This window comes from Arthrobacter sp. UYEF3, assembly GCF_040546245.1.
Lineage (GTDB): Bacteria > Actinomycetota > Actinomycetes > Actinomycetales > Micrococcaceae > Arthrobacter.
In genome coordinates this window covers 55,188-109,612 of the sequence record NZ_JBEPNK010000009.1, presented here as the reverse complement: position 1 = coordinate 109,612, position 54,425 = coordinate 55,188, and the positions used below count along the sequence as shown (strand labels likewise).

Here is a 54,425-nt window from a genome sequence, read left to right as displayed (position 1 = left end):
CGCCGACGGCGCTGCTACCGGCTCCCGTGGACTTCGGTCGGTTCACGGCCTCACCTTCTACGGCATCGGCGGCGACCGGGCCCTTTACGGGAGGGTCATCCTTCTTCATTTCGCGAACCTCAGATTTAAAAATCCGCATCGACTGGCCCAGGCTGCGGGCCATTCCCGGCAATCTCGGCGCAGCGAAAAGGACCAAAACAAGAACGATGATGATAATCAGATGCCAGCCCTCAAGCCTCATGACGGACGTCCCTTCCCTTGAGCGAATCTTACGTCGAACCAAACCCAATGTCCCCCTGCTGACGGTCTAACACCAACGGGCAGGAACAACGCGTCGTGCGCCTGCCCTGACGCCGTCCGATCGCACCCTTCGGCGGCGTCACCCCGGCACCATCGACCCCAGCAGCGACCAAGCTGCCAGGCTAAGCACACCGGGGCGGTACCTCCACAAGCGCTGGACCTGCTTGCTCATTTCAAAGGAACCGGGCCCGGGACTGTTAAGGACGGCCACCGGCAACGCAAGCCCGGTCAGGTTTCCCTGCGGGATGGCCGCTCAGCTTATTCCGTGCCGTTGTCCTGCGCTTCAAGGTGTTTGGCCATGGCCTCAACCGCCTGGTTCCACCGTGCCGCCAGGACCTGCCTGCTCAACGGTGCAAACATGCTTGTCAGCACCTTTTCAACTGCATCATATGCGGCGTCCCTGGCCCGTTCCTGCGCCGCCGGGCTGTAATAGTTCATGCCCGTTATTCGACGCCGCGCACGCAAAGGATGGTCTGCCAGCTCCGGGGCAGTGCACCGGAGCGCAACGAATAGGGGTGTGGCCAGGATGGATCGGATTGCCAAGAGAAGCGTTGAGGAAATAACAAACCCGTATTACGCGGTGGCGGCAGCTGCCCTGCCCGGGACCGCGCCGACGGCCGTCGAGCCGGGCAGGGAGGCTATTCGGGATACCGGACGTTCCGGTGGTCAAAAAACATCAGGCTCCCCGCCGGCGTGCCGGGGACCCGAATCCCCAAATGGGGCGAGCGGATCACCACGACGATGCCCTCCCTGCGTCCGTTAAAGGGGTCATCTCCCACCACGATCTGACCGGCCCTAAACGGGATGCGTGCCTCTTGGAGGCGGTGTGCGGCCTGCCCGAGCGCCCGGGCCAGGCGGCCCCGCTGCGGGTGTGCTGGTTTTACGGCGGATAGGACCATCGGACTGCTCCTTGCGCAGAAAGTGCTTTCGCGCGGGCCCGGATCTTCCGGAAGAGCCCCCAACTTGACCCTCCGTTCCGGTGCCCGCGCAGAAACCAGCCTAGAAGTTTGCCTCAGGAGTCACACCAGTACCGACTACCTCAATTATCACAGGGGATTACGTGGAAGGTACCTGACAACGGGGGCCGACTGTGCGGAGGGCTCCGTCTGACCCAATGGGCACAACCCGGCGGCACGGCATGCTGCGTTGACCGCATGTCTGGCCCGGCAGTCGGCCCTAAGGGCTAGGGTGGTGTCAAAGAGAAGGGGAGTGCCTCATGGAGTACCAGAATCCTCAGTCCGCACCGGGCCTAGAGACCGCCCTGCCCGGAGCGCTCCGCGCGACCGGCCGCACAGTCATTTCCGAAGCCGCCGTCGCCAAGGTTGCCGGCATCGCCGCCCGTGCGGTCCCTGGGGTGTACTCCCTGGGGACGGGGCAGTCGAGGGCGTTGGGCGCCATCCGCGACGCGGTCGGCAGTTCGGACCACGCTGTCGGGGTGCGCGCTGAGGTCGGCGAGACCCAGGTGGCCGTGGACATTGACCTCGTGGCGCTCTATGGCACCCCTTTGCATCCGCTGGCGGACCAGATCCGCGCCGCCGTCTACGCCGCCGTCGAGGAGCTTGTCGGGTTACAGGTCATCGAAGTGAACATTGAGATCCATGACGTCTTCGTCCCCGGCCCGCCCAAGCTGCCGGCCGCCGTCGAGGCGCGGCCGGTTCGGGAAGCGCTCCAGTGAACCTGACAGTAGTCGGCGTTGCCGCCGGCGCCTTCCTAGCCTTTATGTCCTTCGCGTTCGGGGTCTGGGGCTTCCTGGGGTCCCTGCTCTTCATGGCCGTCGGAGCCCTGCTGGGCCGCGCGGCGGAAGGGAAACTGGACCTGCGCAGCGTGTTCGACGCCGTTACCGGTCGGCGTTCCTCCTCATGAGCGGCGCCACCGGGCGCCTGCTGGCCGGACACAACCGGATCAGCACCCAGGCCCTCACCAGCGTTGCCCGCGCCGCCGCGTCCGAAGCCCTTGGCGTGCCTCCGCAGGACGTCCGGGCCGACTGGACCGACGACGACGGCCTGCTGGCGCTGTCGCTCGTCACGCCGATAGTAGTCCCGTCGCTCACCTCGGTGCTTGGGGACCCGGCGCACGTCGCCGGCTTCGGCGGCCCCATTTGGGACCGGGCGGTGGCCGCGAAGGCGCGGATCCTGCACCGCGTCATGGAACTCAGCGGCGCCCAGCTGAGCCGGGTGGACATCCGCATCAGCGGGGCCATCATTAGCGACGGAGGGCGGGTCCGGTGAGCCACGCCGCCGAACGACATCACAGCGGCGCCGGGTCCCAGGACCCTGGCCCGCAAGCCCGCGGCTCCCACGCCAACGGCGTCGACAGCGCCTCCCTCAAGGCCGGTACCGGCCTTGAGGGAGGCTCCGGCGCGGCCGGAATGGAGACCGTCCTGGCACGGGAGACCAGCTCGTCCCGGGCGTCCGCGGCCGTCATCGCCGCAGTCCTGGTCATTGTGCTGTGCGGCTACGCCCTGCTTGAAACCGCTGTGCGGGCCGTCGGCCAGCCGCCGTGGCTGGTTGATCCGCAAATCGCCGCGGAGTGGCTCACGGCGCTCCCGGCCGGAATCCCCCCGCTGCTGCTCGGTGTCGTCGGTGCCGTGTTGCTGGCAGTGGGGCTCTTCTTCTTCCTTAACGCAGTGCTGCCCGGACGGCGTGCACGGCACGTGCTCGCCGACCCGCGTGCCGCCGTCGTGGTGGACGACGAAGTGATCGCCGCGGCGCTAGCCCGGCGCGCCCGGCTGGCCGCCAATGTGACGCGGGAACAGGTGATGGTGGTGGTCGCCAGGCGCCATGTGCTGGTCAACATCCGGCCGACCTCCGGGGTGCCGCTCCACGAGGCGGTTGTGCAGGCCGCCGTCGAGGCCGAGCTACGCGAAATGGCGCCATCACCCCTGCCCGACGTCCGCGTCAACCTGGCCACCTCGGGGGTGATCGGCGCGTGAACGGCACCCCCCGACTCCTCAACCGCATCCTGATCGGTATTCTCGGCGCCAAGCTCCTGGTCATCGGTGCCCTGCTGGTCCTGCTGGCCACGGTGCCCGCGGTCGGGAGCTGGTGGCAGGGCTGGTCCGGTCAGGTGTGGACAACGGTCCGCGGGCTGTTTGAACGAACCCGCTTCCCCGGACGGCCGGAGAGCTGGCTGTGGATTGTCATCGTGGTCCTGCTGATGGTAGTCATCGGGCTCATGGTGGCCTGGCTGGCTCAACAAGGCAAAGGCCGCGCCAACCTGCTGGTCGTCGAAGAGGACGCCGGCGAGGTACCCGGCAGCGTCCGGATCGGCGGCGGCGTGGCCGAGCAGGCGCTGAAGGCGGCGCTGGCCGACCGCCCGGACCTGGCCGGCGCCATGGTGGCCACCTATGAATTTCGCGGCGAGCCGTCCCTGCGGATCAGGGTGCAGCCGCGCCAGGGCGTAGCCCCGCATATCCTGGCCGCGGAGATTTCCGCCCTCGTGGAGGCACTGGATGCCGTCCTCGGCAAACGCACGCCGGTGCTCATCCATATCGGGTCCGGCGCGAGGTCCAGGTTCGGCCGCGCCGAACGCGTCCGCTGACCCGAACCCACGCCAGAGGACGGCACGCCGGCAGGCGCGCTTTTGGAAAATTCGACCCCGGCAGGAACATGAGCCCCGCAGGCCTTGGTTCCGCGCCGGGCCTTGCGCACCGGGGCGCCGGCCACCACCGCCACGGGTTTCCGTTGGCATAAGGTTTAATGTAAACGCTTGCATTTCCCGCCATTCCCTCGCTAGTGTGATGCCCACCACACCAACTGCACCGCCGGTCCCATCCGGTACTCAGCGAGGAGCACCAGTATGAAAACCCGTAAGTATCTACTGCCCGTTGCCGCGGCCGGTGTCCTGGCCCTCTCCCTTTCGGCCTGTGGAGGTGGCGGAGGTGGCAGCAGCAGCGCGGGAGGCGGCGACGCCGCGGCCAACCTGGACGGTCGGGGTCCCATCACCTACGTCCAGGGCAAGGACAACAGCAACGTGGTCCGGCCGCTGATCGAAAAGTGGAATGCGGCGCACCCGAATGAGAAGGTAACTTTCAAGGAGCAGACCGACCAGGCCGACCAGCAGCACGACGACCTCGTCCAGCACTTCCAGGCCAAAGACACCAACTACGACGTGGTCAGCGTTGACGTCGTCTGGACCGCGGAGTTCGCCGCCAAGGGCTGGCTCCAGCCGCTCAAGGACAAGATGGCGCTCGACACGGCCGGAATGCTGAAGCCGACCCTCGACGCCGCTTCCTACAAGGGCACCCTGTACGCCGCGCCGGAATCCTCCGACGGCGGCATCCTTTACTACCGCAAGGACTTGGTCCCCACGCCGCCCAAGACGTGGGACGAAATGATGAGCATGTGCTCTATCGCGAAGACCAACAACATGGGCTGCTACTCCGGCCAGTTCTCGAAATATGAAGGCCTCACGGTCAACGCCTCCGAGGCGATCAACTCCGCCGGCGGCTCCGTGCTGGACAAGGACGGCAAGCCGAGCCTGACCACCGATGCCGCCAAGGCAGGCCTTGGCAACCTTGCCAAAGCCTATGCAGACGGCAACATCCCCAAGGAAGCCATCACCTACAAGGAAGAGGAATCGCGGCAGGCGTTCCAGGACGGCAAGCTCCTCTTCCTGCGCAACTGGCCATACGTCTACAACCTGGCCGTCAGCGAAGGATCTTCCAAGGTCAAGACCGTGCTCGGCATGACGGCACTACCGGGCAAGTCCGGCCCCGGCGCTTCCTCGCTCGGCGGCCACAGCGCCGGCGTGAGCGTCTACTCCAAGAACAAGGCCACCGCGCTGGACTTCCTGAAGTTCCTGACCACGGAGGAAACGCAGAAGTTCTTCGCCACGCAGGGGTCTCTCGCCCCGGTGCTGACCAAGCTCTATGACGACCCGGCACTGGTCGCCAAGCTGCCGTACCTGCCCGTACTGAAGACTTCGATCGAGAACGCTGTCCCGCGTCCGGTGACCCCGTTCTACCCGGCCGTCACCAAGGCCATCCAGGACAATGCATACCCCGCCATCAAGGGCGAGAAGTCAGTGGACGCAGCGCTGTCCGACATGCAGAAGTCCATCGAAACCCAGTCAAAGTAGTCCAAAATGGCAACCGAATTGGGCCCGACGCCGGTTAAGAAGCCGGCGTCGGGCGGGACAGAATTCCACCGCCCGCCCAAGGGAGTGGGGGAGGACAACGTCATTGCGAGCCAGAGCAAGTGGGCGTCCTGGCTGTTGGCCCCCACCATCATTGCGCTGGCCGTCGTCATCGTTTACCCGATCGTCAGCGCCATCTTTATGTCCTTCCAGGCCGACGCCGGCCTGGATCCTGCCACCGGCCTCTTCGCCGCGGGCGGTCCGGCGGGAATCACGAATTACGTCCACTGGATCGCCCAGCAGTGCGCGTCCGGCGGCGGCGGGACTGTTGCCTGCCCGCCGGGCACCCTAGGGTCCCAGTTTTGGTCAGCGACGGCCACCACGTTCTTCTTCACGATTGTGACCGTGACCCTGGAGACCGTACTCGGCTTCTGGATGGCCGTCATCATGGCGCGCACCTTCCGGGGACGCAGCCTGGTCCGTGCCGCCGTGCTGGTGCCGTGGGCCATCCCCACCGCCGTCACGGCCAAGCTGTGGCTGTTCATCTTCGCCTTCGAGGGCATCGCCAACAAGCTCTTTAACGCAACCATCCTCTGGACCGGCAGCGAGTGGCCGGCCAAATGGGCGGTCATCATTGCGGACGTCTGGAAGACCACGCCGTTCATGGCGCTGCTGATCCTGGCCGGCCTGCAGATGATTCCGGCCGAGGTGTACGAAGCGGCCAAGGTTGACGGCGCCTCGGCCTGGCAGCGGTTCCGGATGATCACCTTGCCGCTGGTCAAGCCGGCGCTCATGGTGGCCATCCTCTTCCGCACCCTTGATGCGCTACGGATGTTCGACCTGCCGTACATCCTGACCGGCGGGGCAAACAACACCACCACGCTGTCCATCCTGGTGATCAACCAGATCAGGCAGGGCTTTAACGTGGCGGCGGCGCTGTCCACCATCACGTTCATCATCATTTTCCTTGTCGCCTTCATCTTCGTGCGGTTCCTGGGCGCGAATGTTGTGGAGCAGCAGACCGGTGCAAGTAAGGGGAAGAAATGACCGCAGCCGCTACCGAGCTGCGCGCGCAGCAGGACCAGGGTCGCAAGACCGCCCAGAACCGGGAGAAATTGGCCCAGGGCCGGACCTACATCAGTGCCTTAGTGGTCCTCATCTGGTGCCTGGCCCCTGCCTACTGGATGGTGGTGACGGCCTTCCGCGAAGTCGGCTTCACCTACGACACCTCGATCCTGCCGACGCACGTCACACTGGATAACTTCAAGACCTCGTTCGATACCTCCTTCGGGAACCACTTCGGCCAGGCGCTCCTCAACAGCGTGTTCATCGGCGCCGTGGTGACTCTCGTGTCGCTGCTCATCGGCGTCTTCGCCGCCTACGCGCTGGCCCGGTTGAACTTCCGGTTCAAGTACCTCGTACTGGGCTTTATCCTCGGCGCTTCGATGTTCCCCGGCGTCGCCCTCATCACCCCGCTGTTCCAGCTGTTCACCAACATCGGCTGGATGGGCACGTATCAGGCCCTGATCATCCCGAACATCTCGTTCGTACTGCCGCTGACCGTTTACACCATGACCTCGTTCTTCCGCGAAATGCCGTGGGAGCTCGAGGAATCGGCCCGGGTGGACGGCTGCACCCAGGGCCAGGCCTTCCGGAAGGTGATCATGCCGCTCGCGGCCCCGGCCATCTTCACGACGGCCATCCTGGCGTTCATCTCCTCGTGGAATGAATTCCTGATCGCCAGCCAGCTGTCCAGCGACGCGACTCAGCCGGTCACCGTCGCCATCGCCAGCTTCGCCGGCGCGCAGCCCAACCAGATCCCCTACACGGCGATCATGGCGGCGGGAACCATCGTGACCATCCCGCTCGTGATCCTGGTGCTGGTCTTCCAGCGCAAGATCGTGGCAGGCCTGACCGCCGGCGCCGTCAAGTGACGGGGACGTGATGGCAGCCGCAGAGAACCAAGGCCAGATCCGCAGAACGCACCGCAGGGTGCGCTCGGGCGAGGACTTCGACATCATCATCGGATTCCTCGGCTTCTGGGCAGTGATCCTGCTGGCGGTCACCGTCTGGATGGAGGTGACCGCCCAGCCGGCCCTCGGCTGGGCCCTCGGGCTGCTGGCGACCCTGCTGGCACTGTACGGAATGCTCCGACTCCGCCGGCGTTTGCCAGGGCGGACGGCCGCCCGGCGGCGCTAAGTGCGACGCCGGCGCGTCACGAAGCGCGCCGCCCTGGCGGGCGGATAGTACGATTAATCGGCGCCGCGGGGGCGGCGCGCCGGCCGAGCTTCTGCGGACGGCCGACAAGGGGACACGGTGGCACGGACAACTGACAGGGCGCAGCGCGGCGGCCATTCCGGCGTCAGCATCGAAGACGTGGCGACCGCCGCGGGCGTCTCCACCGCCACCGTCTCACGGGCAGTGCGCGGGCTGCCCCGGGTGTCGCCGGCCACCAGGGAGAAGATCCTCGAAATCGCGGAGGACCTCGGCTACGTGGCTTCGTCCTCGGCATCGGGCCTGGCCACCGGCCGTACCCGGACCATCGGGGTGCTGGCACCCTTCGTCAGCCGCTGGTTCTTCTCCAAGGCCATCGAAGGCGCGGACCGGGAACTGCACGGACGCCAGTACAACCTGTCCCTGTTCAATTTGGGCGGCCACGGCAGCCGCCGCGAGCGGCTGTTCAGCAAGACCATGGTCTACAAGCAAATCGACGCGCTCCTGGTCCTCTGTATGGCCTTGACCCGTGAGGAACTGGAGCACCTGCACAAGATCGACATCCCGCTGGTCGTCGTCGGCGGCCACGTCGAGGGGTGCGCCTACATCGGAATTGACGACTACGACGCTGCCTCCACTGCTGTACGCCACCTCATCGACCTGGGCCACCGGGACATCGCGTTGCTGCACGGCGACGACGAGACGGACCTGAACTTCGACGTTCCGCGGGTACGGATCAAGGCGTTCCAGGATGTCATGGCCCGGGCCGCCCTGGACGTCAGGCCGGAGTGGGACCAATGGGGGGACTTCACGGTCCGCAGCGGCCAGGAAGCGTTCCAACGGCTATGGGACCAGCCCGGTCCGAAGCCCACGGCGATCTTCTGCGCGTCGGACGAGATGGCCATGGGCGTCATTTTCGAGGCCCGTCGCACGGGCGTCCGGATTCCGGAGGAGCTCTCGGTGGTGGGGATCGACGACCACGAATTCGCCGCGGCCGTGGGGCTCACCACGGTCGGCCAGCGCCCGGACGAGCAGGCCGAGCTGGGCACCAAGATGCTGCTCGATGAACTCGACGGGATCGCCGGGGCGGTGCGTTCCGTGATCGCCCCGCACCGGCTAATCGTGCGGCGTACGACGGCGGCCCCGCGGCGTGCGGAGCCGCTCGCGCCGGTGTCCGGGCAGCGGTTGCGCCGTACCTAGGCTCCCGGCGTCACAGTCCTGGCGTCACTGCCTCAGGAGGCTCGGGCCAGCTGCCGGATCGGGATCCAGCGGGAGGCCAGCCGCCGGTAGGCGGCGGCCGCTCCGGTCATGTCGCCCTCGGCGAGGCATTCGATTCCCAGCCGTACGTCCAGCGGGGAGTCGTCCGGGTAGACCTTGTCCGCCACCGCGCCGTAGTCGAGCTCCACGACCGAGTCCTGGTGGAAGAGTTCCAGCCATTCGGTGAGCTGGGTCAGGTCCTCCAGCATGTCAAGGTCCGGGGCCGCAATGGCCAGATGGGCGACTGCGTGCCTGACCCGGTTCAGGGCGGCGCCGATCGTTGCCCGGATGCGCACAGTGACGATCCGGCCGCCGGCCTCCACCACGTCCGTGGGGTCGGATTCCTGGAGGAGGCAGAACCAGCTGAAAGGGATCCCCCACGTGGAGGCGCGGGTGTGGACGCGGCGGATCCCTTCCCGGGCTTTCACCTGGTCGATGCGTTCCTGGTGCCGGTCGCGTTGCTCCTCGGGGATCAACAGCTGGGCCAGCGGACCGTGGATGCCTTCCATCAGGGCGTTGGCGGCCAGCCCGGCCCGGAGCACCAGCTGGCTGGGGCAGTACAGCAGCCTGGCCGGCAGCACCTCGCCGCCGTCGGCGCTCTGGGGTTCCGCGCCTGGGGGTCCGTCGGTCCCGGTCCCGGTGCCGACGGTCCCGGTGCCGACGTTCCCGGTGCCGACGTTCCCGGTGCCGACGTTCCCGGCGCCGCCGGAACCGCTGACCGCCAGCACGCGCACCAGATCGGTCTGCCCGGTGGGGAAGGGATCCCCGCCGGGACGGGTGATCCGGCCCAGTGAGGCGAGCAGCTCGGCGTTCTCCACCGCGGCCCGGGACTCCGAGCGGGCGCCCGCGGTCCGCAGGCCCTCCCGCTCCTCGGCGGGGAAGGCTTCCAGTGGCTCGTAGACCCGCAGCGTCGAGGAAAACGGCAGTCCTGCCTGGCCGCGGTAGAGGCTCCCCGTCACGGCTGGCCTGCGCTTCCCCGGCGGGCGTCCATCAGTCGGTCAGCTCCACGATCACGGGGGCGTGGTCCGAGGCGCCCTTGCCCTTCCGTTCTTCGCGGTCGATCGCTGCGCCTGTCACCCGGGCGGCCAGCGCGGGGGAGGCGAGGGTGAAATCGATCCGCATCCCTTCCTTCTTCGGGAAGCGCAGCTGGGTGTAGTCCCAGTAGGTGTATACGCCGGGGCCCGGCGTGTAGGGCCGGACGACGTCTGTGAACCCGACGTCCTCGAAGGCGCGGAAGGCTACGCGTTCCGGTTCGCTGACGTGGGTCAGGCCTGCGGCGCGGAAGTAGTCGATGTCCCATACGTCCTCGTCCCGCGGGGCGATGTTCCAGTCGCCCATCAACGCGATCTGGGCGTCGGGGTCCGCCTGGACCCAGCCCTCGGCGTGGTCGCGGAGCGAGTCGAGCCAGTTGATCTTGTAGGGCATGTGCTCATCATCGAGCGCCCTGCCGTTGGGCACGTAGAGGCTCCAGACCCGGATCCCGCCGCAGCTGGCCCCGATCGCCCGGGCCTCCTGGACCTCGTCCTTACCGTTCTTTCCGAAGGCGGGCTGGTCCATGAAGGTGCGTTCGACGTCGTCGAGCCCCACCCGCGAGGCGATGGCCACGCCGTTCCACTGGCTCAGGCCGAAATGCGCGACCTCGTACCCCATGCGCTCAAACAGCTCCCACGGGAAATTGTCGTCCTTGCATTTGGTTTCCTGGATGGCCAGCACATCACAGTCGGTGCGCTGGAGCCAGGCCTCAACGCGGTCGGCACGGGCACGGAGCGAGTTCACATTCCAGGTAGCAATCTTCACAGTTCCTAACTTACCGAACTTGGCACCGGCTCGGAGCGGCCGGGGCTACCGGCGGGCCGCCCGCGGCGGCCGGGACTCTGGAAATTAGTAGGAAGTCCGAGTATATTCGGGTGCAGAGATGATCTGGGTCACATGCAAAGGAGCATTCCATCATGGTTCGTGAGCTTTCCCATTACGTCGGCGGACAGCACGTCGAGGGCACCTCGGGGCGTTTCAGCGACGTCTACGACCCCTGCACCGGCGAGGTGCAGGCCCGGTTGCCGCTGGCCAGCGCCGAGGAAGTCCGCAACGTCATCGCCAACGCGGAAAAGGGCCAGCTCGAATGGGCCACCATGAACCCGCAGCGCCGCGGCCGGATCCTGCTCAAGTTCGTGGACCTGGTCAACCAGAACATGGACGAACTGGCCACCCTGCTGTCCTCCGAACACGGTAAGACCTTTCCCGACGCCAAGGGCGACATTCAACGCGGCATCGAGGTGGTGGAATTCGCCGCCGGAGCCCCGCACCTGCTCAAAGGCGAATTCTCCGACAGCGCCGGAACGGGCATCGACGTCCACTCAATGCGCCAGCCCCTGGGCGTCGTGGCCGGCATCACCCCATTCAACTTCCCGGCCATGATCCCGCTCTGGAAGTCCGGCCCCGCCCTGGCGGCCGGTAACTCCTTCATCCTTAAACCCTCCGAGCGTGACCCCTCGGTGCCGCTGCGCCTGGCCGAGCTGTTCACCGAGGCCGGCCTGCCGGACGGGGTGTTCAATGTGGTCAACGGCGACAAGGAAGCCGTGGACGCGCTGCTGGAGGACCCCCGGGTCCAGGCGATAGGTTTTGTCGGCTCCACTCCGATCGCGCAGTACATCTACGCCACCGCGGCCGCGCACGGCAAGCGCGCCCAGTGCTTCGGCGGTGCCAAGAACCATATGGTGATCATGCCGGACGCTGACCTGGACATGGCCGCGGATGCCCTGATCGGGGCCGGCTTCGGTTCGGCCGGTGAACGCTGCATGGCCATCTCGGTCGCGGTTCCGGTGGGCCGGCAGACCGCCGATGTGCTCGTGGCGAAGCTGCAGGAGCGGATCGCCGGGCTGAAGGTCGGCCACAGCCTGGCCAAGGATTCGGACTTCGGTCCGGTCGTGGCGGCAGCCGCCAAGGAGCGGATCGAAGGCTACATCGCCTCCGGCGTCGAGGAAGGCGCCAGCCTTCTCACCGATGGCCGCGGCCTCAGGGTCGAGGGCTACGACGGCGGCTTCTGGGTGGGCCCCACCCTCTTCGACAACGTCACCAAGGACATGAAGATCTATAAGGAAGAGATCTTCGGCCCGGTGCTCAGCGTGCTCCGCGCGGAGGACTACGACGAGGCACTCCGGCTCTGCAGCGAAAACGAATTCGGCAACGGCGTGGCGATCTTCACCCGCGACGGCGACGCCGCCCGCGACTTCGCCAGCCGCGTCCAGGTGGGCATGGTGGGCATCAACGTGCCGATCCCGGTGCCGATCGCCTACTACACGTTCGGCGGCTGGAAGGCGTCGGGCTTCGGCGACCTCAACCAGCACGGCGCCGACGCCTTCCGTTTCTACACCAAGACGAAGACCGTCACCACCCGCTGGCCCTCCGGCATCCGCCAGGGCGCCAGCTTCGTCATGCCGGAAGGCAGCTGATGGCGGCCCACGCGGCCCGTGAGACCCCTGAGCCGGGTGCTGATGTCCTGTTTGAGCGCCGCGGCCGGCTCGGCGTCCTCACGCTGAACCGGCCCAAGGCCGTCAATGCGCTGACCGCCGGCATGGCCGCGGCGATGCTGGACCAGCTCACGCTCTGGGCTGACGACGACGCCGTTTCCGCGGTCCTGGTGCGCGGCGCCGGGGACCGCGGGCTCTGCGCCGGGGGCGACATCGTGGCCATCTACCGGGACGTGCTCGACGGCGGCGACGCCACCGCGGACTTCTGGGCCGTCGAGTACCGGCTGAACCTGCTGATCTCCGGATACCCCAAGCCGTACGTGGCGTTCATGGACGGGCTGGTCCTGGGCGGCGGGGTGGGAATCTCCGCGCACGGCTCCGTCCGGATCGTCACCGAACGGACCCGGATGGGGATGCCCGAAACCACCATCGGGTTTGTACCAGACGTCGGCGGGACGCTGCTGCTATCCCGGTCGCCCGGGGAGACCGGCACCCACGCAGCCCTGACCGGGGCGCACCTTACCGGGGCGGACGCGATCTTCCTGGGCCTTGCGGACACCTTCGTTGCGTCCGCGCAGCTTGCGGAGTTGGCCGCAGCACTGGAAAGCGAGCCGGTGGACGCCGCCGTCGCACGGTTCGCGGAACCGTCCCCGGCGTCACTCCTCAGCGCGCAGCAGGACTGGATCGATGACTGCTACTCCAGCGACGACGCCGAGGAGATCCTGGGCCGGCTGCGGACCGCGGGGGGTCAGGCCGTCGACGTCGCCGGCACCATCGCGGCCAAGTCCCCGACCGCGGTCAAGGTGGCGCTGGCCTCGCTTCGCCGGGTCCGCGGGTTCCGCCTGGCCGAAGCCCTCGAACAGGAGTACCGGGTGGGCTTGCGGTTCCTCGCCGGCCCCGACTTCCGCGAGGGCATCCGCGCCCAGGTGATGGACAAAGACCGCACCCCGCATTGGCGGCCGGCCAGCCTCCCGCAGGTCAGCAACGACGACGTCGAGGCCTACTTCGCACCGCTGGGCGACCGTGAACTGCAGCTGTCTCCGAAGGAGACCCACACGCAGACCAACACGCAGACGAACAGGGAGAAGAACAATGTCTGAGACCGCCGCGCCTCAAACCCTGACGCCCGCAACAGGGACCATCGCTTTTTTGGGCCTGGGCCACATGGGCGGCCCGATGGCCGTCAACCTGGTCAAGGCCGGTTACACCGTGACGGGCTATGACGTGGTCCCGGCGGCGCTGGAAACCGCCCGCGCCCACGGGATCGCCACTGCGGGTACCGCCGCCGAGGCTGTCGCGGGGGCCGCCGTCGTGCTGACCATGCTGCCCAGCGGAAGACACCTGCTGGAGGCGTACCGCGGCGACCCCAACCAGCCCGGGCTGCTGGCCATTGCGGGGCCGGGGACCATGTTCCTGGACTGCTCCACCATCAACGTCGACGAGGCCCGCGAGGCCGCCGTCCTGGCTGTCGACGCCGGGCACCGGGCCGTGGACGCCCCGGTCTCCGGCGGCGTGGTCGGGGCCGAAGCGGGAACCCTGACCTTCATGGTCGGCGCGCCGGCCGAGGACTTCGAGACGGTCAAACCGATGCTGGAAGTCATGGGCAAACGTGTGGTCTACTGCGGCAGGCACGGCGCCGGGCAGGCCGCGAAAATCTGCAACAACATGATCCTGGGCGTCTCCATGATCGCCGTCAGCGAGGCCTTCGTGCTCGGCGAGAAGCTCGGCCTCACACACCAGGCGCTCTTCGACGTCGCGTCGGCCGCGTCCGGGCAATGCTGGGCGCTGACCACCAATTGCCCCGTGCCCGGACCGGTTCCCACCAGCCCCGCCAACCGCGACTACCAGCCGGGCTTCGCCGGGGCGCTGATGGCCAAGGACTTGAAGCTGGCACTCAACGCGCTCGAAAGCACCGGCGTCGCCGCCCGGCTGGGACCGCTCGCGTCCGAAATTTACGATAGCTTTGCCGCGGAAGGCGGTGCCGGCCGGGACTTCTCCGGAATCATCACCGACATCCGGGACAAATCCGACCAGCAGTAGAGGGGACAGGCATGACCGAGTACACAAACATTCTGGTGGAGCGCCGCGGCCGCGTGGGCCTCGTGACGCTCAACCGGCCCCAGGCGCTGAACGCCCTGAACAAGGCCACCATGGACGAACTCGTGGCCGCCGTGACCGCCATGGACACTGACCCGGACATTGGCGCCGTGGTCGTGACCGGATCCGCCAAGGCCTTCGCCGCCGGCGCGGACATCAAGGAGATGCAGTCCAAGGGCTACATGGAGATGTACACGGCCGACTGGTTCCGCGGCTGGGAAGACTTCACCCGGCTGCGCATTCCGGTGGTGGCGGCGGTTTCCGGCTTCGCCCTCGGCGGCGGCTGCGAACTCGCGATGATGTGCGACTTCATCATCGCGGGGGACAACGCCAAGTTCGGCCAGCCCGAAATCAACCTCGGCGTACTTCCGGGCATGGGCGGCTCGCAGCGCCTCACCCGCGCGGTGGGCAAGGCCAAAGCGATGGATATGATCCTGACCGGCCGTTTCATGGACGCCGCGGAGGCCGAACGCGCCGGGTTGGTGTCCCGCGTGGTCCCGGCGGCCGACGTCGTCGAAGAAGCCGTTAAAGCCGCCGAAGTGATCGCCGCGAAGTCCAAGCCGGTGGCCATGGTGGCCAAGGAAGCGGTCAACGCCGCCTTCGAAACCGGTCTGGCGCAGGGCGTGCTGTTCGAACGCCGCGTATTCCACTCACTTTTCGCCACCGAGGACCAAAAGGAGGGCATGGCCGCCTTCAGCGAAAAGCGGCAGCCCGACTTCACCCACCGCTAAGACGGCAATATCGCCGGGCAAGCCCGGTGACGTGCCGCTCCGGCAGGAAGGCGGCGATGAATACGGGTTTCCTGGGGGTCGGTCGGTCCACGGAAGAGGCCAGGGCCGTCGTACCGGGCGACGGGTTGGTCCCCGCGCCGGACGTGGTGATGGACCGCGGCTTCGACCTTCCTGCGCCGCCCGAAATGGTCTGGCCGTGGATCGCCCAGCTGGGCAAGGAGCGCTCCGGCTGGTACCTGCCCCGCTGGGCCGAAGCGTTGATCCCGGCCGGGCGCCGTGCGCTCCGGCACATCGATCCGGCACTCCAGGACCTCCGGGCCGGGGACGTGATTGCCGATTGGGGCGGCCCTGGGGCCACCTTCGAAATCGCCAGCATCGATCCGCCACGCGCGCTGGTGCACCGCTCGCAACGCGGCGCGCTGGCCGTCAGTTGGGCGATCGTGCTGCGGGCGGCGCCGGGCGGTAGCGCGCTGTCGGGAACGGGAACGGGGATCGGGAGCCGTGTACACCTCCGGCTCCGGCTCGCCGGAGTCAAACGCCGTCGGCTCGTGGAAATCGGCGGCGGCCTGTTCGACCTCCTGACCATCGCCGGGCTGGCGGCGGGGCTGCGGGAGAGGCTGAGCAGTGATCCCGGCGTCCCGCCAACGCCACGGCAGCTTCCCGGGAATGGGCCTTGAAGTCGAAGTCGGGGTCCGCCGCGTCCGCCGGGGTGATCGAACAGCCCCGGCCCAGCAGCCGCCGGGCGGCCATATGGTCCGCCGGGTGGTTGACGGATTCGACGGCGGCAAGCTCACCGTTCAGGTAGCAGAAAATGGAGAACTTGCCGGTGGCCGGATCCCCGCGTAGGACCGTCTCATCCGCGAGCAGGCTCAGGCCCGCAATCTGCAGCTTTAGTGGTCCCTGCTGGGACCAGAACCAGGGCAACCCGGCATAGCCTTCGCGGCTTCCCAGGATGGACCGGGCCAGGTGCCGGGCCTGATCCGTGGCGTTCTGCACGGATTCCAGGCGGGTGCGGGCACCGGCATGACGGTTCGGATAGCTGGCGCAGTCCCCGAGCGCAAAGACGTCCGGGTCCGGAGTACGCAGGGCGCCGTCCACGATGATTCCGTTCTCGACGGGCAGCCCGGCTGCCACGGCCAGTTCGGTCCGGGGTACGACGCCGATGCCCGCCAGGACCAGGTCGGCGGCGTAGGTGTGACCGGCAGTGCTGACGGCGGCGCTTACTCGACCGTCCCGCCCCTCAAAGGAGGCAATGCCTTCACCGAAGCGGAGCCGCACGCCCATCCGCTCGTGGGCTCCGGCGAAGTAGCCTGACATTGCCGGGGACAGCGCACGGCCCATCGGCCGGTCCGAAAATTCGAGCACCGTCACGTCGAGGCCTCGCTGCCGCGCGGCCGCAGCGAACTCCAGGCCGATGAATCCGGCGCCGATCACGACGACGGAGCGCGCCGCGGCCAGGCGGGCGCGGACAGCCTCGGCGTCGGAGAGGGTCCGCAGCCCGTGGATACCGGCTAAGCCGCTCCCGGGAACGCTGAGTTCCCGGTTGGCGGCCCCGGTGGCGAGGACCAGCTTGGAGTATCCCAGCCGGGTTCCGTCGTCGAGCGTTGCCGTGCGCTGCCCGCGGTCGATGGCGGTGACCCGGATGCCCAGACGGGAGTCGAAGTCGTTCCCGGTAAAGAACCGCTCCGCCCGCAGCGGGAGCGGCAGCGGGTTCTTGGCTTCGGACATGTAATCCTTGGACAGCGGCGGGCGCTGGTACGGGAAGTGGGCTTCCTCGCCGATCACGGTGATCCGGCCGGTGTATCCCTCGGTCCGCAGGGAGTCGACCAGTTGGATGCCGGCATGGCCGTTGCCGACGATGACTACGTTGTCCATGGCCTCAGACCTGGCTTCCGGGGACATCAACTTCGAGGTCTTCGAGCCCGTTGCCTAGGATGACCTGGCAGCCGAGGCGGCTGCGTGCATCGTCCCGGGGATCGGCCGTGCAGTCCAGCATTTCTTCCTCGTCGTCGCTGATGGCGGGCAGTTCCTTTAGGTATTCCGGGCGCACGTAGATATGGCAGGTGGCACACATGGCCTGTCCGCCGCACTCGCCGACGATGCCTGCGACTCCGTTGGTGACGGCGGCCCGCATGATTGAGGTGCCGGGGTCCACGTCGAGGACATCTACGGCGCCGCCTGCGTGGTGGAAGCTGATTTTCGTCATGGTCTCGGTTCTTTCTACTGGTCCCAGGTAACGGGAAGGGACGTCATGCCGCGGAAGACCCAGCCGGCGTCGACGGCTGCCTGGGCGGGGTCCAGACGGAGGTTCGGCAAGCCGCCGAAGAGCCGGGGAAGGGCCACCCCGGCGACCGATGCCCGGGCCACCCAGGTGCCGGCGCAAAAATGGTTTCCGCCGCCGAACGCCAGGTGCGGTTTCTTCTCGCGGTTGATGTCGAAGGATTCCGGGTCGTTGAAGACCGCAGGGTCCCGGTTCGCGGCGCCGATGACGACGCCCAGCCGCGCCCCCTGCGGCAGTTGGAAGCCTTCGAGGACAGTCTCTTTGGTGGTTTCGCGGGGGTACATGCCGATCGGGGCGACCCAGCGGACTGCTTCCTCGAAGGCGACGGCGAATAGCGCCGGATCGGCTTTGAGCTGGTCCAGCTGGGACGGGTTTTCCATCAGCGCCCAGGCCGCGACGCCGATCACGTCGCGCGGCTCGTTTAGGCCTCCGCCGATGGTCATTTTCATGTTGGCCCGGATGGCTTCCAGCGGAATCGGCATCGCGGCCAGACCGGACAGCAGGCTGCCGTCCGGATTCTTGAGCAGGTAGGGCAGGACTTCCTCGATGGCGTCGTCGACCTCGTCGTAGGACTTCTTCGAGGCCGCCCAGACGTCCGGGTCGTCCGCGTAGTTGCCGGTGCCGTTGATCATGGTCTGGGACCAGCGCTGCATGTCTTCCTGGCTGGCGTTATGGAAGCCCATGATCAGCCGCAGATTTTCGGCGGCGTACGGCGCGGCGTATTCGCTGATCAGATCGGCGCCCGGGCCTGCGGCCTTAAGCCGGCCAAGGAAAGTCGCGCTGTTCTTTTCGAAGATCCCGTTCCATGTTTCTTTGATGGCCTTGGGCCGCAGCACGGCGCCATAGGACTTGCGGTCCACGTCGTGCTCGGGGTCGTCCTTGCGCAGCATGGAGTGTCCCATGGCGCGTTTCATCAGCGAGCCGGTCTCGTTGGCCGAGAATGTTTCCTGGTCGTTTTCGATCAGGTGGCAGGACTCATAACTGGTCACCATATAGCGGCCGACTGCCGGGACCCAGTGCACGGGGGCTTCTTCCCGCATCCTGCGGTAAATGGGGAACGGGTCCTCGTGGAGGCCGGCTATGGTGACCCAGTCCGCCACCGGGACGGGTCGTGTCACTGTTGTATCGAGGGTCATCGTTGACTCCTGTCGGGGATGGATTCCCCTCAAGGTGTCACACCCCATAACCATTGGTAAAGTTTATAAAAATCACCAATATCCATAGAAGTATTGAGGAATAGCATGGCGCGCTATACCCTTCGGCAGCTGGCGCACTTCGTAGCCGTCGCTGACACCGGCGCAATTTCGGCCGCGGCCCTGAAGCTTCACCTCTCGCAGGGCGCGGTGTCCGCGGCGGTGACGGAGCTCGAGCGGATCTTCAAAGTCCAGCTCATGGTCCGTCGCAAGGCCCACGGGGTGACTTTGACGCCCGCCGGGAAACATCTCTATGGGCGCGCGGTGCGGTTGCTGACCGATGCCGAAGAGCTGGAACTCAGCGCAGCCAGCGGGGGCACGGAACTGGCGGGCCCGCTGGTCATTGGTTGCTACCTAACCCTGGCACCGACGGTCCTGCCGCCGCTGCTGGACGGGTTCACGGCAGCCCACCCGAAGGTGCAGCTCGAGTCCGTGGAGGGAACGCAGAACGGGCTCCTGGAGCGCCTGTTCGACGGCGAACTGGACCTGGCCGTCGTCTATGACACCGCTCTGCCTGCGGCCCTCGGCGCAGCGGAGCTGTACAAGACGTCCGCCTACGCGCTGCTTCCGGCGGCACACCGGTTGGCGGCCCGGACCGAAGTCTCGCTGCATGACCTGGCTCCCGAACCGATGGTGTTGCTCGATGCGCCGCCCAGCAGCCACCACAGCCTCTCCCTGTTTGAGCGGGCAGGGGCGGAACCGAATATCCGCTACCGCACCACCGACTTCGAAGTCACGCGCTCACTGGTGGGACGGGGCCTGGGGTATTCCCTGCTCGTGCAGCATCCGGCCGTCGATACCACGTATGAGGGACGCGCCCTGGTGGCCAGGCCCCTGACCCCGGCGGTCAGGCCGCTGTCCGTCCAGATCATCTGGCCGCGGGCCGTCCGCCTGACGGACCGTGCCCAGGCGATGGTGGAGTACGCCGCCGGCCTGCCGTGGGGGGCCGGTAAGCCCTAGCTGTTGTGTTCCGGGTGGGCAGTTCGCAGCGGCCCGGTGCCCGGAGTCCTGCGCCGGGCCCGGAGCACCGAATCCTGGACGGTGACCGGGGCGCTGTCGGCGTCGTTGGTGATCCGCGGCCGGGACGTGCACGCAACGATCTCCCAGTCATTCGGCGCGAGCTCCGCCGCGATCTGCTCGGCGGTGAACAGAAGCCCGGGATCCGAGGGTCGGCGCACGCTGGTTTCCAGGTCCGAGGGGTGGTGGCCCACGATCAGCAGCGTCCCGCCGGGGGCCACCGACGCGGCGATCCCGCGGTAGACCCCGTCCCGCTGCGGCGCCGGCAGGTGCAGGTACTGGGCCGAGACGAGGTCGAAAGGGCCTGCCGGGGGCTGTGCGGCAATCAGGTCCAGGTGCAGCCAGTTGATCCGGGCCGCAGTTTCCGGGTCGTCGTCGACGGCGGCCGCCGCCCTCGCCAGGGCCACGGACGAGATGTCTACCGCCGTGACCCGCCAGCCGTGGCGAGCCAGCCAGACGGCATCTGCGCCTTCTCCGGCGCCGACATCCAGAGCGGAACCGGGCGCAAGGTCTTCGGCTTCGGTCACCAGCTGGGCGTTGGGTTGTCCGCTCCACAGGGCTTGGTGTTCGCCGTGCTGGCGGTACCGTTCGTCCCAGAACGCTTCGTCAAATTCCATCCGGTTCTCCTTGGGGCAGGGCGTGCGGCCGGATCCGGCGGGTCAGGGCATCACGCGGCGGTGATTCCGAACAGCCCGATGATCAGAGCCATCACCTTGTGGGGCACGGGTTCGTGGGCAGTTCAGCACGGTCAGGCCGGCGGGGCGGCCCTCGAAGGCGTCGTGCGTGATGAAGCGGGCCGAGGTGAACCCGGCCCACAGGATCAGGGCGGCGACCAGGGTGTTGGCCAGGAAGTCCCCGCCGTAGAAGTGCTGCGCGATGGCGGCGGCGCCAGCCAGCACCCAGGCGCTGACGAAGCTGACCACCAGGGCGAGGAGGTTGGGTTTGAGAGTGTCCTTGGCGTCCCCGCTGGGAGCGACCTTGGCGACGCGCATCCAGTAGTTGCCGAATACCTTGGGCGTGTACCAGACGGACCCCGCCACGATGCTGGACAGGATGGCCAGCAACACGGCCCAGATGTTGATCTCCGGAATCATTGCGTTCTCCTCGGGTCCGGGCCGTTCCGAAGACGGCCCGCACTCGAAGTGTACGGCTTAGCCGCTGAAGTCCCCCGCATTGCGCCGGAAGTTGCCCAGGATCCGGATCAGCTGGTCCACGTCCTGGCCCTCGAAGCCGGACCGGCCGAAGACCTCGGAGTTGAGCACCGCCGTAGCCCGTTTGGCGAGCGTGCGCCCTTCCGAGGTGAGCTCGATCAGCGTGGTCCGTCCGTCGGTGGGGTGCGGGGACCGGAGCACCAGCCCGGCCCCCTGCAGCCGGTCCACGGCGTTCGTCACCGAGGTGGGGTGCACCTGGAGCAGCGCGCTCGCCTTATTCATCGGCAACGCGCCGCTGCGGGCAAAGCTCAGCAGGGCCAGCAGTTCGTAGCGTGCGAAGGTCAGGCCGAAAGGCTTGAGCGCGGTTTCGATCCGGGCCAGCAGGATCTGCTGGGTCCGCATCAAGGCCGTGATCGCCGCCATCGGGGCGGCGACGTCGGCCCAGCCGTGCCGTTCCCAGTTCCGTTGGGCGTCGGCGATCGGATCGCGCGGCAGCGGGGCGCCCACGCCTATCCCTGGCCCTTAAGCCCGGGGAAGTCGGCTTCCGAGTACTCGGTGCCCAGGCCCTCCGGTACGACGCCGGCCCCGTGGCGCAGCTCCTCGTTGTGCCGCAGTTCCACCCGCCGGATCTTACCGGAAATGGTCTTGGGCAGCTCGGCGAACTCGAGCCGGCGGATCCGTTTGAACGGGGCCAGATGCTCGCGGCAGTACCGCAGGATGTCCTCGGCCAGTTCCGGGCCGGGCTCGTGGCCGGCAGCCAGGACCACAAAGGCCTTGGGAACGGACAGCTTGAGCGGATCCGGTGACGGGACGACGGCGGCCTCCGCCACCGCCGGATGCTCGATCAGCACGCTTTCCAGCTCGAAGGGGGAGAGCCGGTAATCGGAGGACTTGAAGACGTCGTCGCCGCGGCCCACATAGGTGATGATGCCGCGTTCGTCCCGACTAGCCATGTCCCCGGTGTGGTAATATCCGTCGCGGAAGGCATCCGCGGTCTTCGCCGGGTCCCCGTAGTAGGCCTTCATCAGCCCGACGGGGCGCGGGTCCAGGCGCAGGCACAGTTCGCCGTCGTCGGCCTCCTCGCCCGTGGCAGGATCCACCAGGACGACGTCGTAGCCGGGCAGCGGCCTGCCCATGGCGCCGATCTTGATCGGCCGGCCCGGGGTGTTGGCGATCTGCACGGTGGACTCGGTCTGGCCGAAGCCGTCCCGGATGGTCTGGCCCCAGGCACGGTTCACTTGGTCGATCACCTCGGCGTTGAGCGGCTCGCCAGCAGAGACTACCTTGGTGGGCGGGTTCTTCAGCAGGGTCAGGTCCGCCTGGATCAACATCCGCCAGACCGTCGGCGGGGCGCAGAAACTCGTGACCCCTTCGCGGTCCATCTGCTCCATCAGCGCCTTGGCGTCGAAGCGTTCGTAGTTGTAGATGAACACGCAGGCCTCGGCGATCCAGGGCGTGAACACGTTGGACCAGGCGTGCTTGGCCCAACCGGGGGAGGCCACGTTCAGGTGCACGTCGCCAGGTTCCATCCCGATCCAGAACATCGTGGACAGATGGCCCACCGGGTAGGACGTATGCGTGTGCTCCACGAGCTTGGCCTTGGACGTGGTGCCGGAAGTGAAGTACAGCAACAGGGTCTCATCGGCCATGGTGGGCCCGTCGGGTGTGAAGTCTTGCGAAGCGTCCACCGCTTCGGCGTACTTCAGCGCGGCCGGGGCTGTACCCGAGCCGCTGCCGTCGAGTCCGGCGTCGGCGATTTCGATCAGGGTGTAGTCGCCCGGGACACCGGTGAATTTGGCAATGTTCCCACTCCCGACGGCGGCCCAGTTCGCCCCGCCGCGTTCCACCCGGTCCGCCAGATCAGCCGGACCCATCAGCGTGGTGGTGGGGATCATGACGATGCCGAGCTTCATGCCGGCAAGCATCAATTCCCACAGCTCCACCTGGTTGCCGAGCATGATGATCATCCGGTCCCCGCGGCGCACGCCCTGGCCCCGCAGCCAGTTGGCGACCTGGGCGGAGCGCGCCGCGAGATCAGCGAAGCTGCGCCGGGTGGCCGCACCGTCCTGCTCGACGATCACCAGGGCGGGCCGGTCGGCCTTGGCCGGGTCGGCGGCGATCTGGTCGAACCAGTCCAGGGCGAAATTGAACTCCCGGAAGCGCGGCCATTCGAATTCCTGACGGGCGGCGTCGTAGTCCTCGCGGAGAGCCAGCAGCCGGTCCCTCGCGGAGCGGAATTCCTCAGTGACGGTCATGGTGCACCTTTCGCAGCCGGTCGCAGCCAGGCGGGCCGATGGCGGCCGCCGCTGGCCTAGTGATCCACATCACTGTGCAATATACTAGGACATCCAAGGGTTTGGAAGAGTCGATGTTGCTGCCCAGCTGCGGCACATTACGAAGGGATACGTGCCCGTGCAGACACCAGGAAGTGCCGGCGGACTGACCGCCGGGCAGGCTACGGCAGATCGCGGGGGCGCCACGGAAAGCCCGGCACCTGCGCCGGCGGCACCGCCGTTCCCGGACGCGGACCTGATGTTCATCGTGGACCTGCTGCCCGCCGACGAGAAGGCCCGCTATCAGGAGATCCGGGAGTTCTTGCAGACCCGGATCCGGGCCGCGTCGATCGACTACTGGAACCGCGAAGAGTTCCCCTTCGGACTGCTCGCGGAGTTGGGTAAGCACGGCCTCGGCGGGCTGCAGACGGACGGCACCTCCAAGCTCTTCAAGGGGCTCATGTATGTCGAGGTGGCACGCGCCGACGTTTCGCTCTCGGCCCTGGTGGGGATCCACAACGAGCTGATTGTCGGGATGATCGACGAGCTCGGCTCGGACGAGCAGAAGGCCCGCTGGCTCCCGGGGCTCTGCGCCTTCACCCAGCTGGGCGCCTTCGCCCTGACCGAGCCGGACCACGGCTCGGACATTGCAGGAGGACTGTCCACCACGGCGCGGCTGGACAACGGCGAGTGGGTCATCACCGGGGCCAAACGCTGGATCGGCGCCGGAACCATCGCCGACTTCGCGCTGGTCTGGGCCCGCGACGTCGCAGACCAGCAGATCAAGGGCTTCATAGTCGAGACGGACAGGCCGGGCTACACCGCTACCAAGATCGCGAACAAGATCGGGTTGCGGATCATGCAGAACGCGGACATCGTCCTGGACGAGGTCCGGATCCCGGAAGCCAACCTGCTGCCAGGCGCCACGGACTTTTCGCGGGCCAACGAACTTCTGCGCGACTCGCGGGCCTGGGTGGGCTGGCAGGGCGCCGGCATCCAGCTGGCCGCGTTCGACGTCGCACGTGCCTATGCGCTGGAACGCCGCCAGTTCGGCAAGGAACTGGCACGCTTCCAGCTGGTCCAGCAGCAGCTCGCCGAAATCCTGGGCAACGCCAGCGCCTCGCTGGCGTTGATGGCCCAGCTGGCGCGGATCCAGCAGGACGGCAAGCTCGAAATGGTGCAGGCGGCGATGGCGAAGTCCACCACCACCCGGCTCGCCCGGGCCTCCGTCGCGATGGGGCGCTCGCTGTTGGGCGGCAACGGGATCAGTACCGACTACGAAATGGGCAAGCTCTTCGGTGACGCCGAAATCCTCTACACCTACGAGGGCAGCTACGAGATCAACTCATTGATCGTGGCCCGGGCTGTGACCGGGAAGTCCGCCTTCGTCTAGGCCGCGTCAGCCGGCAAGGCAGCCGCCGGCAGAGTTGCAGCCGGGCGGGTTCAACCGGCCGCGCCGTAGCGTTCCCGGCGGTTCCAGGTTGGCGTTCTTGGGAGCCTTCCCCGCCGTCCCGTCGATGAGTTCGCGCAGAATGTCGGCGTGGCCCAAGTGCTGGGCCGTCTCGACGCACATATGGACGAGGATCTGCTGCAAGGTGACGTGCCGCCGTTCCGCGGGCCACCAGGGGACCACGCCGTCGGCGTCCAGCGGAAGCGCGTCAATGGTGGCGTCGCTGTGGGCGGCCGCGGCGTAGTGCAGCGCCACGATCTGGTCCCGGCTCTGCTCCGGGGTGACCCACCGGTCGGCGTCCGGTTCGGCGCCGTCATCGAGCCAGGGCAGGGGCTGGCCATGGGGCCGGTCAAACACTTCGCCGAAGTAGCCGATCTCCACGCTGGCCACGTGCTTGACCAGCCCCAGGAGGTTGGTTCCAGTGGGGGTCAGCGGCCGGCGGACGTCATACTCGTCCAGGCCGTCCAGCTTGGCCAGCAGTTCAGCACGGCGCAGGTGTAGATACCGGTGCAGAATCGCTTTATCGTCCATGACCGGCATCCTACCGAAGCGCAGTGCCGGCTGGATCGGTCCACGCCGGTCGGAGCAGTGGTCCGGTCCGTGTGCAGGGCACGAAACTCAGCGCAGGAAACTCAGGGCATGAAACGGTAGCCGATCCCCGCCTCGGTGAGCAGATGCCGGGGAGCGCCGGCATCTGGTTCCAGCTTGCGGCGGAGCTGGGCCATGTACACGCGGAGGTAGTTGGTCTCCTTGGCGTAGGCCGGGCCCCACACCTCGGACAGCAGCTGCTGCTGCGTGATGAGCTTCTCGGGGTTTCGGACAAGTATTTCCAGCATTTTCCATTCCGTCGGTGTGAGCCGGATGTCCTCACCATCGCGGGTGACGCGCCGCTTGCCTAGGTCCACGGTGAACGCATCGGTGGTGACGAGCGTCGGTTCGGCGTCGTCGAGGCTGCGGCGCCGGAGCGCCCGCAACCGGGCCAGCAGTTCATCCAGCCCAAACGGCTTCGTGATGTAGTCGTCGGCGCCTGCGTCCAACGCCTGGACCTTGTCCGCGGAGCCATGGCGCGCCGAGAGTACCAGCACGGGAACCTGGCTCCAGCTGCGGAGCGTCGCCAGGACCGCAACGCCGTCCATGTCGGGCAGGCCAAGATCCAGGATAACCAGCGACGGAGGGGTTCGGGCCGCCGCCAGGAGCGCGGCCCGCCCGTCCTCGGCCACGGTGACGTCGTAACCGTGGGCCCGCAGGGTGATGCGAAGGGCCCGCAACAGGTAGGGGTCGTCGTCCACCACGAGGACCCCGGTCATGGCACGTCCGTGGGGGAAGAGAGGATCGGCGGTGTGTGGTGGCGGCTGAGTAGGGCGGATTGGGGTTCCAGCGGCGCCTGCTCGGCGTCCGGCTGAAACGGTGCGCCCTCGGACAGCGGCAGGCTGACCACCATGGTCAGGCCGCCTCCGGGGGTGGCTTCCGCACTGAGCCGGCCGCCCATTGCCTCGGTGAACCCCTTGGCCACCGCCAGTCCCAAGCCGACGCCGCCGGCCCGGCTGGCGTCGTCCAGGCGCTGGAAAGGACGAAACATCTCCACCACCTTGTCCGCCGGGACGCCAGCGCCGTGGTCGATGATCCGCATCTCACCGGCAGGCCGGCCGCCCACGGTGGTGGGGCTGAGGCCGCCGGCGCCGCCGGCCAGCACAATGTCCGAATCCGGGGCGTACTTGACCGCATTTTCGACGATGTTCGCGATCACGCGCTCAAGGATGCCAGGGTCCGCCTCGACTTCCGGCATGTTCGCCGGGAGCTCGACCCGGATACGCTCCGGCGCGATACCGTGCAGGCCACCGGCGACCACCTCGTACCAGCGCACGGCCCTGAGCAGGGGCTGGACGGAATCGGAAGTGATCCGGGACATATCCAGCAGGTTGGCCACCAGGGCATCCAACCGGTCGGAACACTCTTCGATGGTCTCCAGCAGGGCCTGTTCCTCTTCCCGTGAATAGCTGACGTCGGCTTGGCGGAGCCCCCCGACGGCAAGCTTGATGCCGGCCAGCGGGGTGCGGAGGTCATGGGAGACGGCACGCAGCAGCGACGTCCGCATGGTGTTGACCTCGGCCAAACGCCGGACCTGGTTTCGGCTGGCGTGCAGTTGCTGGTTCTCCAGCTGGGCCAGCAAATGCACGCCGAAGACGCCCAGCAGGCGCCGGTCGCTGGCCGGCAGCACGCGGCCCGACAGGACCAGCCGGGTGGTCTCATTGATCTGTTCGACGTTGTCACTGTGCGGGCTTAGAGCCGCCGCTGCGTTTCCGCCGTCGAGGGCGGCCGCGGATGGAAAATCGCCGACGCCGGCCAGTAGCTGCCACCGTGCTTTTGCTCCGCGCTGGGCCGCCGCCCCGCTGATCCGCCCCGCGGGCTGCGCCGCCGCCACTACGTCTGCGTCCCCGCCGGCTAGGCCGAACAGGGCGGCGCCGCGGACCTGGAAGACATCCAGCGCCTGCTCCAGCAGCCCGGTGACGGTGTCCTCGGCGCCGGCCGCACTGCGTGACAACTCGGCCAGCGTGGTCGCTTCGGCCCGGGCGCGTGCGGCCTCCTTGGACCGACGCGCGGAGAGGTCGACGACGAGGGCGACGGCCGCGGAAACGCCCACAAACACCAAGAGGGCCAGGACGTTCTCGGCATCGCTGATAGCCAGGTTGCCTATGGGCGGGGTGGCAAAGAAGTTCACCAGCAGGCTGCTCCACAGCGCCGCGAGGACAGCCGGCCAGAGGCCTCCGACCATGGCCACAGCGACGGAACCCGTGAGCTGGACCAGCATGGAAGTAGCCAAGTTTTTGTCCGGATTAACCTCAAGCAGCAGCTGGAGCAGCGCCGGAAGCACTACTGCCAGGCCGAAACCGACGCTGACCCGCACCCGGCCCAGGTCCCGTTGCCGGCTCCGGCGGGCGCCGTTCGGCGCGCGGACTTGCGGTACCAGGTGGACATCGACGCCGTCGGCACCGCGGAGCACCCTGGCGGTAGTTCCGCCGCCGCTCAGCCCGTCCAGCAACCGTGCCGCCGTTCCCCGGCCGGAGGCGCCCAGCACCAGTTGGGAGGCGTGGACGCTTCGGGCGAACTCCAGCAGGGCATCGGCCGGATCCTCGCCGGCAACCACGTGGTAGCTGCCGCCGAGGTCCAGGACAAGCTGCCGCTGCGCCTCCAGGGCCTGCGGTGACTCGGCCGCACCCCCTTTCACGGCCCGGACATGGACGGCCAGCAGGTCGATGCCGCTGACACGGTTGAGCAGGCGGGCAGCACGGCGGATCAGGGCCTCTCCCTCTGTGCCGCCGGCCAGGCCCACCACTATGCGCTCCCGGGCCGGCCGGCCGTCGTCGACCCGGTTGGCTTCCCGGTAGCTGGCCAAGCCTTCGTCCACCCTGTCGGCCAGCCACAACAGGGCGAGCTCCCGCAGAGCGGCGAGATTTCCGGGGCGGAAAAAGTTGGAGAGTGCCGCGTCGACCCGGTCCAACGGCACGATATTCCCGGCAGCGAGCCGTTGCCGCAGAAGATCGGGGGAAAGATCCACCAGTTGAAGTTGGTCGGCCTGCCGGACGATCCCGTCGGGGACAGTCTCCACGGGGTGCCCGTGGGTGATTTCGCTGACGACGTCGGCGAGGGAAGCGAGCTGCTGGATGTCCAGGGTGGACAGGACATTGATCCCGGCCGCCAACAACTCGTCAATGTCCTGCCAGCGGTGCCGGTTGCGGCTGCCGGGAACGTTTGAGTGGGCATATTCGTCCACGAGCGCGGTGGCCGGAGCCCGGCGCAGGACCGCGTCCAGGTCCAACTCCTCGACGTCGACCCGGCCGAGATGCGCCCGCCGGGGCCGGACCGCTTCGAGGCCGGACAGTAGTTCCCGGGTATCGCGGCGGCCGCGGTGCCGGGCGAAGCCGATTACCACGTCCTCGCCCGCGCTCCGGAGCCGGTGGCCTTCCCGGAGCATGGCGTAGGTCTTGCCGACGCCGGGGGCGGACCCCAGGAAGATGCGCAGCGTTCCACGTGCCATGCAGCCATTCTTCCATTGCGGCCTGGCCCCGGCGGGGGAGGGCGGCATCAAGGATTCATCAAGATCCGCACCCGGGCGGCGGCGGCAGGAGGCCCCGAACGCAGCAGCAGCCCCTCCGGAAGATTCCGGAGGGGCTGCTGCGTCTTCTAGGAGAAGTGTTCCGGCAGGCCGGTCTTTCCTGAAAGTCTAGAGCGGGCGGATGTTCTCAGCCTGCGGGCCCTTCGGGCCCTGGGTGACGTCGAACTCGACCTTCTGGTTCTCATCCAGCGAGCGGTAGCCGCTGCTGGCGATTGCCGAGTAGTGGGCGAAAACGTCGGCTGACCCGTCATCCGGGGCAATGAAGCCAAAACCCTTTTCGGCGTTGAACCATTTAACTGTGCCTGTAGCCATGCCATTATCCTTCTGAAACGCTGCTGATCTCCGACGGCCACGGAGGCCAACGGCTGCGGAGACATTCGTCCGCTGTCCCCAACGTACGGGGCGCCGGGCCTGGGTGCAAGGGTCTGAGCGCGGGAGTTAATTCAGATGACGCTGAAACCGGGGCCCCGGAAGTCCATGATGACGCTCAGCCGGAGAGCTCGCGGATGGTCCCGGCGGCGCTGTCCGCGGTTACTTGTGGCCGGTGGGCAGCCTGACGGTGGCGTCCCGCACGCCCACGACGGCGGGGAACCCGTACTCTCGTGCCGCCACCGCGCCGCGTGAAATGCCGCCGCCCATTTCATGCCTGGGCGCCGGCTGTCAGAAAAAGAAGGGTCCAGCAGGGGTCGGTCGAGCGCGCCACCGGAATCTCGCCGGGTTCCAGGCGCGCGCCCCCGGGACCATAATCACCCTCACCGTCCCCGTGGCGGGGCCGGCCGGCGCCGGGGGTTCCGGTCAGGGCGCAGTTCGACGTAGTACAAGCGGCGGCGGGCGATGAGGCCCTGAAGTTGGGCGCCGCGCAACAGCCGACTGGCCACCGCCGTCCGGACCGGAGCATCCGCCGCGGCAGGCATTGCCCACCGCTTAGGTGGTGGCCGCGTCGCCGGTGTCCTCCCACTTCACATCCAGGTTGCGGAACACCGGAGGCGAGTCACACAAGGCGGCCATTTGCGCCGCGAAGTCGGCCGTCTCCGGCCGCCGGGAATTCTCCATGGCCGACTCATAGGAATCGAATTCGACAATGGTGAAGTACGTCCCGGGCCGGTCGCGATCCGCTGCGGCCACGATCCGGCGGAACGTCGGTGCGGTGTCTCCCTCGGTCCGGGAGGGCCTGCCGAGCGCTTCGATCTCGTCGGCGCGGGAGGACTGGTATTCGATGATCTGCACAAACCTGGCCATGAGGGCCTCCTTGACGGCTGCGGGTGCTATGGGCATCACGCTAGACCCGCCGCCGCGGCAGTGCAAGAGCGCGCAGAGGCACCGGAGACGGTGTCCCGGGGCCGCCCGGACGCCCGCTGCCGGGCAGCCCCTGGGCTTCCCGTTCAGGGGGTCAGCAGGACCTTGATGGCGCGCCGTTCGTCCATCGCCCGGTAGGCTTCGGGCGCCTCCTCCAGCGGCATGACGACGTCGAACACGCGGCCAGGGTTGATGGTGCCGTCGAGCACGTCGGCGAGCAGTTCCGGGATGTAGGTCCGGGCCGGGGCCATCCCGCCACCGATGCTGACGTTGGTGTCGAAGAGGTAGCGCAGCGGAACCTCGCCGCCACCGGTCGGCACACCCACAAAGCCGAGGGCGCCCCCCGGCCGTACGCAGTGCAGCGCCTGTTCCATCGATTCCTTGGTGCCGACGCATTCCAACACGGAATCGGCCAGCACCCCGCCGAGCAGTTCCCGGACCTTCGCGACGCCGTCGTCTCCGCGTTCGGCCACGATGTCCGTGGCGCCGAATTCCCGGGCGATAGCCTGCCGGTCGGCGTGCCGGGACATGGCGATGATCCGCTCCGCACCCAGTCGCTTGGCAGCGAGCACCCCGCAGAGACCGACGGCGCCGTCGCCGACGACGACGACCGTCCGGCCGGGGCCCGCCTGCGCGGCGAGGGCGGCGTGGTGGCCAGTGGCCATCACGTCGGAGAGCGCAAGCAGGCTGGCGCGGAGGGCGTCGTCGGGATCGGTGACGCCGGGCACCTTAACCAGGGTGGACTCGGCGAGCGGGACGCGGACGGCCTCGCCCTGGCCGCCGTCGATCGGCAGTCCGGCGTCGTCCTTTCCGCCCCAGCCGGCCAGGTGGTCGCAGGCCACCGTGACGCCGTTGAGGCATTGCTGGCACTTGCCGCAGCTGACCACGAACGGAGCTATCACCAGGTCGCCGACGGCCAGTTCCGTCACCGCGTCGCCGATGCTTTCGACCAGGCCGATGAATTCGTGGCCAATCGCGGAGGGCTTGTGGGTGGGCCGCACCCCGCGGTAGGGCCACAGGTCGGAGCCGCAGACGCAGGCGGCGGTGACCTTCACGACCGCGTCGGTGGGCTGCAGGACGGCGGGGTAGTCGCGGTCTTCGACTCGGATGTCGCCGGGGCCGTGGATGATGGTGGCGCGCATGGTGGCTCCTCGCATGGTGGTGGATGGGCTGGGGTCGAGTTTAGTCCCGGCCCGGCCGTTTGGAGCCGCGCTGTTTTCTATAGTGCTTCGAGCACGCTGACGTAGTTGGCGATGCCGACGCCGCCCATGTTCTGGACCGCGGCGCGGCGGGGGCTGGCCAGTTGCATGGCGCCGGCGGTGCCGGTGAGCTGCATCGCGGCGATGACGTGCTGGGAGACGCCGGTGGCGCCTACGGGGTGGCCCTTGGCCTTGAGCCCGCCGGAGACGTTGACGGGAAGCTTGCCGTCCTTGAAGACCCAGCCTTCCTCGAGGGCCCGGGCACCCTGGCCGCGTTCGGTCAGGCCCATGGCCTCATACATCAGCAGTTCGGCGATCGTGAAGCAGTCGTGTACCTCTGCGAAGTCGAGATCCTCCAGCCCGACGCCGGCCATCGCCAAGGCGCGCTGCCAGGAGGCTCGGGTCGCGGCGAATTCGGTGGGGTCGCGGCGCTCGGCCGGGAAGAAGTCGTTGGCCTGGCCAAACCCGGCGAGCCGGACCGGCGCGGTTGCCCCACCGGTGGGAGCGACGCTGAGGATCACGGCGGCGGCGCCATCGGACACGGGGGAGCAGTCGGTGCGGCGCAGCGGGTCGGCGACCATCGGGTTCTTCTCCGAGACCGTCTGGCAGAACTCCTCGCCGAGGTCCTTGCGGAGCTGGGCGTAGGGGTTGTCCACGCCGTTGCGGTGGTTCTTCGCCGCGATGGTGCCCAGCACGTCCCCGAGGTTCCCGGCGCCGGCGCGGTAGCGTTTCTCGTAGTGTTTGGCGACGTCGGCGAAGAGCCCGGTGAAGCCGGTGGTGGAGGCCTTGCCGGCCATGTCGTAGTCCGCGCCGAGCAGGGCCGCGCCCACGACGTCGGCGCCCGCCTGGGTCATCTTCTCGGCGCCGATCACCAGGACCGTCTTCGCGGTGCCCGCCAGGAGCGACTTGGTGCCCTGCTGGAATGCGGCCGAGCCGGACGCACAGGCGTTTTCGACCCGGGTTGACGGCACGTTGGCGAGCTCCTCGGAGACCTGCAGGGCCAGCGAGGACGGGAAGCCCAGCGGCAGCATCCCGGAGTTGAACTGGCCCAGGTAGATCTCGTCGATCTGGCCCGGTTCGATCCCGGCGTTGCCGATCGCCTCGGTCGCGACCTGCACGATCAAGGACTCGAGGGTCTCCTCTGTGAGCTTGCCGAAGCGGCTGTGGCCCCAGCCGGTGAGCAGCACATCCTTGCCGAACTGGTCCTTCAGGCTCATGCCGTGGCTCCTTCCAGGCTGCTGCCGGCGAAGGAGGGCGCGACGTCGAAGTCGGCTTCGGTTTTTTCGCGGATTTCCGTCACGGTGACGCCCGGGGCGAGGCGGGTCAGGGTGAGCCGCCGGATGCCGCCTGCTTCTTGTTCATTCTTCACAAGGTCGAAGACCGCGAGGTCGCTGATGATCCGGTCCACGCAGCTCAGCCCGGTCAGCGGCAGGGTGCAGTCCCTGACGATCTTTGCGGTGCCGTCCTTGGCGTTGTGCTCGGTGAGGACCACGACGCGCGGGGTGCCGGCGACGAGGTCCATCGCGCCGCCCATGCCCTTGACCATTTTGCCGGGGATGGTCCAGTTGGCGAGGTCGCCTGCGCCGGAGACCTGCATGGCGCCCAGGATCGCGACCTTCACATGCCCGCCGCGGATCATGCCGAAGGACATAGCGGAGTCGAAGATGCTGCCGCCGGGCAGGACCGTGACGGTCTGCTTGCCGGCGTTGATCAGGTCAGCGTCCTCCTCGCCCTCGTAGGGGAACGGTCCCATGCCGAGCAGGCCGTTCTCGCTCTGCAGCACCACGCGGACACCCTCGGGCAGGTTGTTGGCCACCAGTGTGGGAATGCCGATGCCAAGGTTGACGTAGTCGCCGTCGTTCAGTTCTTCAGCCGCGATGGCAGCCATTTCATTCCGGGTCCAAGCCATGGTGATTCTCCTGAAAGATTGTTGGGGCGGCGCTCAGGCCGGAGCTAAACGGCGACGGCGGACACGGTGCCAGCCGCTTCGGCGCGGGGCCGGACAGTGCACTGTTCGATGTCCTTGATCCGGTCGCTGGCCTGGACCAGGCGTTGGACAAACACACCGGGCGTGACGATGTGGTTCGGATCGAGCTCGCCCGGTTCCACGATCACCTCGGCCTCCGCGACCGTGACAGCTCCGGCGGTGGCGACCACGGGGTTGAAGTTCTGCGCGGTGTAGCGGTAGATCAGGTTGCCGTCGGTGTCAGCGGTGTGCGCGTGCACCAGCGCCACGTCGGCCTTGATGGCGCGCTCCTGGACGTAGGCTTCGCCGTCGAACTCCGCCATCGGTTTGCCTTCGGCGACTAGGGTGCCGACGCCGGTCTTGGTGTAGAAAGCCGGGATGCCCGCCCCGCCGGCACGGAGGCGTTCGGCGAGGGTGCCTTGCGGGGTGAACTCGACCTCGAGTTTGCCGGCGAGGTACTGCTCGGCGAAGAGCTTGTTTTCGCCGACGTAGGAGGCGATGACTTTGCGGACCTGGCCCGCCTCGATCAGCACGCCGAGGCCTTTGCCGTCCACGCCCATGTTATTGGAGACGACCGTGAGGTCCTTGACGCCGGAGTCCCGCACGGCCTCGATCAGATCGTTCGGTATCCCGCTGAGGCCAAAGCCGCCGACCGCGAGCGTCATGCCGTCCCGCAGCACGTCCTGCAGCGCGGCCGCCGCGCCGGATTTCACCTTAGACATTTGCATCTCCTCATCAAGTCTTTGTCACCATCCACTTTGTGGACTGTACCTCTGGTGTTGGAGCCTACGGTGCGGAAAAGGTCACTGTCAACGAGTAATCTGGCCATATTTGGCGCTATTTGTACAGTGTGGACGTTAGGATGATGGGTGTCCACAATGTGGATACATTGATTGTTTACCGCATGATTTAAGGAGCAGGATGAACCCTACACCGGTGCAGGGCGCCCAGGTCGTCAGCCGCGTGGCGGTCCTGCTCAGGATCGTGGGCCGGAAGCCGGAAGGCTCACCGCTGGTCGAACTGGTTCGCGAATCCGGGCTCACGAGGCCCACCGCCCACCGGTTGCTCAGCTCGCTGGCCGCCGAGGGCCTGCTGGACCAGGACCCGCACAGCGGCAATTGGGTGCTGGGCCCGGAAATCCTGCTGATGGGGTCGGTGGCCTCGGCACGCTTCCCACTGGAGGACATTGCCCGCCCCAGCCTGCGCCGGCTCGCAGAGGAAACCGGGGAGAGCGCCTTCTTCTCGATCCGCCGCGGCGCCGAGACGGTGTGCCTGCTCCGCGAAGAGGGCAGCTTCCCCGTGCGCTCCTTCGTGCTGCATGAAGGGGTGCGCTTTCCACTGGGTGTCGCCTCTGCCGGCACTGCCATCATGGCATTCCTGCCGACGGCGGAGCAGGAGGAGCTGCTGGCCTGCTGGGCCGCCCATGCCGGCAGTTTTGCTGCCGGCCACAATGAGGCGAAGGTCCGCGAGAACCTGGAAGCGACGCGGCAGGCCGGCTATTCCGTGAACCCGGGCCTGGTGCTGGAGGGCAGCTGGGGAATGGGTGCCGCCGTCTTCGACCGGCGGGGCCGGCCTGCCTGGGCATTGTCGTTGACCGGGATTGAACCGCGATTCCGCGAGGATCGTCGCGAATTCTTGGGGCGTCTGCTGATGGACGAGGCACACCGGATTTCCCTGCAGCTGAAGGGCGACTAACGGGGGTTGGCCGGGTGTATCGACAAACCGGCGGGCACGGAGCACGATGATAACTGCAGCCGCGGGTCTGCATGCGCAGATTCTGCGCCTTTCCTCCGATGTCCGGAAGGCGCGTCTGCCCGTATCCTGCTTTCCTGCCATGATGCTGGGGCTTGACCTGGAGAAGAAGAAGCGGCGGGCGCAGTCCGTGCCGGAGCGTATCGCCGTCGTAAATTGTGACGGCGGCGCACCAAGTTCGCCGGTTTCCCGGCCGTTTCCCCAGCCACGAAGGAATGAGTCTGATGACTCGTCAAACAGAAATCCGCCTCGCGCCGCGCCTGCTGCGCCTTCTTATTGCTTTCAGTGCCGCCATCCTGCTGCCGGTATCCGTCAGCGGCGCCGCAGCCGCGGACGGCGGAAAATCAGCCAGGACGTGGACGGTCCAAGTCGGGTCCGAATCCTCAGACCAGGCCATCCAGGGCATGGCCTTCCTTCCGGAAAAGATTTACGTCAATGCCGGCGATAAGGTCACCTGGCGGGCCAACTCCGCTGAGATCCACACCGTGACGTTTCTGGCGAAGGGCCAGTCCTTGGAGTCCACCCAGCCCTTCAACCCCGCCGTCCCGGCAGACGTAACCCAAATCGGCGGCAAGGACTATGACGGGCACTCGTATTACAACTCCGGCGTCATGACTAACGTGTCAGACAGCGGATTCGTGCAGGTGAAAAAATACACCCTGGCATTCGCCAACGAGGGCGACTTCACCTACTACTGCCTGGTCCACGGCATGGCCATGAAGGGCACCGTCCATGTCCGCGCGGCGGGAACCGAATACCCGTACAGCCAGTCGCAGTACGACCACCAGTCCGCGAAGCAAGAACGGGCCATTCTGCGGGACGGAGAACGGCAATGGGACGCCGCTCGGGATCAGTCGGGCGAGAACACGGTGATCGCCGGAACGGACAACGGAACGTCCATGGTGATGCGCTTTGTCCATCGAGAGATTGAGATCAGGGTGGGGGAGTCCGTGACGTTCATCAACAACGGCATGGGTGCCCCGCATACCGTTACCTTCGGGACGGAACCGGCCAATTTCTTCGCCCCGCTGGGGGACCGCGACCACTTCAGCGGAGGAGACCTGAACTCAGGACTCATGACGCCGCATAGCAGTTACACCGTGACCTTTATGAAGGCAGGCGAATTTGATTACATCTGCGCCCTGCACGACTACATGGGCATGGTGGGAACGGTGGTGGTCCGGAAGTAACGTGCCCGGGTTACTGCGTCCACCAGGTGTCGAACAGGGTGACCGGGCCGGTGCGCTTATGCCTCGTGCGTAGGTACTTCTGCTCGATCAGCTCGGCGGCGGCATCGGGGATGTTGCGGCCTTCCAGGTAATCGTCAATCTGGTCATAACTCAGGCCGAGTTCCTCCTCGTCGGTGCGGCCGGGCTTGTGGTCCAGGAGGTCCGCCGTCGGCACCTTTTCCCAGATCCGCGGCGGCGCGCCGAGCTCCGCGAGCAGGGCACGGTTCTGGCGCTTATTCAAGCCATAGAGCGGGAGGATGTCCGCGCCGCCGTCGCCGTACTTGGTGAAGAAGCCGGTCACGGACTCCGCCCCGTGGTCCGTGCCGATCACCAGATAGTTGTGCTCCCCGGCCAAGGCGTACTGGGCGATCATGCGCGTGCGGGCCTTGGTGTTGCCCTTGTGGAAATCGGAGATCCCGTTGCCGACGGTCTTCTCGAACTCATCCTCGAAGCCGTCCACCGCGGCCGAAATGTTGAAGGTCCACTCCGTCTTGGCCCGCACGAAGTCCAGCGCCGCCTGGGCATCGTCTTCATCGTGCTGCACGCCGTAGGGAAGCCGAACGGCCACGAAGTTCGCCTCCACCCCCTCGGCGTCGAGCTCTTCGACGGCGAGCTGCGCCAGCCGCCCGGCCAGCGAGGAATCCAGGCCGCCGGAGATGCCGAGGACGAAGCCTTTGGTGTGGCTGGCCTTGAGGTATTGCTTCAGGAACGTCACGCGCTTGCGTACCTCCCCGGCGGGGTCGATCCGCGGCTGCACACCCATATCTTCAATGATCTTCGCCTGGAGTTCACGCATGCCTCACAGCCTAGCCAGCGGTGTCAATCGGGCTCAAGTGTTGAACCCTCCCGTGGACACCTCCGCAGGCGTAGCGTATGGCCATGGAGACGACAGGGTGCGTGGTGGTCGGCGGCGGTCCGGCGGGCATGATGCTGGGACTTTTGCTGGCCCGGGCCGGTGTTCAGGTGACCGTACTGGAAAAGCATGCGGACTTCTTGCGCGACTTCCGCGGCGACACCGTGCACCCCTCCACGATCCGGCTGATTGACGAACTGGGCCTCGGCCAGGAATTCCGCAAGTTGCCGCAGAGCCGCCTGAAGAGCGTCGTCTTCCCGGTCCCTGGCCGCACTGCGGTCACCATGGGTGACTTTGACTCCCTGCGGCCGCCGTACAACTACATCGCGATGATGCCGCAATGGGATTTCCTGAACTTCCTCGCGGCCGCCGCAGCCGAGGAGCCGGGGTTCACGCTGCTTATGAGCCACACGGCCACCGGGGTGGTCCGCGACGGGGACCGTGTCCGCGGCGTCCGTCTCCGCGGCCCGGACGGCGCCCAGGAGGAACTCCTGGCAGACCTGGTGGTCGCCACCGACGGGCGTCATTCCGCCCTCCGCGCCGCCGCCGGGCTGCCGCCGAAGGAATTTCCGGTGCCCTTCGACGCCTGGTGGTTCCGTTTGCCCCGCCACCCCGCCGAAGCCGGCGAGGTGGCCGGGCTGGTGCCCGCGTTTGGCCCCGGAGAGGCACTGGTAGCCCTCACCCGTAACGACTTCTACCAAATGGGCTACCTCGCCCCGAAGGGCGCCGATGCCAGGATCCGCGCGGAGGGCGTCGAAGGGTTCCGACGGCGGATCGCCGGGCTCCGCCCGGACCTCGCCGACCGCGTTGACACCATCCATTCCCTGGACCAACTCCACTTTCTCGACGTGCGCCTCGACCGGCTGCACTCATGGCATGTCAACGGGCTGCTTTGCATCGGCGACGCGGCCCACGCGATGTCCCCGGCCGGCGGCGTCGGCATCAACCTCGCCATCCAGGATGCCGTGGCCGCAGCGAAGCTACTTGCGCCCGCGCTTCTCCGGGGCCGGGTCACCCCGGCAGACCTCCAGGCAGTAGAGCGACGACGGCGACCGCCCACCGTTATCGTCCAGACGGCTCAGCGCCTCATGCACCGCGCCGTCTTCGGCCCGATCATGAGCGGGAAACGGGCCAAAATTCCGGGCGCGGTGCTCTTACTGGCCCGGCACGTTCCGGCCGTCCGCAGCATCATCCCCCGGTTTATTGCCTTTGGGCCGCGGCCGGAGCACGCTCCGGCATTCGCGAGGCGCGCCGACGCCACGCCCCAGCCGCGCGCCTAGCCGTTGGGCCGCCGTCGGGTACCCAGGCCGCGCCTCACCATCGATTGCTCCACAGGCGCCCGTTAGCGGTCTCAAAAGGGCGGGAACGGAGCAGCGGATGGAGGGTTGCCGTGCCACTAAACTGGGTGGCATGACTGCCATCAGTGAATTTGCAGCGGATGCCGCTGCCGCCCGTGCCCGCCTCCTGGAATTGATCAAGGAGCTGGCCGTCGTCCGCGGCAAGGTCATCCTCTCCAGCGGCGCCGAGGCCGACTACTACATTGACTTGCGCCGCATCACGTTGCACCACGAGGCTTCCAAGCTCGTCGGCCAGGTGATGCTGTCCCTGATGAACGACGCCGGGATCGACTTTGAGTGCGCCGGCGGACTCACCATGGGGGCGGACCCGGTGGGTACCGCCGTAATGCGCGCCGCGGTCGACGCCGGCCGCCCCGTGGACGCCTTCGTGGTCCGCAAGGCGCAGAAATCCTACGGGATGGGCCGCCAGGTTGAAGGCCCTTCGGTCGAGGGCCGCAAGATCCTGGTCCTGGAGGATACGTCGACCACCGGCGGCTCCGCACTGACCGCCGTCGAAGGCGTCCGCCAAGCCGGTGGAAACGTCGTGGCCGTGGCCGTGATCGTGGACCGCGACACCGGCGCCAAGGAAAAAATCGAAGCCGAAGCCGGCGTCCCGTACCTCTTCGCGTTCGGCAAGGACGAACTTGGCCTGAACTAGGCGTTCCACCGGCCGGGGCCATCGGCACGGACCCGTTTGGACGCTGCTTCGGGGGTTGACTTATCATTTCTGGAATACGCCCATCGGTACCTTGCCTACCCGTAGTTGGAGAAGCGCACTATGCTCCCGCCCCAGGAATACCCGCGTTCGGCCTCCATCAGTACAGTCGACCAGGTCCAGAATCTAATCCTCGACAGCACGGACTTCGAAGAGTTCCTCAACGAACTCGCACGTTTTTCGGCCCACCAGGTGGCGGGTAAGGGCGACGACGCGCTGTGCGGGATCACCTTGCTGCGGGACCGCAAGTCGGCCACCATCGGCTGGAGCAGCGACTCCGCCCGTGAAGTGGACCAGATCCAGTACCGGCTGGCGCAGGGTCCGTGCCTGACGGCGGCGCAGGAGGAGCGCGAGGTCTATGTTCCTGACCTTTTTGAGGAAGACCGTTGGGGCCCGGACTATGCCAGTGCCGTTGCCTCGCACGGACTGCGCTCGGTGCTCTCTGTGCCGTTCCACCTTCACGGCGAAGCGCAGGCGGCGCTGAACCTGTACTCGGACGTGCCGCGCAAGTTCGACGGCGATGTGGCCGCCCGGGCGCGCGACTACACCCGGCAGATTTCCCAGGCGCTCCGCATGGCCGTGCGCTTTTCACTGCACACGGACAGTGCGACCAACCTGCGGGCCACGCTCGAATCACGCACCGTCATCGATATGGCCATCGGCATCGTGATGGCCCAGAACCGCTGCAACCAGGACGCAGCGGTCCGGATCCTCACCGACGCGTCGAGCAACGGAAACGTAAAACTGAGGGAAATAGCCACCTCGCTGGTGGAATCCGTCGGCGGCTCGGCGACCAAGACGCACTTCCAGGAACCCGACCGTCAGGCCGCCGGATAGTCCTGCCGCGACTTGTGCCGGTCCGGCACTGCCGTTACCCTGAGGTAGGTTGAGCCGTCGGCCATAGACACTTTATTTGGAGTACCTATGGACCAATCCCTCAACGCCCACGTCAAGCTCGAAGTCGCAACAGACGTCATCCGGATCGATGTCCGGGGGAGCCTCACCCACTGCTCCCGTCCGGACCTGATGCAGCTGATCAGGCGCATCCGCCTCATGGGTATCAGCTCCCACATCCGCGTCGACCTGGCGCAGGCTGAGTTCGTGGAATCAGGAGCCCTGGCCGGCCTGCGTGATGAACTCAACGCTATTGACGGCGGCGCCGGCCAGCTGAAGGTGGCCGGGAGCCTGACCGTCGCGGCCGGGGTTTCACTTGAGCTTCAGATGATCGTCGAGGACTTCGGCAGGGATTTTCAGTCGCTGGACCTTTCCTCGGATTTCCCCGCTTCGATGGATTCTTCGGGCACACGTCCGCTGGCGGGTTACTCCGACGACGAACTGCTGGCCGCCAGCGACTCGGTGTTCGGCAAGCTGGACGACCCGGACACCGGAGCACCTTCGGAACTCCTGGCCCACTACGAGGACATCAGCCTCGAGATCACCCGGCGCGAATTCGACCGCGAAGCAGAGCCCGCCTAGTCCGGCTCACGCTGCCGCGTTTTCTTCTGCGCGCCACCCTGTGGCTACGGTAGGGGTGTGCCGCGTGAGACGGAAGCGAACGATCGGGGCGGACCCGGAACTATTGAGGCCCGCGTGCTTCGGCACGCCGCCGAGCTTAAGCGATTCTCGCGGCGGAAATTCCTCCTGGGTGCCGGCGGCGCCGCTGTCCTCGCCTCGGACATGCTTTTTACCCGCCGGGTCCAGACCGAGCGGCGGGTCAACAAGATCCTCACGGTCCCCGACGACGTCGCCGCACGGTACATTCCGCGCGCTAGCTGGTTCCTCTTTCCGGGCTACAAGACCAGCTGGGAAGAGGCGCAGTGGATCCTGAACTCACTGCGCGGTGCGTTGAACCAGCGCGGCCAGCTGGCCGCTGTCGGCTATTCCAACGTGGGCTTGGACATCGACAAGATGGTGATCGCCGTCATCGAGCACGTCCGGGCGAACCAGCTCGACTCCCTCTACTTCTACGGCCACAGTTTTGGCGGCATGGTCGCAGTGCAGGTCGCCGCGAGGTTGCTGGAACTGCATGGCGTCAAAGTGGCGTTCATCCTGCTCGACTCCAGCCCGTCCAGCCGGTACGACGTCCTGGATCAGAGCTGGTTCGAGGGGGTGGTGTTCCTCTACGAGAGCGGCTTCCGGTTCCCCACGGTGCTGCGCGGCGGTTACGAGCTCGGCGAGCGGGTGCTCAACAAGCATGAACGCAGCTGGGGCCAGGTGCTGGACCAGACGTGGGAACAGCTTTCGCCGATTGCCCCGTCCAGCGTGCTGATCCAGACCGAATCGGCGTACATCTACCACTTTGATCCGAGCCGCTTCGTGGGAAAGCTCGGAGACGCGAAGATGGCGTTCATAGGCAACCCCGGGGACGAAACCGTGAGCTACGAAACGGCCCGGGACGCTTGGATGCTGCGGTTCAAGGCGAACATGGTCTCGGATTCGCTGCGGACGGACGGGGCGCGTCCCGCGCACGCCAGCCCGCAATGGAATCCGTTCGTCTACCGGCCGCTCATCGAAAAGCTCCAGGACGAGTTCCTGCCGCTGCCCTCCGGCGGTGGCAAGAAGACAGCCGTTTAGGCCGCTGCCCTCAGATCTGGTTCATCAGGTCCGCGACCGAGTTCAGGATCTGGTTGGGCCGGAATGGGTAGGACGCAATGTCGTTCCGGTGGGTGATGCCGCTGAGCACCAGCACGGTGTGCAGCCCAGCTTCCATGCCGGCGATGATGTCCGTGTCCATCCGGTCCCCGATCATGGCGGTGGTCTCCGAATGCGCATCGATCCGGTTCATCGCCGAGCGGAACATCATCGGGTTCGGCTTGCCCACAATGTACGGTTCACGGCCGGTCGCCTTGGTGATGAGCGCGGCGATCGCGCCGGTGGCGGGCGTCGGGCCGTCCTTGGAGGGTCCGGTGGCATCCGGGTTGGTGGCGATGAAACGCGCACCGCCCAGGATCAGGCGGATGGCCGCGGTGATCGCCTCGAAGGAGTAGGTCCGGGTTTCGCCGAGCACCACGAAGTCGGGGTCTTGGTCGGTGAGGATGAAGCCCGCCTCATGCAGCGCCGTCGTGAGCCCGGCCTCGCCGATCGTGTACGCGCGGTTGCCGGAGTCCGAGCCGCGCACCTGGTCCTTGAGGAACTGCGCGGTGGCCAGCGCCGAGGTCCAGATGTTCTCCTCCGGTATTTCCAGTCCGGACCCCTTCAGCCTGGCGGCGAGATCGCGGGGGGTGAAGATGGAATTGTTGGTCAGGACCAGGAACCGCTTGGAGGTGTCCACCCAGCGCTGGATGAGGTCCGAGGCGCCCGGGACGGGCTGGTTTTCGTGGACCAGCACCCCGTCCATGTCCGTCAGCCAGCATTCGATTTCCTGACCGCTGCGGTACAGCGAGGACGTGGGGCGCTCGTCGTCCGACTCTGACCACTCGTCTGCCCCGTGGTCTTGATGTTGAGCCGCCATGGTGTCCTCCGCCGCTAGTGCCGCCGATAGTGTCCCGCTTCCGCTCCCAGTCTAGTGTTGAGCCGTGACTGAATCCGAGACTCCCCGCGAACCCGCTAACGGCGCTGCGGCCGCTCCGGACGGTGCGGCGGAGGCCAGGGCGGAGGTCGGCGTCGGACCCTGGCAGGGCGAGTGGCCGGCGGGCGAACCCTGGGACCCGGACCTCTTGGCCGACGGTGACCGCCGGAACGTGGTGGACAAGTACCGCTACTGGAAGCACGAGGCGATCGTGGCCGAACTGGATTCGCGCCGCCACGACTTCCACATTGCGATAGAGAACTGGCAGCACGACATGAACATCGGCACTGTCGTCCGCACCGCCAACGCGTTCCTGGCCAAGGAAGTCCACATCATCGGACGACGCCGGTGGAACCGACGCGGGGCGATGGTCACCGACCGTTACCAGCACGTCCGGCACCACCCCACAGTGGACGACTTTGTCGCCTGGGCGCAAGGTGAGGGGCTGGCCATCATCGGGATCGACATCTTCCCCGACTCCGTTCCGCTGGAGACCTACGAACTGCCCCGCGACTGCGTGCTCGTGTTTGGCCAGGAGGGCCCGGGCCTGACGCCGGAAGTCCACGCGGCCGCCGTCGACACGTTATCCATCGAACAGTTCGGATCCACGCGATCCATTAACGCAGCCTCCGCCGCCGCGATCGCGATGCACGCCTGGATCCGCCAGCACGTCTTCAACCAGCTCGTCTGACCCGCGCGGCACCGTGATGCGGCCGGACGCGGCCTGCAAGGAATGGCGGATTGCGCCGCAGTACGACGGTGCCGGCCATGGCGGCTCCGAGCAGTACCTCAAGGACATCCGCCCCGCGATCGTCCCCAAGGTCCGGGCGGCGCTGCGGCGCTGGAAAGCCGCGGCCGGCTTACGAGATGACACTTCGCGGCAGTGTTGGCGCGCGACACTGCCGCGACGTGCCGACTCAGCGGGGCCAGGACGCCAGGCGGAGAGTATTGCGCCGCCCGGGCTCGGAAACACTGCGGCCCACGGAGGAATGGCTAGGATGGTGCGTAGCCGACGAGGTTTACTCCAGCGTCAACCCAGCCCGCAGACGAAATTCACTTTAGGAGTCAGCATGCCCATTGCAACCCCAGAGATCTACTCCGAGATGATCGACCGCGCAAAGACGGGCGGCTTCGCATTCCCGGCAGTCAACGTCACGTCCTCCCAGACCCTGAACGCCGCGCTGCGCGGCTTCGCCGAGGCCGAGTCCGACGGCATCGTCCAGGTCTCCACCGGCGGTGCGGCCTACTGGTCCGGCGCCTCCACCAAGGACATGGTGGCCGGATCCCTGGGCTTCGCCGCGTTCGCCCGCGAGGTCGCCAAGAATTACGGCGTCAACATCGCGCTGCACACGGACCACTGCCCCAAGGACAAGCTGGACGGCTTCGTCCTGCCCCTGCTCGCGGCCTCCGAGGCCGAGGTGAAAGCAGGCCGCAACCCGCTTTTCAGCTCGCACATGTGGGACGGCTCAGCCGAGACCCTCCCGGAGAACCTCCGGATCGCCCGCGAACTGCTCGCGCGCACCGCAGCCGCCAAGATGATCCTCGAGGTCGAAATCGGCACGGTCGGCGGCGAGGAAGACGGCGTCGAGAATGCCATCAACGACAAGCTCTACACCACCGTCGAGGACGCCCTGGCCACTATCGAGGCCCTCGGTTCCGGGGAGAACGGCCGCTACATCACGGCGCTGACCTTCGGCAACGTGCACGGCGTCTACAAGCCCGGCGGTGTCAAGCTCCGCCCGGAGATCCTCAAGGACATCCAGGAACAGGTCGGCGCCAAGATCGGCAAGCCCAGCCCCTTCGACCTCGTCTTCCATGGCGGCTCCGGCTCCTCCGAGCAGGAAATCGCCGACGCCGTTTCCTATGGTGTCATCAAGATGAACATCGACACCGACACCCAGTACGCCTTCACTCGCCCGGTCGCGGACCATATGCTCCGCAACTACGACGGCGTGCTGAAGGTTGACGGCGAGGTCGGCAACAAGAAGCAGTACGATCCGCGCGTGTGGGGTGCGTCGGCAGAGGCAGGCCTGGCCGCCCGCGTGGTCGAGGCAGCCCAGCAGCTCGGCTCCACCGGCAAGACGTTCTAGCCGTGACGGACGAGTTCCGCAGGAACCTGATGGGCCCCGAGCCCACACTGCTGCCGGCCGAGACCGAGGTTTACGCGGGGCTGGACGCGGGCCAGGAGGCACTGGACCTGGTGGAAAAGCATCCGACTTCCTCGCTGCTCTGGGCGGTGCTGGCCGAGGAGGCATGGACCGAAGGCCGGACCATCGACTCCTACGCCTACGCCCGCGTGGGTTACCACCGCGGCCTGGACTCGCTGCGCCGCAACGGGTGGCGCGGCGTCGGCCTCATCCCCTGGGAGCACGAACCGAACCGCGGCTTCCTGCGCGCCCTGTACTCGCTGGGCCGCGCCTCCGCCGCGATCGGCGAGGCCGAGGAGCCGGAGCGGATCGAGAAGTTCCTCAAAGACTCCGACCCCACCGCCAAGGCGGCCATCGAAACCGAGGCCTGACCGGGCACCTGTTGGTTAGCCAACGACGGCGGGCGCTCACCTTTCGGTGGGCGCCCGCCGTCGTTAACGCGTGATGCGGGTGATCAGCTGACCTTGGCCAGCCCGGTCCGGGCCATGGCGTCGGCGTAGGCGACGCGCATGTCCTCAAGGTACTGCTCCTGCCGGGCCGGGGTACCGGCGAAAGCACGGCCGCTGAGCGAGCGGACCTTGTACGTCTTCAGGCCGCGGCGCCAGATCATCGGCACCTCGGTCTTGAGCAGCAGGTTGGCCAGGCGGTTGGCCTCGGTGCCGTGCGCCACGATCACGGATGCGCGGGGAACCAGGGCCAGGAACTTCAGCAGGGGCTTGAGGCCGGCCGAGATCTGGTCCGGGGTGAACTTGCCGTTGGGTTCGCCGGGCACGTGCCACGGGTGGACGTTCCACGGCATGACGACCTCGGGACGAAGGCCCAGCTTCCACTGGATACCGAGCATGCGGGTGGTAGCCTCCTCGTCACCGGCGGTGATGAAGCCGGACGGGTCAGCGGTGCCGATGTTGGAGTGCAGGCTGATGATGCGGCATTGATCGATGTCGTGGATCGGATCCACGTAGGGGACGGTGGTGCCAGCTTTGGCGGCCTGCAGTGTGTCGCACAGCTCGTTGACCGGCGCGACGTTAGCGTCGTAACGGCGGCTGAGGAGCTGTTCGCGGAAATTTTCTGTGGCCAGGGCTGTCATGTATTGCTGGGTCTCCTGCGGGATTGGTAAAGCTGCCAGACCGGCCTGGGGCACGCCAAAAGAGGGGCGCTCTGTGGCAGGTGTGGTGTGAAAATGTGGTGTGGACCGATTCGTGTTCGGTCATTACCAGTCTATCAAGCCCTGCGAAATGCCCTGCGAGCGGCCGGCGTCAGCTACCAGAGCCGCTTGCTGGCCCGCCGGGCGCCCTCGCCGAGCGCCTCAAGTTTGGCGGCGGCGATCTGCGGATGGACCCGGCCACCGAGCCCGCAGTCCGTGGAGGCAATAACGTTGTCGCGGCCCACCAGCTCCGCAAAGCGCACGATCCGGTCCGCGACCAGATCCGGGTGTTCCACGACGTTGGTGGCGTGCGAGACGACACCGGGAATGATCGCCTTCCCCTCGGGCAGCGTGGCGTCCTGCCAGACCCGCCATTCGTGTTCGTGCCGCACGTTGGCCGCCTCGAAGGAGTACGCGCCGGCGTTGATTTGCAGCACAGAGCCGATGATGTCCGCAAAGGGGATGTCCGTGGTGTGCGGGCCGTGCCAGGAGCCCCAACAGACGTGCAGCCGGATCTTGTCCTGCGGCAGGTCGCGCAGCGCCCAGTTGGTCGCTTCTACCCGGAGTTGGATGAACTTCAGGTAGTCCTCGAGGCTCGGCTCCGGGTTGATCTGGTCCCAGCTCTCGGCCAGGGACGGGTCATCCAGCTGGACCGTCAGGCCGGCGTCGATGATGGCCTTGTATTCCTCGCGCATGGCATCGGCGCAGGCGTAGAGGAGTTCCTCGTCGCTCTGGTAGTACTCGTTGGCCACCCGGGCGCAGGAGCCGGGGGACAGCGAGGCGACGAAACCCTCGGTGAGGCCGGCCGCGGCCAGGCCTGTCTTGAGGTTGGCGATGTCTGAGGCAACGAGCGCCTGCCCCGTGTACGTCAGCGGCCCGGCGATCTTGGGCTGCGTGACGCTCTTGCGGTGGGCCAGGATCCCGGAGGAAGGATCGTTGTAGGCGTCGTTAAAGGTCTGCCGGTCGCGGCGGTCCGGGAAGGACGTCAGGACGATGTGTCCCGGCGAGGAACGGTGCACCTTCGAATCGGCCCAGCGGTCTACCTCCGTCGCTTCCAAGCCGCCGAGCCGGGAGAATGAGTAGTTCCACCAGGCGCCGTAGTCCACAGAACTGGACATCGAGTGCCCGTACTCGCCGTCATTCGGGATGTCGATGCCCAGGTCCTTCTGGCGCTGCACGACGTCCACCACCGAGGTCTCCAACAGATCCAGGAACTCAGGGGTGATCCCGTCGGTTTCTTTCGCCTCGTTCGCGGCGATCAACTCCGGGGTGCGGGGCAATGAGCCGGCATGGGTGACCCGGATGTGGTCGGTGTTCTGGGGCACGGCGCGGTTTCCTTCCATCGGTCCTGGCGGTAGCACCCTGGCCGGTCACCGTGCCGCGGGAAGCGGGTAGGGGAGGGCTGGGTTGCTGCGGCGTCAAGGGGCCAGGTCCCTCGGCCGCTCGGGATGGTCACTCTTAGTTAAATGCAGGGGTGGGGAAGTAGCAAACCGGCGGCGGATTGTGTCGCAGCGAAGCGTTCCCCCGGGCCCTGCAGGGCCGTCCACACCGGTCAGCGGGGAGACGAGCCCGCCAAACAGGAACTGGACCAGCCCCAGGACGGCGGATCCGGCCCCGGCCCGGTCCAGGACGCGCCCCTGGCGCGGTCCAGGACGTGCCCATGATGAAGCCGACGCAGGACTGGGTCAAGAACAAGTGCAGGGGCGTGGCCCACCCGGTGATTCCTGCCAGAATCAGTGCCAGGCCGCCGCATTGATGGCGCACATTACGACGACGGCGGTGCGCAGGTTGATGCCAGGTTCGAGCCGTTCCGCCAGCCGCGTGTCGACCAGCGCTCCGAGAATAACCCCGCAGGCATTGACAGCGAAGAGTACCGAATAACCTTTTCGCCGAATAGCCGAGCAAATTTTTCACCACACAAGGAGGACACCGAAATGTAGGAGAACAATGTTCCGAAGGTGAAGCCGAACCCCAGCGAATAGGCAGGCCGAACACCAGATCGATGCTCGGAGCATCCGCGATCGCAGCGGAGCAGGAAGCCGGGACCGGAACCGGTCCTTGTCGTCGGGAGAGTCCATCGAGTTTCTTTCGGCTGCGTATTTCCGGATGCCCAAAAACCCAATTTGAACATGACCGCTGGTCCACAGGCTAAACTTGGGTGGTAAGAGCCCCGGACTCTGGCGTTGATGGTAAGAGCACAGCGGTAGATTCGGGGCATTCTCATGAACGGCGCTGAGCTGCGGCGACCACCCGGTCAAATACACAGTTCGGCCCGAACGAATGGGGGAGGATCCCATGCCAGCAATCGTGATCGTCGGAGCCCAATGGGGCGACGAAGGCAAAGGTAAGGCCACCGACCTGCTCGGCCACCGCGTCGACTACGTCGTGAAGCCGAATGGCGGCAACAACGCCGGCCACACCGTCGTCGTGGGCGGTGAGAAGTATGAGCTGAAGCTCCTTCCGGCCGGCATCCTGAGCCCGAACGCGGTCCCGGTGATCGGCAACGGCTGCGTGGTGAACCTCGAAGCCCTGTTCCAGGAGATCGACGGCCTCGAAGCCCGCGGCGCGGACACGTCCAAGCTGCGCGTCTCCGCCAACGCCCACCTCGTGGCGCCCTACCACCAGGTGCTGGACAAGGTCACCGAGCGGTTCCTGGGCAGCCGTGCGATCGGCACCACCGGCCGCGGCATCGGCCCGGCTTACATGGACAAGGTGGCGCGCCTCGGCATCCGCGTCCAGGACGTCTTCGACGCCTCCATCCTGCGCCAGAAGGTTGAAGGCTCCCTGCGCCAGAAGAACGAGCTCCTGGTCAAGGTCTATAACCGCCGCGACATCGAGGTGGACGAGATCGTGGAGTACTTCCTCTCCTTCGCCGAACGCCTCCGCCCGCTGGTCATCGACAGCACGTTCGTCCTGAACACGGCGCTGGACGAGGGCAAGGTGGTCCTCATGGAGGGCGGCCAGGCCACGTTCCTGGACGTCGACCACGGCACCTACCCGTTCGTGACCTCCTCCAACCCGACCGCGGGCGGCGCCTGCGTGGGCTCTGGCATCGGCCCCACCCGGATCTCCCGCTCCATCGGCATCATCAAGGCCTACACCACCCGGGTGGGCGCCGGGCCGTTCCCCACCGAACTGTTTGATGAGATGGGCCTGTACCTGCAGAAGACGGGCGGCGAGTTCGGCGTCAACACCGGCCGGCCGCGCCGCTGCGGTTGGTACGACGCCGTGCTGGCGCGCCACGCCGCCCGCGTGAACGGGTTCACCGACTACTTCGTCACCAAGCTCGATGTGCTCACCGGGATCGAGCAGATTCCGGTCTGCGTGGCCTACGACGTCGACGGCGTCCGGCACGACGAAATGCCGATGACCCAGACGGACTTCCACCACGCCAAGCCGATCTTCGAGTACTTCGAAGGCTGGACCGAGGACATCACTGGTGCCCGCACTCTGGCTGACCTGCCGGAGAACGCCCGGAACTACGTACTGGCCCTCGAAAAGCTCTCGGGCACGCGATTCTCCGCGATCGGCGTCGGACCGGACCGCGACCAAACGATCGTGATCAACGATTTGATCAATGACTAACGTGTGACTCCTGGTTCAGAATGGCGGCTGAATCACTGCTGGTCCTGCCGGCGCGCAAGAGCGATGTCCTCACCACCCGGCCGTGCCCGGGCCACCCTTGAACGGACCAACGATCTGCGCGGTGATCCAACCGCCGTAAAAGTCACCTGCTTGGAAGGTCACCTGCTCGCCGTTGACCTCGCAGGAGTCCATGTGACCCGGGTAAAGGGCCACCCGGGTGCTAAGCGCCTCGAAGCCCCGGGCGGGTTCCGGGTAGGCCCACCCGGCGCGGGGAACGACGACTCCGCCGGCAACTACGTCGAAGTAACGCGCTTCCCCCTTGAACTCGCAGAAGCTGGTGCCCTCGACCGGGACGAGTGCCCCGGCAGGGAATGAGTCCAGGGGCAGGTAGTAGACCGGCGGATGACTCGTCTCCAGGACGCGCACTGCATGGGTGGTATCGGCGATGACCTGCCCGCCCAGCCGCACGATGACCTGTTCTGATCGGGGCTCGACCCTTGGCGGCCGCGGGTAGTCCCACACCGATTCTTGACCGGTCTTGGGTTTGATCGGCCGGGGACGCCGGGAGAAGCCGGAAAAACCGTGGGCTGGAGTCATGTCCCCATAGTGCCATCTTCTGCTGGGATGCAACTGTGAACGCCGACCGATCCCGGCCGCCGAAATCGCGTCCCGGCTGGCCCGGGCGGAGGGACGCGAAAAGAATCTTCGAACGCCGCGTAACCTTTCCGGGGGCCCCGGCGATTACCCCTTTGTAAGCGCCGCCCGAAGCCCTGATCCCCCCATCAGGCACGGACGGCCTTGGAATGAATGCTCCGGCCGGCACCTGTCCCCATCAGGCGCCGGCCAGCCTTCAATCAACCAAAGGATGTACGTTTTCCATGAAGAGTGTTAGTAAGACCACCAAGATTGCTGTCGGCGCCGCTGTTCTCGCGGTCGGAGGTTTCTCCGGAATCGGGCTGGCCAACGCGGCCCAACTGTCGAGCACCCAGCAGGCTGAAGTGAGCCACGCGACGCCGGCCACCCCTGCCGCACCGGCTGTTCCCGCCACAGCGGAACTGCCCGCTGTTCCGGCAGTGCCGGCCACCCCGGCAGTGCCCGCGCCCCCTGCCGTACCGGCTGCCCCGAACGTTGACGGCTCCGCCAAGGGTGGCGCCGACGTCGAGGGTACCGAGGGATCCTCGGAAGGTAACGTTGCAGCGGGCCACGACGGTGTCACCGTCGACGGCGCCGCCAACGCGAAGGGCGCCGCCGAAGCCAAGGCCCACGCCGGCGTAACTGTCGCTGCCCCGGGCGCCAAGGGCGTCCCCGCGGTCCCGGCCGTGCCCGCCGTCCCGTCCGTTGAGCTGCCCAGGCTCGACAAGTAATCAAGGTGCGCCCCTGTTGAGGGGCGACGGGGTGCGGCCGCTAGAATACCGGGGGCCGCACCCCAGCCGTACCCGGCGGTAACGGAAGGAAAGCCACTTGGCAGACCAGCTGAGCGATGACGAACTGTCAGCAGCTCTAGCCGGCGACCCCTCAGGATTCAGCGCCGTATATACCGTGCTGGCCCCGGCGGTGCTTGGCTACTTCCGGGCCAAGGGCATTGACGACGCCGAGGCCCTGACCCAGGACGTCTTCGTGGACGTCCTGCCCAAACTTGCGAATGTCACCGGCGGCCACAAGGGCCTGCGGACCTTCGTTTTCTCCGTCGCCCACGCCAGGCTGGTTGACCACCACCGGCGTTCCGAACGGACACCGCACCTCGCCGAATATGATCCGTTGACGGACGCGCGCCATGCCGCCTCGGCCGAGGACGAGGCACTCGGTTCCCTCGGTGGCCTGACCCACACCCTCGCCCGGCTCAACGATGAGCAACGGGAAGTCCTGGTCCTGCGGATCGTCGCAGACCTATCCATCGAGCAGGTGGCCGGCATCATGGGCAAGACCCCGGGTGCCATCAAACAGCTTCAGCGGCGCGGGCTCAGTGCCCTGCGCGAACTGGTAACCGAAAAGGACCACGCAGCATCATGACCGGAACACGCGACCCCCAGCAGGATGGCAGTATCCAGGCGATGCTCCGCGACTCCGGCCTCGAAGCCGCCACGGAACTCCGCAGCACCCTGGAGCAGCTACAGGCCCTGCTCCCGGAGCGGGCACCGGTACCCCGGGCCGACCTCGCCGCATTGCTGGCAACCGGCGCAACGTCCTTAGCGGACGGGACGGAGCCGGGCACCGCGGCCCTTCCGGCGGGCGTGAGCAGCCTGGCGGAGCGTCGCCGTGGGCACGGGCGCCGGATCGCCCTGGTGGGCGGCGCCGTGCTGGGTGCCATGAGCCTGGGTGCAGGCGCCGTCGCCGCCTCCAGCCAGGACTTCCGGGAGCACGTCGGCCACACCTTCAGCGTCATGTTCGCGCCGGCCCCGTCGCAAGGGCCCGCACCGATGCACGTCACGGTCGAGCCGTCGCCCGATGCCATTCCGGCCGTGCCCGCGGTCCCGGTCCCGGCCGGCACGTCCGCGCCGGCACCGACGCCGGCCTCGCTGACGCCGGGAAACATTCAGGCTCCGGGGTCGCCGGGCCCTGCCGTCACCCCTCCCGCGGTGGGACGTGGCGGAGTGCTTCCGACGCCTCCGCTGCGCCCCCTGGCGCCAGGCCTCCCCGGTCAGCACGGCAAGGGCCTTCCGGAGAACCCACTGCCGACGGTGCCCGCGATTCCGGAACTCCCGACGAGGGTCCCCGCCCAGCGTTAACCCAAGCAGCTCGCACTTGTTGTCGTTATGAGCGCTGAAAACGTCAACAAATGCGAGCCGGTCGGGTGACGCCGGGCCCCTTAGGCGAGGACCTGCCGCTTCGAGGAGATCACGCCGGTGTCGAATCCGGCAAGGTGCAGGCCGCCGTGAAAGCGGGCATGCTCAATCTTCACGCAACGGTCCATCACGACGTCGAGCCCGGCAGCTTCGGCCTCCTTGGCCACATCCTCATGCCACGAACCCAGCTGCAGCCAGAGCGTCTTGGTGCCCGCGGCGATCGCCTCCTCCAGCACGCCGGGAAGATCGTCGTGCTTGCGGAATACGTCTGCGATGTCCGGACTCTCCGGCAGGTCAGCCAGTGACGCGTACGTCGGTTGGCCCAGGATCTCCTTCACCACCGGGTTTACGAAGTAGACCTTGTAACGCGTGGAGGACTGCAGGTAGGTCGCCACAAAGTAGCTCGCGCGGGACGGCTTGTCCGAGGCGCCGACAATCGCAATCGACTTCGCCTGGCGCAGCAGCGCCAGCCGCTCCGGCGCGGACGGCCCGGTCCAGGTCCGGGTTTCTACCGTGCTCATGACAGTGCTCCAATCGTGCAGGTGTCGGCCGACGATGCGTCCGCACGCGGCTTAGCGTTCCCGGCCTCCCCCGGCCTCGCAATCTCCTCCGGGGACCCCGAGCCGGTCACTTCACCACTTCGTTCCTCGGCGGCGCGATGCGCCGCTTCCGCGGATACATCGTCGGCCGACGCGGCTGTTGCCACGTCCAGGGCCTGGTCCAGATCCCAGAGGATGTCCTCGATGTCCTCGAGCCCGATTGAGATCCGGACCAGGTCCTCGGGGATTCCGGCCGACTCGAGCTGCTCCGGGCTGAGCTGCTGGTGGGTGGTGGAGCCCGGGTGGATCACGAGGGTCCGTGAGTCACCGACGTTGGCCAGGTGCGAGGCCAGCTGCAGGGACTCGATGAACGTCTGGCCCGCGGTACGGCCGCCCTTCACGCCGAAGGAGAACACCGAGCCGGGGCCCAGCGGCAGGTACTTCCGCGCCCGCTCGAAGTGCGGGTGGGAGGGCAGGCCCGAGTAGTTTACGTAGGCCACGCGCTCGTCGGCTTCGAGCCATTCGGCCACCGCCTGCGCGTTCTTGAGGTGTTCGTCCAGGCGTTGCGGTAGCGTCTCGACGCCCTGCAGCAGCTGGAACGCCGACTGCGGGGACAGGGCGGGGCCGATGTCACGCAGTTGCTCGCAGCGCAGCTTGGTGAGGAAACCGTACTCGCCGAAGTTGCCCCACCAAGAGACGTTGCCGTAGGAGGCCACCGGTTCGGTCATGGTGGGGAAGTTGCCGTTGTCCCAGTCGAAGCGGCCGCTTTCGACGATGACGCCGCCCAGGGTGGTGCCGTGGCCGCCGAGGAACTTGGTGGCGGAGTGGATCACGATGTCCGCCCCGTGCTCGAGCGGCCGCACCAGGTACGGGGTGCTGAGGGTGGCGTCGACGACGAGCGGGATGCCGGCGTCGTGCGCCACCTTTGCCAGCCCCTCGAGGTCCTGGACTTCCGACGACGGATTGGCCACCACCTCGACGAAGATCGCCTTGGTGTTCTCCCGGATGGCAGCGGCGTAGTCCGCCGGGTCGGTGCCCGGAACGAACGTGGTGTCCACGCCGAAGCGGCGCAGGGTGACGTCCAGTTGGGTCACCGTGCCGCCGTAGAGCTGGGAGGCCGCGACGATGTGGTCGCCGGACTGGGTGAGCGCAGCGAAGGTGATGAACTCCGCGGCCATGCCGGAGGACGTGGCCACCGCGCCGATGCCGCCCTCGAGGGAGGCGATGCGCTCCTCGAACGCGGCGACCGTGGGGTTGCCGATCCGGGAGTAGATGTTGCCGTACTTCTGCAGGGCGAAGAGGTTGGCGGCGTCCTGGGTGTCCTTGAACACGAACGAGGTGGTCTGGTAGATCGGCACGGCGCGGGCGCCGTGTTCGGCGTCTGGTGTGCCGCCGGCGTGCAGCGCGCGGGTGCGGAAACCGAACTTGCGGTCAGCCATTACGCGTTCACCCCGACCTGTGCCACGGGCGTCCGGGACAGATCCAGGTCCACGCCGTTCTTTCGGGCGAGGTCCGCTTCGAGCTCGCGGACGATCGGCAGGATGTCCCGGCCGAACGCGGCCACCTCCTCCTGGAAGTGCAGGTACCCGGTCAGGAACAGGTTCACGCCGATTTTCTTGTATTCCACGATGCGTGCGGCGATCTGCTCCGGTGTGCCGATCAGCTGGGTCTTGAAGCCGTCGTTGTACTGGACCAGGTCCTCGAAGCTCGAGCCGGCCCACATGCCCTTGCCGTCCTTGGTGGACGCGCCG

The 54,425-nt window shown here is 67.1% G+C and carries 58 protein-coding genes and 3 pseudogenes (2 of these 61 cut by a window edge); 31 read left to right on the top strand and 30 right to left on the bottom strand.

From position 1 onward, the window contains the following. The 3 genes from tatA to ABIB14_RS08855 all read right to left on the bottom strand — a co-directional run. A protein-coding gene (tatA, locus tag ABIB14_RS08865; RefSeq protein WP_354235507.1) for a Sec-independent protein translocase subunit TatA crosses the window boundary here: on the bottom strand, positions 1-241 show its 5' portion. It extends 32 nt beyond the left edge of the window; the window shows 241 of its 273 coding nt (coding positions 1-241); it begins with the start codon at positions 239-241; the stop codon falls past the left edge of the window. A gap of 317 nt (positions 242-558) precedes the next feature. Then, a complete protein-coding gene (locus tag ABIB14_RS08860; RefSeq protein WP_354235506.1) occupies positions 559-738 on the bottom strand; it encodes a hypothetical protein in 180 nt (59 codons plus the stop codon). Between the two features lie 200 nt (positions 739-938). Next, on the bottom strand, positions 939-1,199 hold the full coding sequence (locus tag ABIB14_RS08855) for a hypothetical protein (RefSeq protein WP_354235505.1): 261 nt from the start codon (positions 1,197-1,199) through the stop codon (positions 939-941). 317 nt (positions 1,200-1,516) lie between these two features. Between ABIB14_RS08855 and ABIB14_RS08850 the strand changes: the two genes are divergently transcribed. The 10 genes from ABIB14_RS08850 (at position 1,517) to ABIB14_RS08805 (ending at position 8,790) form a co-directional block, all read left to right on the top strand. Beyond that, on the top strand, positions 1,517-1,975 hold the full coding sequence (locus ABIB14_RS08850; RefSeq protein ID WP_354235504.1) for an Asp23/Gls24 family envelope stress response protein: 459 nt from the start codon (positions 1,517-1,519) through the stop codon (positions 1,973-1,975). Next, positions 1,972-2,163, top strand: coding sequence for a hypothetical protein (locus tag ABIB14_RS08845; protein WP_354235503.1), 192 nt, complete (start codon positions 1,972-1,974; stop codon positions 2,161-2,163). The genes ABIB14_RS08850 and ABIB14_RS08845 overlap by 4 nt, the downstream gene beginning before the upstream one ends. Beyond that, positions 2,160-2,528 carry a hypothetical protein gene (locus tag ABIB14_RS08840; RefSeq protein ID WP_354235502.1) on the top strand — a complete coding sequence of 123 codons (369 nt, stop codon included), beginning with the start codon at positions 2,160-2,162 and terminating at the stop codon, positions 2,526-2,528. Before ABIB14_RS08845 ends, ABIB14_RS08840 begins: the two co-directional genes overlap by 4 nt. 140 nt (positions 2,529-2,668) lie before the next feature. Continuing rightward, complete coding sequence (locus ABIB14_RS08835) at positions 2,669-3,232, top strand: hypothetical protein (protein ID WP_354235532.1); 564 nt, start codon at positions 2,669-2,671, stop codon at positions 3,230-3,232. Beyond that, positions 3,229-3,840 (top strand): hypothetical protein, encoded by a 612-nt coding sequence (locus ABIB14_RS08830; RefSeq protein WP_354235501.1) that lies wholly within the window; start codon positions 3,229-3,231, stop codon positions 3,838-3,840. Before ABIB14_RS08835 ends, ABIB14_RS08830 begins: the two co-directional genes overlap by 4 nt. 258 nt (positions 3,841-4,098) lie before the next feature. Continuing rightward, entirely contained in the window at positions 4,099-5,379 is a 1,281-nt protein-coding gene (locus tag ABIB14_RS08825; protein WP_354235500.1) for an ABC transporter substrate-binding protein, read from the top strand. Between the two features lie 6 nt (positions 5,380-5,385). After that, a complete protein-coding gene (locus tag ABIB14_RS08820; RefSeq protein WP_354235499.1) occupies positions 5,386-6,423 on the top strand; it encodes a carbohydrate ABC transporter permease in 1,038 nt (345 codons plus the stop codon). After that, on the top strand, positions 6,420-7,310 hold the full coding sequence (locus tag ABIB14_RS08815) for a carbohydrate ABC transporter permease (RefSeq protein ID WP_354235498.1): 891 nt from the start codon (positions 6,420-6,422) through the stop codon (positions 7,308-7,310). The genes ABIB14_RS08820 and ABIB14_RS08815 overlap by 4 nt, the downstream gene beginning before the upstream one ends. A 10-nt stretch (positions 7,311-7,320) precedes the next feature. Beyond that, positions 7,321-7,575: a hypothetical protein gene (locus ABIB14_RS08810; protein WP_354235497.1), complete on the top strand. Its 255-nt coding sequence runs from the start codon at positions 7,321-7,323 to the stop codon at positions 7,573-7,575. 117 nt (positions 7,576-7,692) lie between these two features. Further along, positions 7,693-8,790, top strand: coding sequence for a LacI family DNA-binding transcriptional regulator (locus ABIB14_RS08805; protein WP_354235496.1), 1,098 nt, complete (start codon positions 7,693-7,695; stop codon positions 8,788-8,790). Positions 8,791-8,822: 32 nt separating this feature from the next. Here ABIB14_RS08805 and ABIB14_RS08800 read toward each other — a convergent pair whose 3' ends face one another. Then, on the bottom strand, positions 8,823-9,806 hold the full coding sequence (locus tag ABIB14_RS08800; protein ID WP_354235495.1) for a DUF8083 family protein: 984 nt from the start codon (positions 9,804-9,806) through the stop codon (positions 8,823-8,825). 31 nt (positions 9,807-9,837) lie between these two features. Continuing rightward, positions 9,838-10,644: an exodeoxyribonuclease III gene (locus tag ABIB14_RS08795; protein WP_354235494.1), complete on the bottom strand. Its 807-nt coding sequence runs from the start codon at positions 10,642-10,644 to the stop codon at positions 9,838-9,840. A 152-nt stretch (positions 10,645-10,796) separates the two neighbouring features. Here ABIB14_RS08795 and ABIB14_RS08790 point away from each other — a divergent pair, with 152 nt between their 5' ends. Genes ABIB14_RS08790 through ABIB14_RS08770 form a run of 5 tightly spaced genes read left to right on the top strand, consistent with a single transcriptional unit; the run spans position 10,797 to position 15,819 of the window. Continuing rightward, positions 10,797-12,296 carry a CoA-acylating methylmalonate-semialdehyde dehydrogenase gene (locus tag ABIB14_RS08790; RefSeq protein ID WP_354235493.1) on the top strand — a complete coding sequence of 500 codons (1,500 nt, stop codon included), beginning with the start codon at positions 10,797-10,799 and terminating at the stop codon, positions 12,294-12,296. After that, on the top strand, positions 12,296-13,414 hold the full coding sequence (locus tag ABIB14_RS08785; RefSeq protein ID WP_354235492.1) for an enoyl-CoA hydratase/isomerase family protein: 1,119 nt from the start codon (positions 12,296-12,298) through the stop codon (positions 13,412-13,414). The genes ABIB14_RS08790 and ABIB14_RS08785 overlap by 1 nt, the downstream gene beginning before the upstream one ends. Next, positions 13,407-14,354 carry a 3-hydroxyisobutyrate dehydrogenase gene (mmsB, locus tag ABIB14_RS08780; RefSeq protein ID WP_354235491.1) on the top strand — a complete coding sequence of 316 codons (948 nt, stop codon included), beginning with the start codon at positions 13,407-13,409 and terminating at the stop codon, positions 14,352-14,354. The genes ABIB14_RS08785 and mmsB overlap by 8 nt, the downstream gene beginning before the upstream one ends. Positions 14,355-14,365: 11 nt before the next feature. After that, on the top strand, positions 14,366-15,142 hold the full coding sequence (locus ABIB14_RS08775) for an enoyl-CoA hydratase (RefSeq protein WP_354235490.1): 777 nt from the start codon (positions 14,366-14,368) through the stop codon (positions 15,140-15,142). Between the two features lie 56 nt (positions 15,143-15,198). Beyond that, entirely contained in the window at positions 15,199-15,819 is a 621-nt protein-coding gene (locus ABIB14_RS08770; RefSeq protein ID WP_354235489.1) for a hypothetical protein, read from the top strand. Between the two features lie 52 nt (positions 15,820-15,871). Here the strand turns inward: ABIB14_RS08770 and ABIB14_RS08765 are convergent. The 3 genes and pseudogenes from ABIB14_RS08765 to ABIB14_RS08755 form a co-directional block, all read right to left on the bottom strand. Continuing rightward, positions 15,872-17,017, bottom strand: a pseudogene (locus ABIB14_RS08765) (NAD(P)/FAD-dependent oxidoreductase); the annotation flags it as partial. A 4-nt stretch (positions 17,018-17,021) separates the two neighbouring features. Next, entirely contained in the window at positions 17,022-17,348 is a 327-nt protein-coding gene (locus tag ABIB14_RS08760; protein WP_354235488.1) for a 2Fe-2S iron-sulfur cluster-binding protein, read from the bottom strand. 14 nt (positions 17,349-17,362) lie between these two features. Beyond that, a complete protein-coding gene (locus tag ABIB14_RS08755) occupies positions 17,363-18,559 on the bottom strand; it encodes a cytochrome P450 (RefSeq protein ID WP_354235487.1) in 1,197 nt (398 codons plus the stop codon). 105 nt (positions 18,560-18,664) lie between these two features. Here ABIB14_RS08755 and ABIB14_RS08750 point away from each other — a divergent pair, with 105 nt between their 5' ends. Beyond that, positions 18,665-19,576 carry a LysR substrate-binding domain-containing protein gene (locus ABIB14_RS08750; protein WP_354235486.1) on the top strand — a complete coding sequence of 304 codons (912 nt, stop codon included), beginning with the start codon at positions 18,665-18,667 and terminating at the stop codon, positions 19,574-19,576. Here the strand turns inward: ABIB14_RS08750 and ABIB14_RS08745 are convergent. The 4 genes and pseudogenes from ABIB14_RS08745 to ABIB14_RS08730 all read right to left on the bottom strand — a co-directional run bounded on the left by ABIB14_RS08745 (position 19,573) and on the right by ABIB14_RS08730 (position 23,039). After that, entirely contained in the window at positions 19,573-20,250 is a 678-nt protein-coding gene (locus tag ABIB14_RS08745; RefSeq protein WP_354235485.1) for a class I SAM-dependent methyltransferase, read from the bottom strand. The two genes, ABIB14_RS08750 and ABIB14_RS08745, sit on opposite strands and share 4 nt — an antisense overlap. Positions 20,251-20,300: 50 nt before the next feature. Beyond that, positions 20,301-20,727, bottom strand: a pseudogene (locus ABIB14_RS08740) (DUF1761 domain-containing protein). A gap of 57 nt (positions 20,728-20,784) precedes the next feature. Continuing rightward, a complete protein-coding gene (locus ABIB14_RS08735; RefSeq protein ID WP_354235484.1) occupies positions 20,785-21,291 on the bottom strand; it encodes a MarR family winged helix-turn-helix transcriptional regulator in 507 nt (168 codons plus the stop codon). Positions 21,292-21,293: 2 nt separating this feature from the next. Then, entirely contained in the window at positions 21,294-23,039 is a 1,746-nt protein-coding gene (locus ABIB14_RS08730) for an AMP-binding protein (protein WP_354235483.1), read from the bottom strand. Between the two features lie 277 nt (positions 23,040-23,316). On the opposite strand from ABIB14_RS08730, the gene ABIB14_RS08725 reads away from it, so the two are divergent. Beyond that, positions 23,317-24,450, top strand: a complete 1,134-nt coding sequence (locus ABIB14_RS08725; RefSeq protein ID WP_354235531.1) for an acyl-CoA dehydrogenase family protein — start codon at positions 23,317-23,319, stop codon at positions 24,448-24,450. A gap of 6 nt (positions 24,451-24,456) precedes the next feature. Here the strand turns inward: ABIB14_RS08725 and ABIB14_RS08720 are convergent, their stop codons facing one another. The 10 genes and pseudogenes from ABIB14_RS08720 to ABIB14_RS08675 all read right to left on the bottom strand — a co-directional run bounded on the left by ABIB14_RS08720 (position 24,457) and on the right by ABIB14_RS08675 (position 33,804). After that, positions 24,457-25,038 (bottom strand): DinB family protein, encoded by a 582-nt coding sequence (locus ABIB14_RS08720; RefSeq protein WP_354235482.1) that lies wholly within the window; start codon positions 25,036-25,038, stop codon positions 24,457-24,459. Positions 25,039-25,139: 101 nt separating this feature from the next. After that, positions 25,140-25,814: a response regulator gene (locus ABIB14_RS08715; RefSeq protein ID WP_354235481.1), complete on the bottom strand. Its 675-nt coding sequence runs from the start codon at positions 25,812-25,814 to the stop codon at positions 25,140-25,142. Then, positions 25,811-28,543: a DUF4118 domain-containing protein gene (locus ABIB14_RS08710; RefSeq protein ID WP_354235480.1), complete on the bottom strand. Its 2,733-nt coding sequence runs from the start codon at positions 28,541-28,543 to the stop codon at positions 25,811-25,813. The genes ABIB14_RS08715 and ABIB14_RS08710 overlap by 4 nt, the downstream gene beginning before the upstream one ends. Before the next feature lie 186 nt (positions 28,544-28,729). Beyond that, positions 28,730-28,933 (bottom strand): cold-shock protein, encoded by a 204-nt coding sequence (locus ABIB14_RS08705; protein WP_013599688.1) that lies wholly within the window; start codon positions 28,931-28,933, stop codon positions 28,730-28,732. 175 nt (positions 28,934-29,108) lie between these two features. Continuing rightward, positions 29,109-29,407: pseudogene (locus ABIB14_RS08700) on the bottom strand (PEP-utilizing enzyme); the annotation flags it as partial. Positions 29,408-29,545: 138 nt separating this feature from the next. Next, a complete protein-coding gene (locus ABIB14_RS08695) occupies positions 29,546-29,860 on the bottom strand; it encodes an NIPSNAP family protein (protein ID WP_354235479.1) in 315 nt (104 codons plus the stop codon). A 143-nt stretch (positions 29,861-30,003) separates the two neighbouring features. Further along, entirely contained in the window at positions 30,004-31,059 is a 1,056-nt protein-coding gene (locus ABIB14_RS08690; RefSeq protein WP_354235478.1) for a zinc-dependent alcohol dehydrogenase family protein, read from the bottom strand. A 77-nt stretch (positions 31,060-31,136) separates the two neighbouring features. Continuing rightward, positions 31,137-32,333, bottom strand: coding sequence for an acetyl-CoA acetyltransferase (locus ABIB14_RS08685; protein ID WP_354235477.1), 1,197 nt, complete (start codon positions 32,331-32,333; stop codon positions 31,137-31,139). After that, positions 32,330-33,025 carry a CoA transferase subunit B gene (locus ABIB14_RS08680; protein WP_354235476.1) on the bottom strand — a complete coding sequence of 232 codons (696 nt, stop codon included), beginning with the start codon at positions 33,023-33,025 and terminating at the stop codon, positions 32,330-32,332. The genes ABIB14_RS08685 and ABIB14_RS08680 overlap by 4 nt, the downstream gene beginning before the upstream one ends. 44 nt (positions 33,026-33,069) lie before the next feature. Next, positions 33,070-33,804, bottom strand: a complete 735-nt coding sequence (locus tag ABIB14_RS08675; RefSeq protein WP_354235475.1) for a CoA transferase subunit A — start codon at positions 33,802-33,804, stop codon at positions 33,070-33,072. 199 nt (positions 33,805-34,003) lie between these two features. On the opposite strand from ABIB14_RS08675, the gene ABIB14_RS08670 reads away from it, so the two are divergent. Beyond that, the gene (locus tag ABIB14_RS08670; RefSeq protein WP_354235474.1) at positions 34,004-34,777 is read left to right on the top strand and encodes an IclR family transcriptional regulator; all 774 of its coding nucleotides are present in this window, start codon (positions 34,004-34,006) and stop codon (positions 34,775-34,777) included. Positions 34,778-35,058: 281 nt separating this feature from the next. Continuing rightward, complete coding sequence (locus tag ABIB14_RS08665) at positions 35,059-36,024, top strand: plastocyanin/azurin family copper-binding protein (RefSeq protein ID WP_354235473.1); 966 nt, start codon at positions 35,059-35,061, stop codon at positions 36,022-36,024. A gap of 10 nt (positions 36,025-36,034) precedes the next feature. Here the strand turns inward: ABIB14_RS08665 and nadE are convergent, their stop codons facing one another. Then, positions 36,035-36,859: an NAD(+) synthase gene (gene nadE, locus ABIB14_RS08660; protein WP_354235472.1), complete on the bottom strand. Its 825-nt coding sequence runs from the start codon at positions 36,857-36,859 to the stop codon at positions 36,035-36,037. An 83-nt stretch (positions 36,860-36,942) separates the two neighbouring features. Between nadE and ABIB14_RS08655 the strand changes: the two genes are divergently transcribed. From ABIB14_RS08655 to ABIB14_RS08635, 5 genes are all read left to right on the top strand, one after another. Then, a complete protein-coding gene (locus ABIB14_RS08655; protein WP_354235471.1) occupies positions 36,943-38,196 on the top strand; it encodes an FAD-dependent oxidoreductase in 1,254 nt (417 codons plus the stop codon). A gap of 130 nt (positions 38,197-38,326) precedes the next feature. Then, positions 38,327-38,911, top strand: coding sequence for an orotate phosphoribosyltransferase (pyrE, locus tag ABIB14_RS08650; protein WP_354235470.1), 585 nt, complete (start codon positions 38,327-38,329; stop codon positions 38,909-38,911). A gap of 120 nt (positions 38,912-39,031) precedes the next feature. Continuing rightward, on the top strand, positions 39,032-39,805 hold the full coding sequence (locus tag ABIB14_RS08645) for a GAF and ANTAR domain-containing protein (RefSeq protein WP_354235469.1): 774 nt from the start codon (positions 39,032-39,034) through the stop codon (positions 39,803-39,805). Positions 39,806-39,892: 87 nt separating this feature from the next. Beyond that, on the top strand, positions 39,893-40,444 hold the full coding sequence (locus ABIB14_RS08640) for a hypothetical protein (protein WP_354235468.1): 552 nt from the start codon (positions 39,893-39,895) through the stop codon (positions 40,442-40,444). Positions 40,445-40,501: 57 nt separating this feature from the next. Next, positions 40,502-41,542 (top strand): thioesterase domain-containing protein, encoded by a 1,041-nt coding sequence (locus tag ABIB14_RS08635; protein ID WP_354235467.1) that lies wholly within the window; start codon positions 40,502-40,504, stop codon positions 41,540-41,542. A gap of 10 nt (positions 41,543-41,552) precedes the next feature. On the opposite strand, the gene ABIB14_RS08630 is transcribed toward ABIB14_RS08635, so the two are convergent. After that, positions 41,553-42,419 (bottom strand): HAD-IIA family hydrolase, encoded by an 867-nt coding sequence (locus ABIB14_RS08630; protein ID WP_354235466.1) that lies wholly within the window; start codon positions 42,417-42,419, stop codon positions 41,553-41,555. A 64-nt stretch (positions 42,420-42,483) separates the two neighbouring features. Here ABIB14_RS08630 and ABIB14_RS08625 point away from each other — a divergent pair, with 64 nt between their 5' ends. From ABIB14_RS08625 to ABIB14_RS08615, 3 genes are all read left to right on the top strand, one after another. After that, positions 42,484-43,167 (top strand): TrmH family RNA methyltransferase, encoded by a 684-nt coding sequence (locus tag ABIB14_RS08625; protein WP_354235465.1) that lies wholly within the window; start codon positions 42,484-42,486, stop codon positions 43,165-43,167. A gap of 379 nt (positions 43,168-43,546) precedes the next feature. Continuing rightward, positions 43,547-44,566 (top strand): class II fructose-bisphosphate aldolase, encoded by a 1,020-nt coding sequence (fbaA, locus tag ABIB14_RS08620; protein ID WP_354235464.1) that lies wholly within the window; start codon positions 43,547-43,549, stop codon positions 44,564-44,566. Between the two features lie 2 nt (positions 44,567-44,568). Continuing rightward, positions 44,569-44,994 carry a DUF3151 domain-containing protein gene (locus ABIB14_RS08615; protein ID WP_354235463.1) on the top strand — a complete coding sequence of 142 codons (426 nt, stop codon included), beginning with the start codon at positions 44,569-44,571 and terminating at the stop codon, positions 44,992-44,994. Between the two features lie 83 nt (positions 44,995-45,077). Here ABIB14_RS08615 and ABIB14_RS08610 read toward each other — a convergent pair whose 3' ends face one another. Next, on the bottom strand, positions 45,078-45,710 hold the full coding sequence (locus tag ABIB14_RS08610) for a uracil-DNA glycosylase family protein (protein ID WP_354235462.1): 633 nt from the start codon (positions 45,708-45,710) through the stop codon (positions 45,078-45,080). A gap of 173 nt (positions 45,711-45,883) precedes the next feature. Beyond that, a complete protein-coding gene (locus ABIB14_RS08605; RefSeq protein WP_354235461.1) occupies positions 45,884-47,092 on the bottom strand; it encodes a cobalamin-independent methionine synthase II family protein in 1,209 nt (402 codons plus the stop codon). A gap of 970 nt (positions 47,093-48,062) precedes the next feature. Here ABIB14_RS08605 and ABIB14_RS08600 point away from each other — a divergent pair. Next, complete coding sequence (locus ABIB14_RS08600; RefSeq protein ID WP_354235460.1) at positions 48,063-49,352, top strand: adenylosuccinate synthase; 1,290 nt, start codon at positions 48,063-48,065, stop codon at positions 49,350-49,352. A 69-nt stretch (positions 49,353-49,421) separates the two neighbouring features. Here ABIB14_RS08600 and ABIB14_RS08595 read toward each other — a convergent pair whose 3' ends face one another. After that, complete coding sequence (locus ABIB14_RS08595; protein ID WP_354235459.1) at positions 49,422-49,949, bottom strand: DUF427 domain-containing protein; 528 nt, start codon at positions 49,947-49,949, stop codon at positions 49,422-49,424. Positions 49,950-50,230: 281 nt separating this feature from the next. Between ABIB14_RS08595 and ABIB14_RS08590 the strand changes: the two genes are divergently transcribed. From ABIB14_RS08590 to ABIB14_RS08580, 3 genes are all read left to right on the top strand, one after another. Further along, positions 50,231-50,716, top strand: coding sequence for a hypothetical protein (locus tag ABIB14_RS08590; protein WP_354235458.1), 486 nt, complete (start codon positions 50,231-50,233; stop codon positions 50,714-50,716). Between the two features lie 97 nt (positions 50,717-50,813). Beyond that, complete coding sequence (locus ABIB14_RS08585; protein ID WP_354235457.1) at positions 50,814-51,362, top strand: RNA polymerase sigma factor; 549 nt, start codon at positions 50,814-50,816, stop codon at positions 51,360-51,362. Next, the gene (locus ABIB14_RS08580) at positions 51,359-52,078 is read left to right on the top strand and encodes a hypothetical protein (RefSeq protein WP_354235456.1); all 720 of its coding nucleotides are present in this window, start codon (positions 51,359-51,361) and stop codon (positions 52,076-52,078) included. The genes ABIB14_RS08585 and ABIB14_RS08580 overlap by 4 nt, the downstream gene beginning before the upstream one ends. Before the next feature lie 80 nt (positions 52,079-52,158). Here ABIB14_RS08580 and ABIB14_RS08575 read toward each other — a convergent pair whose 3' ends face one another. The 3 genes in view from ABIB14_RS08575 to sfnG are tightly spaced (each overlapping or abutting the next) and all read right to left on the bottom strand, a layout consistent with a single transcriptional unit that may run on beyond the window. Continuing rightward, on the bottom strand, positions 52,159-52,656 hold the full coding sequence (locus ABIB14_RS08575) for a CoA-binding protein (RefSeq protein ID WP_354235455.1): 498 nt from the start codon (positions 52,654-52,656) through the stop codon (positions 52,159-52,161). Beyond that, positions 52,653-54,113 (bottom strand): O-acetylhomoserine aminocarboxypropyltransferase/cysteine synthase family protein, encoded by a 1,461-nt coding sequence (locus ABIB14_RS08570; protein WP_354235454.1) that lies wholly within the window; start codon positions 54,111-54,113, stop codon positions 52,653-52,655. Before ABIB14_RS08570 ends, ABIB14_RS08575 begins: the two co-directional genes overlap by 4 nt. Beyond that, positions 54,113-54,425: the end of a dimethylsulfone monooxygenase SfnG gene (gene sfnG, locus ABIB14_RS08565; RefSeq protein WP_354235453.1), read on the bottom strand. Its footprint extends 881 nt past the window's final position; only the last 313 of its 1,194 coding nucleotides appear in the window; its start codon lies off the right edge, out of view; the stop codon is at positions 54,113-54,115. The genes ABIB14_RS08570 and sfnG overlap by 1 nt, the downstream gene beginning before the upstream one ends.

Coding starts and splice junctions, on each gene's coding strand:
- ABIB14_RS08860 (WP_354235506.1), bottom strand. CDS start 738: ATGAACTATTACAGCCCGGCGGCGCAGGAACGGGCCAGGGACGCCGCA.
- ABIB14_RS08855 (WP_354235505.1), bottom strand. CDS start 1,199: ATGGTCCTATCCGCCGTAAAACCAGCACACCCGCAGCGGGGCCGCCTG.
- ABIB14_RS08850 (WP_354235504.1), top strand. CDS start 1,517: ATGGAGTACCAGAATCCTCAGTCCGCACCGGGCCTAGAGACCGCCCTG.
- ABIB14_RS08840 (WP_354235502.1), top strand. CDS start 2,160: ATGAGCGGCGCCACCGGGCGCCTGCTGGCCGGACACAACCGGATCAGC.
- ABIB14_RS08835 (WP_354235532.1), top strand. CDS start 2,669: ATGGAGACCGTCCTGGCACGGGAGACCAGCTCGTCCCGGGCGTCCGCG.
- ABIB14_RS08825 (WP_354235500.1), top strand. CDS start 4,099: ATGAAAACCCGTAAGTATCTACTGCCCGTTGCCGCGGCCGGTGTCCTG.
- ABIB14_RS08820 (WP_354235499.1), top strand. CDS start 5,386: ATGGCAACCGAATTGGGCCCGACGCCGGTTAAGAAGCCGGCGTCGGGC.
- ABIB14_RS08815 (WP_354235498.1), top strand. CDS start 6,420: ATGACCGCAGCCGCTACCGAGCTGCGCGCGCAGCAGGACCAGGGTCGC.
- ABIB14_RS08810 (WP_354235497.1), top strand. CDS start 7,321: ATGGCAGCCGCAGAGAACCAAGGCCAGATCCGCAGAACGCACCGCAGG.
- ABIB14_RS08790 (WP_354235493.1), top strand. CDS start 10,797: ATGGTTCGTGAGCTTTCCCATTACGTCGGCGGACAGCACGTCGAGGGC.
- ABIB14_RS08785 (WP_354235492.1), top strand. CDS start 12,296: ATGGCGGCCCACGCGGCCCGTGAGACCCCTGAGCCGGGTGCTGATGTC.
- mmsB (WP_354235491.1), top strand. CDS start 13,407: ATGTCTGAGACCGCCGCGCCTCAAACCCTGACGCCCGCAACAGGGACC.
- ABIB14_RS08775 (WP_354235490.1), top strand. CDS start 14,366: ATGACCGAGTACACAAACATTCTGGTGGAGCGCCGCGGCCGCGTGGGC.
- ABIB14_RS08770 (WP_354235489.1), top strand. CDS start 15,199: ATGAATACGGGTTTCCTGGGGGTCGGTCGGTCCACGGAAGAGGCCAGG.
- ABIB14_RS08760 (WP_354235488.1), bottom strand. CDS start 17,348: ATGACGAAAATCAGCTTCCACCACGCAGGCGGCGCCGTAGATGTCCTC.
- ABIB14_RS08755 (WP_354235487.1), bottom strand. CDS start 18,559: ATGACCCTCGATACAACAGTGACACGACCCGTCCCGGTGGCGGACTGG.
- ABIB14_RS08750 (WP_354235486.1), top strand. CDS start 18,665: ATGGCGCGCTATACCCTTCGGCAGCTGGCGCACTTCGTAGCCGTCGCT.
- ABIB14_RS08745 (WP_354235485.1), bottom strand. CDS start 20,250: ATGGAATTTGACGAAGCGTTCTGGGACGAACGGTACCGCCAGCACGGC.
- ABIB14_RS08730 (WP_354235483.1), bottom strand. CDS start 23,039: ATGACCGTCACTGAGGAATTCCGCTCCGCGAGGGACCGGCTGCTGGCT.
- ABIB14_RS08725 (WP_354235531.1), top strand. CDS start 23,317: ATGTTCATCGTGGACCTGCTGCCCGCCGACGAGAAGGCCCGCTATCAG.
- ABIB14_RS08720 (WP_354235482.1), bottom strand. CDS start 25,038: ATGGACGATAAAGCGATTCTGCACCGGTATCTACACCTGCGCCGTGCT.
- ABIB14_RS08715 (WP_354235481.1), bottom strand. CDS start 25,814: ATGACCGGGGTCCTCGTGGTGGACGACGACCCCTACCTGTTGCGGGCC.
- ABIB14_RS08710 (WP_354235480.1), bottom strand. CDS start 28,543: ATGGCACGTGGAACGCTGCGCATCTTCCTGGGGTCCGCCCCCGGCGTC.
- ABIB14_RS08705 (WP_013599688.1), bottom strand. CDS start 28,933: ATGGCTACAGGCACAGTTAAATGGTTCAACGCCGAAAAGGGTTTTGGC.
- ABIB14_RS08695 (WP_354235479.1), bottom strand. CDS start 29,860: ATGGCCAGGTTTGTGCAGATCATCGAATACCAGTCCTCCCGCGCCGAC.
- ABIB14_RS08690 (WP_354235478.1), bottom strand. CDS start 31,059: ATGCGCGCCACCATCATCCACGGCCCCGGCGACATCCGAGTCGAAGAC.
- ABIB14_RS08685 (WP_354235477.1), bottom strand. CDS start 32,333: ATGAGCCTGAAGGACCAGTTCGGCAAGGATGTGCTGCTCACCGGCTGG.
- ABIB14_RS08680 (WP_354235476.1), bottom strand. CDS start 33,025: ATGGCTTGGACCCGGAATGAAATGGCTGCCATCGCGGCTGAAGAACTG.
- ABIB14_RS08675 (WP_354235475.1), bottom strand. CDS start 33,804: ATGTCTAAGGTGAAATCCGGCGCGGCGGCCGCGCTGCAGGACGTGCTG.
- ABIB14_RS08670 (WP_354235474.1), top strand. CDS start 34,004: ATGAACCCTACACCGGTGCAGGGCGCCCAGGTCGTCAGCCGCGTGGCG.
- ABIB14_RS08665 (WP_354235473.1), top strand. CDS start 35,059: ATGACTCGTCAAACAGAAATCCGCCTCGCGCCGCGCCTGCTGCGCCTT.
- nadE (WP_354235472.1), bottom strand. CDS start 36,859: ATGCGTGAACTCCAGGCGAAGATCATTGAAGATATGGGTGTGCAGCCG.
- ABIB14_RS08655 (WP_354235471.1), top strand. CDS start 36,943: ATGGAGACGACAGGGTGCGTGGTGGTCGGCGGCGGTCCGGCGGGCATG.
- pyrE (WP_354235470.1), top strand. CDS start 38,327: ATGACTGCCATCAGTGAATTTGCAGCGGATGCCGCTGCCGCCCGTGCC.
- ABIB14_RS08645 (WP_354235469.1), top strand. CDS start 39,032: ATGCTCCCGCCCCAGGAATACCCGCGTTCGGCCTCCATCAGTACAGTC.
- ABIB14_RS08640 (WP_354235468.1), top strand. CDS start 39,893: ATGGACCAATCCCTCAACGCCCACGTCAAGCTCGAAGTCGCAACAGAC.
- ABIB14_RS08630 (WP_354235466.1), bottom strand. CDS start 42,419: ATGGCGGCTCAACATCAAGACCACGGGGCAGACGAGTGGTCAGAGTCG.
- fbaA (WP_354235464.1), top strand. CDS start 43,547: ATGCCCATTGCAACCCCAGAGATCTACTCCGAGATGATCGACCGCGCA.
- ABIB14_RS08610 (WP_354235462.1), bottom strand. CDS start 45,710: ATGACAGCCCTGGCCACAGAAAATTTCCGCGAACAGCTCCTCAGCCGC.
- ABIB14_RS08600 (WP_354235460.1), top strand. CDS start 48,063: ATGCCAGCAATCGTGATCGTCGGAGCCCAATGGGGCGACGAAGGCAAA.
- ABIB14_RS08595 (WP_354235459.1), bottom strand. CDS start 49,949: ATGACTCCAGCCCACGGTTTTTCCGGCTTCTCCCGGCGTCCCCGGCCG.
- ABIB14_RS08590 (WP_354235458.1), top strand. CDS start 50,231: ATGAAGAGTGTTAGTAAGACCACCAAGATTGCTGTCGGCGCCGCTGTT.
- ABIB14_RS08580 (WP_354235456.1), top strand. CDS start 51,359: ATGACCGGAACACGCGACCCCCAGCAGGATGGCAGTATCCAGGCGATG.
- ABIB14_RS08575 (WP_354235455.1), bottom strand. CDS start 52,656: ATGAGCACGGTAGAAACCCGGACCTGGACCGGGCCGTCCGCGCCGGAG.
- ABIB14_RS08570 (WP_354235454.1), bottom strand. CDS start 54,113: ATGGCTGACCGCAAGTTCGGTTTCCGCACCCGCGCGCTGCACGCCGGC.